The 56,836-nt window shown below is 59.6% G+C and carries 53 protein-coding genes and 5 pseudogenes; 20 read left to right on the forward strand and 38 right to left on the reverse strand.

Annotated features, from left to right (window positions below; translation table 11 throughout):
- Window positions 1–113: 113 nt before the first annotated feature.
- From NKH89_RS32660 to NKH89_RS32670, 3 genes are all read right to left on the reverse strand, one after another.
- The gene (locus tag NKH89_RS32660) at window positions 114–980 is read right to left on the reverse strand and encodes a sugar ABC transporter substrate-binding protein (RefSeq protein WP_502896974.1); all 867 of its coding nucleotides are present in this window, start codon (window positions 978–980) and stop codon (window positions 114–116) included.
- A 141-nt stretch (window positions 981–1,121) separates the two neighbouring features.
- Complete coding sequence (locus tag NKH89_RS32665; protein ID WP_352911393.1) at window positions 1,122–1,907, reverse strand: ATP-binding cassette domain-containing protein; 786 nt, start codon at window positions 1,905–1,907, stop codon at window positions 1,122–1,124.
- Window positions 1,904–2,956 carry an ABC transporter permease gene (locus NKH89_RS32670; RefSeq protein ID WP_352911395.1) on the reverse strand — a complete coding sequence of 351 codons (1,053 nt, stop codon included), beginning with the start codon at window positions 2,954–2,956 and terminating at the stop codon, window positions 1,904–1,906. The genes NKH89_RS32665 and NKH89_RS32670 overlap by 4 nt, the downstream gene beginning before the upstream one ends.
- A 161-nt stretch (window positions 2,957–3,117) precedes the next feature.
- On the opposite strand from NKH89_RS32670, the gene NKH89_RS32675 reads away from it, so the two are divergent.
- Window positions 3,118–4,029 (forward strand): GntR family transcriptional regulator, encoded by a 912-nt coding sequence (locus tag NKH89_RS32675; protein ID WP_352911398.1) that lies wholly within the window; start codon window positions 3,118–3,120, stop codon window positions 4,027–4,029.
- Window positions 4,030–4,163: 134 nt separating this feature from the next.
- On the opposite strand, the gene NKH89_RS32680 is transcribed toward NKH89_RS32675, so the two are convergent.
- The 3 genes from NKH89_RS32680 to NKH89_RS32690 are packed head-to-tail and all read right to left on the reverse strand — an operon-like array spanning window position 4,164 to window position 5,698.
- Window positions 4,164–4,757 carry a DJ-1/PfpI family protein gene (locus NKH89_RS32680; protein ID WP_352549507.1) on the reverse strand — a complete coding sequence of 198 codons (594 nt, stop codon included), beginning with the start codon at window positions 4,755–4,757 and terminating at the stop codon, window positions 4,164–4,166.
- Entirely contained in the window at window positions 4,723–4,986 is a 264-nt protein-coding gene (locus tag NKH89_RS35915; protein ID WP_502896972.1) for a hypothetical protein, read from the reverse strand. The genes NKH89_RS32680 and NKH89_RS35915 overlap by 35 nt, the downstream gene beginning before the upstream one ends.
- A 10-nt stretch (window positions 4,987–4,996) precedes the next feature.
- Window positions 4,997–5,698 (reverse strand): GntR family transcriptional regulator, encoded by a 702-nt coding sequence (locus NKH89_RS32690; RefSeq protein ID WP_023718518.1) that lies wholly within the window; start codon window positions 5,696–5,698, stop codon window positions 4,997–4,999.
- A 329-nt stretch (window positions 5,699–6,027) separates the two neighbouring features.
- On the opposite strand from NKH89_RS32690, the gene NKH89_RS32695 reads away from it, so the two are divergent.
- From NKH89_RS32695 to NKH89_RS32705, 3 genes are read left to right on the forward strand one after another with little or no spacing between them, the layout of a single operon-like run.
- Entirely contained in the window at window positions 6,028–7,251 is a 1,224-nt protein-coding gene (locus NKH89_RS32695) for an iron-containing alcohol dehydrogenase (RefSeq protein ID WP_352588832.1), read from the forward strand.
- A 17-nt stretch (window positions 7,252–7,268) separates the two neighbouring features.
- Window positions 7,269–8,756: an NAD-dependent succinate-semialdehyde dehydrogenase gene (locus NKH89_RS32700; RefSeq protein WP_352911401.1), complete on the forward strand. Its 1,488-nt coding sequence runs from the start codon at window positions 7,269–7,271 to the stop codon at window positions 8,754–8,756.
- Between the two features lie 11 nt (window positions 8,757–8,767).
- A complete protein-coding gene (locus tag NKH89_RS32705; RefSeq protein ID WP_353043774.1) occupies window positions 8,768–9,589 on the forward strand; it encodes an alpha/beta hydrolase in 822 nt (273 codons plus the stop codon).
- 126 nt (window positions 9,590–9,715) lie between these two features.
- Here NKH89_RS32705 and NKH89_RS32710 read toward each other — a convergent pair whose 3' ends face one another.
- The 5 genes from NKH89_RS32710 to NKH89_RS32730 all read right to left on the reverse strand — a co-directional run bounded on the left by NKH89_RS32710 (window position 9,716) and on the right by NKH89_RS32730 (window position 14,618).
- Complete coding sequence (locus NKH89_RS32710) at window positions 9,716–10,795, reverse strand: ABC transporter ATP-binding protein (protein WP_352911407.1); 1,080 nt, start codon at window positions 10,793–10,795, stop codon at window positions 9,716–9,718.
- Window positions 10,796–10,805: 10 nt separating this feature from the next.
- The gene (locus NKH89_RS32715; RefSeq protein WP_352484910.1) at window positions 10,806–11,651 is read right to left on the reverse strand and encodes a carbohydrate ABC transporter permease; all 846 of its coding nucleotides are present in this window, start codon (window positions 11,649–11,651) and stop codon (window positions 10,806–10,808) included.
- Window positions 11,644–12,507 carry a carbohydrate ABC transporter permease gene (locus NKH89_RS32720; protein ID WP_245278558.1) on the reverse strand — a complete coding sequence of 288 codons (864 nt, stop codon included), beginning with the start codon at window positions 12,505–12,507 and terminating at the stop codon, window positions 11,644–11,646. The genes NKH89_RS32715 and NKH89_RS32720 overlap by 8 nt, the downstream gene beginning before the upstream one ends.
- Window positions 12,508–12,636: 129 nt before the next feature.
- Window positions 12,637–13,875: an extracellular solute-binding protein gene (locus tag NKH89_RS32725; RefSeq protein ID WP_352911409.1), complete on the reverse strand. Its 1,239-nt coding sequence runs from the start codon at window positions 13,873–13,875 to the stop codon at window positions 12,637–12,639.
- Between the two features lie 107 nt (window positions 13,876–13,982).
- On the reverse strand, window positions 13,983–14,618 hold the full coding sequence (locus NKH89_RS32730; RefSeq protein ID WP_502896975.1) for a GntR family transcriptional regulator: 636 nt from the start codon (window positions 14,616–14,618) through the stop codon (window positions 13,983–13,985).
- 135 nt (window positions 14,619–14,753) lie between these two features.
- On the opposite strand from NKH89_RS32730, the gene NKH89_RS32735 reads away from it, so the two are divergent.
- A complete protein-coding gene (locus NKH89_RS32735) occupies window positions 14,754–15,893 on the forward strand; it encodes a mandelate racemase/muconate lactonizing enzyme family protein (protein ID WP_352911414.1) in 1,140 nt (379 codons plus the stop codon).
- A gap of 299 nt (window positions 15,894–16,192) precedes the next feature.
- Window positions 16,193–16,633, forward strand: a complete 441-nt coding sequence (locus tag NKH89_RS32740; RefSeq protein WP_198030477.1) for a hypothetical protein — start codon at window positions 16,193–16,195, stop codon at window positions 16,631–16,633.
- Here NKH89_RS32740 and NKH89_RS32745 read toward each other — a convergent pair.
- The 5 genes from NKH89_RS32745 to NKH89_RS32765 form a co-directional block, all read right to left on the reverse strand.
- Entirely contained in the window at window positions 16,626–17,933 is a 1,308-nt protein-coding gene (locus NKH89_RS32745) for an NRAMP family divalent metal transporter (protein ID WP_023718527.1), read from the reverse strand. The genes NKH89_RS32740 and NKH89_RS32745 overlap by 8 nt on opposite strands.
- 171 nt (window positions 17,934–18,104) lie before the next feature.
- Window positions 18,105–18,821 (reverse strand): pentapeptide repeat-containing protein, encoded by a 717-nt coding sequence (locus tag NKH89_RS32750; RefSeq protein ID WP_352911418.1) that lies wholly within the window; start codon window positions 18,819–18,821, stop codon window positions 18,105–18,107.
- A 594-nt stretch (window positions 18,822–19,415) separates the two neighbouring features.
- Window positions 19,416–19,781, reverse strand: a complete 366-nt coding sequence (locus NKH89_RS32755) for a hypothetical protein (RefSeq protein WP_023721803.1) — start codon at window positions 19,779–19,781, stop codon at window positions 19,416–19,418.
- Window positions 19,782–19,925: 144 nt separating this feature from the next.
- Window positions 19,926–20,303 carry a VanZ family protein gene (locus NKH89_RS32760; RefSeq protein ID WP_245278716.1) on the reverse strand — a complete coding sequence of 126 codons (378 nt, stop codon included), beginning with the start codon at window positions 20,301–20,303 and terminating at the stop codon, window positions 19,926–19,928.
- Between the two features lie 408 nt (window positions 20,304–20,711).
- The gene (locus tag NKH89_RS32765) at window positions 20,712–21,272 is read right to left on the reverse strand and encodes a methyltransferase (protein ID WP_352911421.1); all 561 of its coding nucleotides are present in this window, start codon (window positions 21,270–21,272) and stop codon (window positions 20,712–20,714) included.
- Here NKH89_RS32765 and NKH89_RS32770 point away from each other — a divergent pair.
- Together NKH89_RS32770 and NKH89_RS35920 are read left to right on the forward strand one after the other, a co-directional pair.
- Window positions 21,208–21,462, forward strand: a complete 255-nt coding sequence (locus NKH89_RS32770; RefSeq protein ID WP_352911444.1) for a hypothetical protein — start codon at window positions 21,208–21,210, stop codon at window positions 21,460–21,462. The two genes, NKH89_RS32765 and NKH89_RS32770, sit on opposite strands and share 65 nt — an antisense overlap.
- Before the next feature lie 21 nt (window positions 21,463–21,483).
- Window positions 21,484–21,735, forward strand: coding sequence for a hypothetical protein (locus tag NKH89_RS35920; RefSeq protein WP_502896973.1), 252 nt, complete (start codon window positions 21,484–21,486; stop codon window positions 21,733–21,735).
- Window positions 21,736–22,013: 278 nt separating this feature from the next.
- On the opposite strand, the gene NKH89_RS32780 is transcribed toward NKH89_RS35920, so the two are convergent.
- Window positions 22,014–22,280, reverse strand: a complete 267-nt coding sequence (locus NKH89_RS32780) for a DUF2285 domain-containing protein (RefSeq protein ID WP_352911424.1) — start codon at window positions 22,278–22,280, stop codon at window positions 22,014–22,016.
- A gap of 563 nt (window positions 22,281–22,843) precedes the next feature.
- Here NKH89_RS32780 and NKH89_RS32785 point away from each other — a divergent pair.
- The gene (locus NKH89_RS32785; RefSeq protein WP_023721808.1) at window positions 22,844–23,374 is read left to right on the forward strand and encodes a Ros/MucR family transcriptional regulator; all 531 of its coding nucleotides are present in this window, start codon (window positions 22,844–22,846) and stop codon (window positions 23,372–23,374) included.
- Here the strand turns inward: NKH89_RS32785 and NKH89_RS35925 are convergent.
- Window positions 23,364–23,633: a DUF736 family protein gene (locus NKH89_RS35925; protein WP_084643003.1), complete on the reverse strand. Its 270-nt coding sequence runs from the start codon at window positions 23,631–23,633 to the stop codon at window positions 23,364–23,366. The genes NKH89_RS32785 and NKH89_RS35925 overlap by 11 nt on opposite strands.
- 323 nt (window positions 23,634–23,956) lie before the next feature.
- Window positions 23,957–24,517 (reverse strand): DUF1003 domain-containing protein, encoded by a 561-nt coding sequence (locus NKH89_RS32795; RefSeq protein WP_023721810.1) that lies wholly within the window; start codon window positions 24,515–24,517, stop codon window positions 23,957–23,959.
- Window positions 24,518–25,378: 861 nt separating this feature from the next.
- Between NKH89_RS32795 and NKH89_RS32800 the strand changes: the two genes are divergently transcribed.
- On the forward strand, window positions 25,379–25,801 hold the full coding sequence (locus NKH89_RS32800) for a YidB family protein (protein ID WP_023721812.1): 423 nt from the start codon (window positions 25,379–25,381) through the stop codon (window positions 25,799–25,801).
- Between the two features lie 25 nt (window positions 25,802–25,826).
- On the opposite strand, the gene NKH89_RS32805 is transcribed toward NKH89_RS32800, so the two are convergent.
- From NKH89_RS32805 to NKH89_RS32835, 7 genes and pseudogenes are all read right to left on the reverse strand, one after another.
- Window positions 25,827–26,045, reverse strand: a complete 219-nt coding sequence (locus NKH89_RS32805) for a KTSC domain-containing protein (RefSeq protein ID WP_352849003.1) — start codon at window positions 26,043–26,045, stop codon at window positions 25,827–25,829.
- Between the two features lie 84 nt (window positions 26,046–26,129).
- Window positions 26,130–26,360 (reverse strand): hypothetical protein, encoded by a 231-nt coding sequence (locus tag NKH89_RS32810; protein ID WP_352496536.1) that lies wholly within the window; start codon window positions 26,358–26,360, stop codon window positions 26,130–26,132.
- Window positions 26,361–26,560: 200 nt separating this feature from the next.
- A complete protein-coding gene (locus tag NKH89_RS32815; protein ID WP_031194857.1) occupies window positions 26,561–26,764 on the reverse strand; it encodes a CsbD family protein in 204 nt (67 codons plus the stop codon).
- Window positions 26,765–26,916: 152 nt separating this feature from the next.
- Window positions 26,917–27,217 (reverse strand): annotated as a pseudogene (locus tag NKH89_RS32820) (DUF1236 domain-containing protein).
- A 62-nt stretch (window positions 27,218–27,279) separates the two neighbouring features.
- Window positions 27,280–27,531, reverse strand: a complete 252-nt coding sequence (locus tag NKH89_RS32825; protein ID WP_352849001.1) for a hypothetical protein — start codon at window positions 27,529–27,531, stop codon at window positions 27,280–27,282.
- A gap of 1,378 nt (window positions 27,532–28,909) precedes the next feature.
- Window positions 28,910–28,999 (reverse strand): annotated as a pseudogene (locus NKH89_RS32830) (CopG family transcriptional regulator); the annotation flags it as partial.
- Between the two features lie 64 nt (window positions 29,000–29,063).
- Window positions 29,064–29,909 carry an alpha/beta hydrolase gene (locus NKH89_RS32835; RefSeq protein WP_352911429.1) on the reverse strand — a complete coding sequence of 282 codons (846 nt, stop codon included), beginning with the start codon at window positions 29,907–29,909 and terminating at the stop codon, window positions 29,064–29,066.
- Window positions 29,910–30,037: 128 nt separating this feature from the next.
- Here NKH89_RS32835 and NKH89_RS32840 point away from each other — a divergent pair, with 128 nt between their 5' ends.
- On the forward strand, window positions 30,038–30,622 hold the full coding sequence (locus tag NKH89_RS32840) for a CGNR zinc finger domain-containing protein (protein WP_352911431.1): 585 nt from the start codon (window positions 30,038–30,040) through the stop codon (window positions 30,620–30,622).
- Between the two features lie 113 nt (window positions 30,623–30,735).
- Here NKH89_RS32840 and NKH89_RS32845 read toward each other — a convergent pair whose 3' ends face one another.
- Window positions 30,736–32,058, reverse strand: a complete 1,323-nt coding sequence (locus tag NKH89_RS32845; RefSeq protein WP_352848998.1) for an MFS transporter — start codon at window positions 32,056–32,058, stop codon at window positions 30,736–30,738.
- Between the two features lie 46 nt (window positions 32,059–32,104).
- Window positions 32,105–32,998: an NmrA family NAD(P)-binding protein gene (locus NKH89_RS32850; RefSeq protein ID WP_352911434.1), complete on the reverse strand. Its 894-nt coding sequence runs from the start codon at window positions 32,996–32,998 to the stop codon at window positions 32,105–32,107.
- Between the two features lie 120 nt (window positions 32,999–33,118).
- On the opposite strand from NKH89_RS32850, the gene NKH89_RS32855 reads away from it, so the two are divergent.
- Window positions 33,119–34,021 (forward strand): LysR family transcriptional regulator, encoded by a 903-nt coding sequence (locus NKH89_RS32855; RefSeq protein WP_352911437.1) that lies wholly within the window; start codon window positions 33,119–33,121, stop codon window positions 34,019–34,021.
- 456 nt (window positions 34,022–34,477) lie between these two features.
- Here the strand turns inward: NKH89_RS32855 and NKH89_RS32860 are convergent, their stop codons facing one another.
- The 6 genes from NKH89_RS32860 to NKH89_RS32885 all read right to left on the reverse strand — a co-directional run bounded on the left by NKH89_RS32860 (window position 34,478) and on the right by NKH89_RS32885 (window position 40,958).
- Entirely contained in the window at window positions 34,478–35,227 is a 750-nt protein-coding gene (locus NKH89_RS32860; RefSeq protein ID WP_352911439.1) for a ribonuclease activity regulator RraA, read from the reverse strand.
- Window positions 35,228–35,249: 22 nt separating this feature from the next.
- Entirely contained in the window at window positions 35,250–36,413 is a 1,164-nt protein-coding gene (locus NKH89_RS32865) for a mandelate racemase/muconate lactonizing enzyme family protein (RefSeq protein WP_352848988.1), read from the reverse strand.
- A 33-nt stretch (window positions 36,414–36,446) separates the two neighbouring features.
- Window positions 36,447–37,544 carry an ABC transporter ATP-binding protein gene (locus tag NKH89_RS32870; RefSeq protein WP_352591046.1) on the reverse strand — a complete coding sequence of 366 codons (1,098 nt, stop codon included), beginning with the start codon at window positions 37,542–37,544 and terminating at the stop codon, window positions 36,447–36,449.
- Between the two features lie 10 nt (window positions 37,545–37,554).
- On the reverse strand, window positions 37,555–38,445 hold the full coding sequence (locus tag NKH89_RS32875) for a carbohydrate ABC transporter permease (RefSeq protein ID WP_352591043.1): 891 nt from the start codon (window positions 38,443–38,445) through the stop codon (window positions 37,555–37,557).
- Window positions 38,442–39,401 (reverse strand): carbohydrate ABC transporter permease, encoded by a 960-nt coding sequence (locus NKH89_RS32880; RefSeq protein WP_352591041.1) that lies wholly within the window; start codon window positions 39,399–39,401, stop codon window positions 38,442–38,444. Before NKH89_RS32880 ends, NKH89_RS32875 begins: the two co-directional genes overlap by 4 nt.
- A 78-nt stretch (window positions 39,402–39,479) precedes the next feature.
- Window positions 39,480–40,958: an ABC transporter substrate-binding protein gene (locus NKH89_RS32885; RefSeq protein ID WP_352591038.1), complete on the reverse strand. Its 1,479-nt coding sequence runs from the start codon at window positions 40,956–40,958 to the stop codon at window positions 39,480–39,482.
- Window positions 40,959–41,165: 207 nt separating this feature from the next.
- Between NKH89_RS32885 and NKH89_RS32890 the strand changes: the two genes are divergently transcribed.
- From NKH89_RS32890 to NKH89_RS32910, 5 genes are all read left to right on the forward strand, one after another.
- The gene (locus NKH89_RS32890) at window positions 41,166–41,876 is read left to right on the forward strand and encodes a GntR family transcriptional regulator (RefSeq protein ID WP_023721827.1); all 711 of its coding nucleotides are present in this window, start codon (window positions 41,166–41,168) and stop codon (window positions 41,874–41,876) included.
- Between the two features lie 55 nt (window positions 41,877–41,931).
- Complete coding sequence (locus tag NKH89_RS32895; protein WP_352591035.1) at window positions 41,932–43,098, forward strand: mandelate racemase/muconate lactonizing enzyme family protein; 1,167 nt, start codon at window positions 41,932–41,934, stop codon at window positions 43,096–43,098.
- A 52-nt stretch (window positions 43,099–43,150) separates the two neighbouring features.
- The gene (locus tag NKH89_RS32900) at window positions 43,151–44,512 is read left to right on the forward strand and encodes a mandelate racemase/muconate lactonizing enzyme family protein (protein WP_352483891.1); all 1,362 of its coding nucleotides are present in this window, start codon (window positions 43,151–43,153) and stop codon (window positions 44,510–44,512) included.
- A gap of 17 nt (window positions 44,513–44,529) precedes the next feature.
- Entirely contained in the window at window positions 44,530–45,729 is a 1,200-nt protein-coding gene (locus NKH89_RS32905) for a mandelate racemase/muconate lactonizing enzyme family protein (protein ID WP_352483892.1), read from the forward strand.
- 226 nt (window positions 45,730–45,955) lie between these two features.
- Window positions 45,956–46,903, forward strand: a complete 948-nt coding sequence (locus NKH89_RS32910; RefSeq protein ID WP_352852533.1) for a DUF5996 family protein — start codon at window positions 45,956–45,958, stop codon at window positions 46,901–46,903.
- 387 nt (window positions 46,904–47,290) lie between these two features.
- On the opposite strand, the gene NKH89_RS32915 is transcribed toward NKH89_RS32910, so the two are convergent.
- Together NKH89_RS32915 and NKH89_RS32920 are read right to left on the reverse strand one after the other, a co-directional pair.
- The gene (locus NKH89_RS32915) at window positions 47,291–50,296 is read right to left on the reverse strand and encodes a hypothetical protein (RefSeq protein WP_352483893.1); all 3,006 of its coding nucleotides are present in this window, start codon (window positions 50,294–50,296) and stop codon (window positions 47,291–47,293) included.
- 1,202 nt (window positions 50,297–51,498) lie between these two features.
- A pseudogene (locus tag NKH89_RS32920) lies at window positions 51,499–51,621 on the reverse strand (tyrosine-type recombinase/integrase); the annotation flags it as partial.
- 243 nt (window positions 51,622–51,864) lie between these two features.
- Between NKH89_RS32920 and NKH89_RS32925 the strand changes: the two are divergent.
- Window positions 51,865–53,354: pseudogene (locus tag NKH89_RS32925) on the forward strand (adenylate/guanylate cyclase domain-containing protein); the annotation flags it as partial.
- A 90-nt stretch (window positions 53,355–53,444) separates the two neighbouring features.
- On the opposite strand, the gene NKH89_RS32930 reads toward NKH89_RS32925, so the two are convergent.
- The gene (locus NKH89_RS32930) at window positions 53,445–53,642 is read right to left on the reverse strand and encodes a hypothetical protein (protein WP_352549524.1); all 198 of its coding nucleotides are present in this window, start codon (window positions 53,640–53,642) and stop codon (window positions 53,445–53,447) included.
- A gap of 596 nt (window positions 53,643–54,238) precedes the next feature.
- Window positions 54,239–54,775, reverse strand: a complete 537-nt coding sequence (locus tag NKH89_RS32935; RefSeq protein WP_352483895.1) for a DUF3624 family protein — start codon at window positions 54,773–54,775, stop codon at window positions 54,239–54,241.
- A gap of 1,061 nt (window positions 54,776–55,836) precedes the next feature.
- Here NKH89_RS32935 and NKH89_RS32940 point away from each other — a divergent pair.
- A pseudogene (locus NKH89_RS32940) lies at window positions 55,837–56,263 on the forward strand (response regulator transcription factor); the annotation flags it as partial.
- A 76-nt stretch (window positions 56,264–56,339) separates the two neighbouring features.
- The gene (tnpA, locus tag NKH89_RS32945; RefSeq protein WP_352483896.1) at window positions 56,340–56,786 is read left to right on the forward strand and encodes an IS66-like element accessory protein TnpA; all 447 of its coding nucleotides are present in this window, start codon (window positions 56,340–56,342) and stop codon (window positions 56,784–56,786) included.
- Window positions 56,787–56,836: the final 50 nt, after the last annotated feature.

Below are 56,836 nucleotides of genomic sequence, written 5' to 3' on the forward strand. Positions count from 1 at the left end.
CCACACAGTCTTCTTGTTTTGGAGCTTGATTACTTAAACACCATCCTTATCCATCCGTGCGGCCCTTCAAGCCCACTGTCGGCGCCCCCCCCCCCCCCCCCCCCACTGCTGGATCACTCGAAGTCCTTGACGTTCTGCAGCGTCACCAGCCCGGCGCCGGTATCCACATTGGCCTCGACGGGTTCCCCACGGATGGCCTTGACGACGGTATCGATGCCAAGCTCACCCATTTTCGCCGGAAATTGAGCCACGCTGGCGTCCTCCGCCCCTGACTTGATCGCTTCGATCTCACCGCAGCAGGCGTCAAAGCCAACCACTATGAGGTTGTCGTTGGCAATGCCGGCATTGCTGATCGACTTGACGGCTCCAGGGATCGGCGGGCCGCAGGCCGAGTAGATCGCCTTGAGATCAGGATTGGCGGTCAGGATGTCTTCGGTCACTGACGTGCCAAGTTCCAGCGTGCAGTTGGTTGCACCCTTGCCGACGACTTCGACCTTGACGTCGCCCAATCCTTCCATCATGCCCGTGACCCGGTCATCCAGAGCCGGCACCCCGGGAACGCCTTGCAAGATACCGATCTTGTCACCGCTCTTGAGCACCGTCTTCAGATACGCTCCGGCGATCTTGCCGCCGTTGAGGTTGTTGGTCGAGACCAATGCCGTCTGGCCTTTCCAGTTGGGAATGCTGTTGTCGACGAGAACCACCTTGATGCCGGCGGCGACCGCCTTGTCGAGCGCCGGCGCGACCGTCGGGTCGACCGGCGTGATTGCCAGCCCCTTGACGCCTTGCGTGATCATGGACTCGATCAGTGCGATCTGACCTTCGATGTCAGTAGCCGCCTGGCCCTGCCCGGTGACCAGCTCGATTTCCGGATGAGCGGCCGCGTATTTCTTGGCGGCGTCCTCCATGGTCGAGTAGAACGGCACCGGGAATTTCGTGATCAGGCCGATCTTGATCTTGTCTGCGGCCGAAGCCGGCATAGAAAACGCAACGGCGATCGCCAGCCCTGCGAACAGTTTTCGGTTCATTGGCATTGTTTTCCTCCCTTGGATTGAGACGCCTCCCTGCGGGAGACGCTTCAGGCATTTGCGGACCGGAACGGTCCCCAAATCTCGAACGGGTCAGGCTCCAACGATCATGGAAACCAGCTCCTGTTTGTTGTCCTTGGTCGGCACCAGTTCGCCGACCCTGCGGCCCTGGCGAAGCACCACCGCGCGATCGGCGAGTTCGACGACGTGTTCCATGTTGTGAGTGATCAGGATGACGGCATTGCCCTGGTCGCGGAGCGCAGCAACCAGATTGAGCACCTGGCGTGATTCACGCAGGCCGAGTGCGGCGGTCGGCTCATCCAGAATGACAACCTTGCGGGCGAATACGGTCGAGCGGGCCACGGCAATGGCTTGTCTTTGTCCACCCGACATCATGGCGACGACGGCATCCAGCCGCGGCAACGTGACCTTGAGATTCACCAACAGAGCGCGGGTCTCGGCGTCCATTCGGCGCTGCTGCAGAAATCGCAGGCCGCGCGGAAGCCATTGCGGGCCAGCTAACTCGCGACCGGCAAAGAAGTTCTGTCCCGGTGTCAGATTGTCGAACAGCGCCAGGTCCTGATAGACGGTCTCGATGCCGGCGAAGCGCGCATCCGCAGGGGAGCGTATCTGCGTTGGCGCACCATCCAAAAAGATCGCGCCGGCATCGAGTTGGTGCACCCCGCTGATGCATTTGGTTAGCGTCGATTTGCCCGCGCCATTGTCGCCGAGCAGGCCGACGATCTCGCCTCGCCGAACCTCGATGCTGACATCATCCAGCGCCAGAACCGAACCGAAACGCTTGGTAGCACCGCATACCGCCAGCACGGGATTGTCCGCGGTGATCGCATGATCGGCGTTGGCCGCAGCAGCGATCATGACTGCCTCCCGGCTTGCAGGACACGCACACGTCCTTCGAGGTAATTGCGCAGCACGTCGGACTCGACCGCTATGACGATGACGACGCCGATGACGATGAGCTGGAAAAAGACGTTGACGTTGAGCAGGTTGAGCGCGTTGCGGATAACGCCGATCATGATGGCGCCGATCAAGGCATGGCCGAGGTGGCCGCGACCGCCAAGAAAGCTGGCGCCGCCAATGATCACCGCCGCGATCGTATCCAGTTCCAGCAGATTGCCGAACAGCGGCGAACCGGCGTCGGTGCGGCCGGCAAGGATGACGGAACCGATGCCCGCGCACAGCCCTGAGATGACATAGACCGAAACCAGGACCAAGGACACGGGAATACCCATGCGCAATGCAGCGTCGGGGCGGCCGCCAACGGCGTAAATCCAGCGCCCCCAGACCATGGTTTTGGCCATGACGAAAAGCACCGCGGCAACGCCGGCAACAACGAAAACCGATCCAGGCAGACCCCAGACCGCGTCGCGGCCAAGCGCATCGATCGAATCCGGCATGCCAGGGATGGCGCGGCCATCGGCCAGTTGTAGCGCCAACCCCTTGGCGATGCTCAATGTTGCCAGCGTGATGATGAAAGGATGCGGCAGTCGGCCGAAGACATAGAAGAGCCCGTTGATCGCGCCGACCGCGGCACCGCAGCCGACCATCACCGCGATCACAACGATGGCGGGGGCGCCAGCATGAAAGCTCAGCGCGCCGACGACGGAAGCCAGCGCAAGGTTCGAGCCGACGGAGAGATCGATGCCGCGTGTCAGGATGACCAGATGCTGGCCCATCGCCACAACCGAGATGACGGCCGTCTGGGCGAGGATGTTGCTGAGATTGCGTCCTGTCAGGAAATAGGGTGACAGAAAGCTGAGGACGGCGACCAGCAGCACCAGGATGACGACCGGACCAGCGCTCAGCAGCATCAGGCCAAGCGCAAGGCCGGGGACGGCTTCTGACTTCCTGGATGCTGGCAACGCGGCCTCGCCGACAGTCGTGCCGGTGTTTCCCGTTTCAGGCAAATTTCCCCTCCCCGCCGCAGCTTGTGCGAGCCGCGTCGTCAAAAACTCAATTCGTGCCTCTTCTTATCGATAAAAAACAACCAGCAGGGTCGGGTCAAGTTGTTTTTTATGGATAAAGTTCATGCTAAAAAGGACAAGGTATTGTTCCAAAGGAAAATCCGATGAGAACGGACACCGTCTACAAGAAGGCCTTCAATCGAGCTGCAAATATGCTGCGCGACGGACAATTGGCCGGCGAACTTCCTTCCGAAAATGAGCTTAGACGGCGAATGTGCGTCAGCCGCACAACCGTCCGAAAGGTTTTGCGAGAACTTGTTAACCGCGAACTTGTCACCGAACGCCACGGCCTCAGAGCGACGGGCCGCGCGGTCGGCGACAGCGACTACTATCCGGACGCCGAAACTACGCCTCGCGCCAAACATGTCGAACAGCAGTTCATGGAGTGGATGCTGCGGGGTGACACCAGGCCCGGAACCAGCATCAATGAGCTTGAGCTTGCACGGCAATTCGGTGTTGCGACCAATGGAATTCGCGAATTCCTGATCCGCTTCAGCCGGTTTGGACTGATCGAGAAAAGGCCGAATACAGGCTGGCTTTTCAAGGGTTTCACTGAAGACTTTGCACTTGAGCTCTTCGAGATCCGGGTGATGTTTGAACTGCGTTCGGCACAACTGTTTTCACTGCAGCCGAACAGCTCTCCGCTATGGTCGAAACTCGCCGCGCTCAAGATGGCGCACGCAGACCTGCTGGAGCGAATTGAGAGCCGCTTTCACGACTTCTCCGGCCTGGACAACCGGTTCCACCGGCTCATAAACGAGGCATCACCGAACCGCTTCATCGATGATTTCTACGACATCATCACGTTTATTTTTCACTACCACTATCAGTGGAACAAGCAGGACGAAAAGCAGCGCAACCTTGCCGCAATCCACGAACACATTGCCTATATCGATGCGCTTGAGAGCCGCAACTCCACTCGGATTGAGGTAGCCTGCCGAGCGCATCTGGCTTCAGCAAGGGAAACACTGATGCGTTCGCTTACGGGATTTGATGAAACCAGTATCAATGCATAGCGAAAGACCTTTGATCCTGGGAGAAAACTCAGCGCGATGCAGGCGTTTTGTGATCCGAGGCCGAATTGGCGGTGACAAGTTCTCCTTCCAGAAAGGGAACCGACGCACCCCTTTGAGACGCGTCGGAAGAAGGTCTACGCGTGGCGGATTTCTGTCCCAAGCACGTTCAGGCACTCGCGGATAAACGCTGCAAGCGCCGTCCAGCCCTTGGCTGAAACCATCGTGCCGTCGACATATGCCTCCGTTGGAGACAGGTCGATATAAGTGCCGCCCGCAAGCGTCACTTCGGGCTCGCACGCCGCCAGTGCGCCGACCTTCTTGCCACGCACGACGCCGTCTACCGCAATCAGGATCTGCACGCCGTGGCAGATCGTGAAAATGGGTTTTTTGCTCTCGTGGAAGTGGCGCACCATCGCCTGCACGCGCTTGTCGGTGCGGATGTATTCGGGGCCGCGACCGCCGGCGCAGTACACAGCGTGGTATTGCTCCAGCTGCTTCTCAGCGTCGGAGAAGGTCTTGTTGATCAGCGCATAGTGGCCGAGCTTTTCGGTGTAGGTCTGATCGCCCTCGAAATCGTGCAGCGATGTTTTGATCACGTCTCCGGCGCTTTTGTCTGGGCACACGACATGGACAGTGTGGCCCACCGCTTCCATCGCCTGCTGGTAGACGAAGATTTCGTATTCCTCGGTGAACTCACCGGTCAGCATTAGGATCTTTTTGCCTGGCATGGTCGTTTCCTTTCCTATGACAACGGCCCGGCGAGCCATATGCTCGCCCGGTATTTGAGTTTTCAAAGGGTGAATCGGGGGAGTATTCCTTGGCATTGGCCTGCGTGATCAAAGTGGCGTCCAGCTTCACGTTGCCCCGAACCGGTGCCTGCCCAATCAGGTTGGCGACGGTCATGTAGACAGCCGATACGCCTGCCTTCCCTGCATCGATACGAACCGCAATGGACATCGGGACCGTCTCAGTCGAACGCCAGCAACAAGCGGTCGCGGGAATGCTCGATATGGCGACGCATCGCCTGCTCGGCAGCGGCAGGATCGGCCGCAGCGAAAGCGGCCAGGATGGCCTCATGTTCGTCAAGCGCCTCTTCGGTGACGCGCGAATGGAACATCAGGCGAAATATGTGGAAGTGGGTATGCTGGTGCGCCAGCGTTTCGCGCACGAGTTCGTTGTTGGCGAATTCCATGACCTTGTCATGGAAAATGGCATCCTGGCGGGCGAAGTTGGAATACCTCAGGCGCTCGTCCTTGCCTTCACGGCGCGCCATGACGCCCGCCGATTCCTGAAGCTGTGCGAGCTTTACCTCGTCCATGAGCGCGGCTGCCTTGGCCGCGCCATGAGGCTCGAGCAGCAGGCGAAGCTCGTAGAGTTCGTCAAACCGTCGTTTCGTGATCTGCGGCGCAGCGCGGTAACCGATCAGATGCGTCTTCAGCACCAGGCCTTCGCCTTCGAGCCGGCCGAGCGCCTCGCGGATCGGCGTGTGGGAGACGTTGAATTCCTTGACCAGACTGTCGACCGTGATGCGCGAGCCCGGCGCAATCTTCAGCGACATGAGTTGCGCAAAAATCGCTTCGTAGACGTCCTCAACCAGGCTGCTGGAGCGCTGGATACGCCCGCCGGCGAGGTTCGCTTCGTCTAGACTGGGTAAGTTCATGGCCTGCATGTTTTGCCTCTTGACACATTGAGTTGCTAACACGATGCTCCGACCAATGCAATCCTATATCCTATACGATTTTATAGAGGATATAATTTGAGGCTGTTTCAAGACAAAGCAATCGTACTTGCGATGGCCCTGCTGGAGCAGCGGGCCGACTCCGCGGTCCGGGCTTCCTCACCGTCCGAGCCTGAACGGACCGTCAGCGCTCCGGGCGATGGTTCAACGCGTCGGAACGCAAGCGCGCTGCAACTGGGGTTTGGCGTAAAACCCGGCCTTTGGGCCGAGTTGAACGGCCTTTCGCATTCCAATCCAGACATCATCACAGGATGCAGATAATGAGCCTTTTCGCTGCCATAAGGCTGCCGCGCGAAATCCTCTTCGGGAAGGGCCAACGCCACGTCATTCCGGTTGTCGCGGCCAGGCTCGGGCGTCGCGTGCTCGTCTGCACCGATGAACGTTTTGCCGCAACGGGCCCGTTTGGAGAGATCGTCGCGGCGCTGCGAGCCGCCTCGATAGACGTACTGGTGCATGATCGCGTGCTACCCGACGTTCCCCGGGACACCGTTGCCGTCTGCATTGAGGAAGCACGGAGGTTCGCGCCCGACATGGTGATCGGCATTGGCGGCGGCAGTTGTCTCGATATGGCCAAATGCGCCGCGTTGCTCATCACTCACGGCGGTCAGCTCCAGGATTACTACGGCGAGTTCAAGGTGCCCGGCCCGACGCTGCCGCTGATCGCGGTGCCGACAACAGCCGGCACGGGCTCTGAAGTGACCCCGGTCGCCGTAATCTCCGATCCGGATCGCACTCTGAAGGTCGGCATCTCCAGCCCATATCTGATCGCGGCCGCGGCCATCTGCGATCCTGAACTGACGATGACATGCCCGCCGGCATTGACGGCGATCGCAGGCGCCGATGCGCTGACGCATGCAATCGAGGCCTTCACGGCCGTCAGGCGGGGGACCGATCCCCGCCTTCCGCAGAAACATGTCTTTATCGGCAAAACCGCTTTGACCGATCATTTCGCCCTGCTGGCGATCAAGCTGCTTGGCCGAAGCCTTGAAACGGCATACCGCCAGCCCTCTGACGAGGACGCCCGGGCCGACGTGATGATGGGTGCACTGGCCGCCGGCTGTGCGTTCGGAACGGCCGGCACAGCGGCAGCGCACGCCGTGCAATACCCGGTTGGCGCGATAACCCACACCCCTCACGGATTGGGTGTCGCCACCATGCTGCCATACGTCATGAAGTACAACAGAACAGCCGCAGCGACCGAGATGGCCGAGATCGCCAACGCGCTCTGCCTCGATGGTAAAGGCCGGACGCCCGAAGAGTTGGCCGACGCGACCATTGGCGAGGTCAGTCGGCTGTTTGGGGCAATCGGGATCACCCCCTCGTTGGCCGAACTGGGGCTGCCCGCCGATAAGCTCGATTGGACGGCGGAACAAGCGATTGGTATCGAGCGCCTCATCAAGAACAATCCGCGTCCATTCGACTTGGGGTCCATGCGCCGCCTGGTCCAGGCCGCCTTTGATGGCGACCTCGCCAGCATCATGTAACAATCGGGAATATCGAGATGAACACGTTTTCACAGGTTCTGTCGGATGATCAGGGCATCAGCGACTTCCACACAATCTCGCACGGGCTGTATATTGGCGGCCAATGGCGCCAGTCCGCGGATGGCAGGGTGATTCCGGTCGTCGATCCTTCGACCGAGGCTGTCATCGCCGCTGTGCCCGATGCGACCGTGAACGACGCGGCCGCTGCCGTTGACGCCGCTGCCAAGGCAGCCCACGGCTGGCGGACAACGTCGCCGCGAAGGCGTTCCGAGATCCTCAGACGCTGCTTTGAGTTGATGACGGAACGATCGGAGGCACTGGCTACTCTCATCGCATTGGAGAACGGCAAGGCTCTGCGGGATGCCCGCGGCGAGATCGCTTATGCCGCGGAATTTTTCCGCTGGAATGCCGAGGAGGCCGTTCGCATTACTGGCGAATTCGGTATTGCGCCTTCCGGCACCAACCGCATCGTGGTCGACTACGAACCGATCGGCATCTGCGTCCTGATCACGCCTTGGAATTTCCCTGCCGCGATGGCGACCCGCAAGATCGCGCCAGCACTTGCCGCTGGATGCACGGTGATCCTGAAGCCAGCCAGCGAGACCCCGCTTACCGCCTACGCGCTGGCCGCGCTCTATCAGGACGCAGGCGTGCCACCGGGGGTGGTCAACGTCCTGACGACCTCCAGTCCGGGCCCTTTGACAGCCGCCATGCTGGCCGACCCGCGAGTGCGCAAGCTCTCCTTCACCGGTTCGACGGGTGTGGGTCGCGCTCTGCTGGCAGAGGCTGCCGGGCATGTGGTTTCGTGTTCGATGGAACTCGGCGGCAACGCACCGTTCATTGTGTTCGACGACGCCGATCTCGAAGCGGCGCTCGATGGCGCAATGGTGGCCAAGATGCGTAACGCCGGTGAGGCCTGTACGGCCGCCAACCGCCTCTACGTGCAATCTGGCATTTACGAAGCCTTCTCGGACGGCCTCAAGAAGCGGATGTCGTCGCTCAAGGTCGGCCCTGGCACCGACCCGGACACGGAATGCGGACCCATGATCACGAAAAAGGCGGTCGAGAAAATAGATCGCCTTGTCATCGACGCAGTCGCACGCGGCGCGCGGGTCATGTGCGGCGGCTCAGTCCTGTCCGGAACTGGTTTCTTCTACCCTCCTACAGTGCTTCGCGACGTGCCAGGCGACGCAAAGATGGCGCATGAGGAGATATTCGGGCCCGTGGCGCCGATCTCGAGCTTCGACACCGAGGCTGAGGTCATCACACGCGCCAATGACACCGAATATGGGCTTGCTGCCTACATCTACACGCGCGATCTGGCGCGCGGCATGCGGGTGGCCTCCCGGATCGAGGCCGGGATGATCGCTGTCAACCGGGGGCTGATGTCCGATCCGGCGGCCCCCTTCGGCGGCGTTAAGCAGAGTGGGCTCGGCCGCGAGGGAGGGCAGCATCACGGCATTGCCGAGTTCATGGAGGCGAAATACCTCGCCATCAGCATGTGAGCGGAGAAAGCATGCAAGACGATCCCTTTCGCATCCGCGACCACGTCGCGGATTTTGACGAAATCGTGCAGGACTTCGTTGGCCGCAGCGAGGCCGCCCGCGCCACCATTGCGATGACCGCGGACGTGGCCTGCGGACCGGATCCGACCGAAACCATGGATCTGTTCTTTCCCGCGGGGAAAAGAACGGCGCTGCCGGTGCACATCTTTGTCCATGGCGGCTACTGGAGAATGTTCTCCAAGCGCGACTATTCATATGTCGCGACGACGATTACCCAGGCCGGGGCCATTGCCGTCATCCTTGATTATGCTCTGATGCCCAAGGTCCGAATGGCGACGATCGTCGACCAGGTGCGCCGCGCCAAGCAGTGGATCCTGGCCAACATCGCCGATCATGGCGGAAACCCGGCGGCCCTGACTGTCAGTGGTCATTCGGCTGGAGCACATCTTGCAACGTTTCTGTTCAACGACGAGCATACCCCCTCGAATGTAAGGGCAGCTCTTCTGCTGAGCGGGCTCTACGATTTGAAACCGCTCCAGGATTCCTTTCTCGCCGACGAGATTGGAATAACCGACGAGGAAGTCGCCATGTTTACGCCGCTCGCCTGTCGGCATGATCCTCAAACCAGGGCGGCGGTTCTGGTCGGAGCCAATGAGACGCCACCCTTCCATCAGCAAGCCGATCGATTCAAAGCAAGCTTGCTGCGGCAGGGATCGTTGGTAACGTCGCATGTGCTCCCGAACCGCAACCACATGGACAGTGTCAGAGATCTTGGCGTGCCAGGGACGGAGGCTGCTGATTGCCTGACAGAACTGATCGCCAAGGCTCGCTGACTACCCTGCCGAGATACCGCTCACCCAGCGCAGCTTGACCGCAAGCGGTCCGCATTCGCTCCGGATGAGTTCGAGGCGACATCGCGGATCCCTGCGCCACTGCGTCCAGCCGCTGGTATCCACGTCCTAAATGTCGATGCGCTGCTCGCTATCCGGATCGAACAGGTTGACGCTCGCCGGATCGACGGCAAGAAATATTGGCTCTTTGCGCCGGCCGGCAAACCTCGGCGGCAGGCGCGCGATGATCGTGTTCTCGCCGACCTGCACAGTCACCATGGTTTCAGGCCCGGTGGGCTCTACCACGTCGATCTCCCCAATGATCGAAGCTCGATTCTCCGCAACGGTTCTCAGCTCTTCAGGCCGTATGCCCAACATCACCGGTCGCTCAGAGTCCACCTGCCGGTTCCGCGTCGGCAACACGATCGATACACCGCTCGCTTGAAACCGGACACCCTCCGAATCCGGGACCAGTCGTCCGGCAAGGAAGTTCATTGCCGGAGATCCGATGAAACTTGCCACGAACATATTGGCGGGCCGTTCATAGATGGTGCGCGGATCGCCCAATTGCTGGATGTAGCCGTTTTTCATGACGGCCACCTTGGTGCCCAGCGTCATCGCCTCGATCTGATCATGCGTGACATAGACGATGCTCGTGCCGAGACGCTCGTGCAGGCGCTTGATCTCCGTGCGCATTTCCACGCGAAGCTTGGCATCGAGATTGGACAATGGCTCGTCGAAGAGGAACAGCTCCGGGTCGCGCACGATCGCGCGGCCCATCGCAACGCGCTGCCGCTGTCCGCCCGAAAGGTTGGCGGGGCGTCGATCGAGCAGATGGGAGATTTGCAACATTCGCGCGGCATCTTCCACGGCACGCGTGCGCTGGTCGGCGCCCACGCCACGCATTTCCAATCCGAAGCCGATATTCCTCGCGACCGACATGGTGGGATAAAGCGCGTAGGATTGGAACACCATCGCGATATTGCGGTCCTTGGGCGCAAGGTCGAGGACCGAGCGTCCACCGATCAGGATGTCACCGCCGGACGTGTCGTCGAGGCCGGCAATCATGTTGAGCAAGGTCGACTTGCCGCATCCGGACGGCCCGAGCAGAACCAGAAAGCCTCCGTCCTCGAGCTCGATGTCGACCCCGTGAAGAACCTGTACGGAGCCATAGGACTTGCGCACGTCCCTGATGGAAAGTGTCGCCATGCGAGTACTCCTAGCCTTTGATGGCGCCTGCGGTCAGCCCCTGAACCATGGTTCGCTGGACAATCGCGAAGAGCACGATGACCGGGATGATGCTGAGAATGCCGCCTGCCGCCAGAACGCCCCAAGGAAGCTGGAACTCTCCGACCATCAGTTGCAGGCCCACGGGCCAGGTGCGAGACCCCTGCCCGGTCGTGAGCATCAGGGCGAACAGGAACTCATTCCAGGCCGCGATGGCAATGAACACCGAACTTGCGACCAGGCCGTTCCGCGCAAGGGGCATGACGATACGGACCATGGCGCCAAGCCTTGTCGACCCGTCGATGCGAGCCGCGCTCTCGAGTTCCTTAGGTGCCGAATCGAAGAACCCCTTGAGCATCCACACGAACAGCGGCAGCAGGAAACTCGTATAGGCAAGCGCTAGGCCGAAACGGCTGTCGACGAGCCCCACACCGCGCATAACAACATAAAGGGGAATGATCATCATGACTGCGGGAAACATGCGAACGACAAGATAGCCGAGCATGAGCTGATCTCGGCCTCGAAACGCGAAGCGAGAAAATGCATAGGCGGCAAGCGTGCCCGTGACGACGCAGATCGTCACCGTCAGCAAGGTAACGACGAGGCTGTTGCCTATAAGCCGTGGGAAACCTGACTGCGTCCAGATGGCGACATAATTGTCGAAGGTAACGCGGCTCGGGAGGTACTGCATCGTCTGGGTGACAATGTCGGCCTCATATTTGAGGGATGTCAGGAACATCCAGATCATCGGACCGATGCAGAACACCGTCAGGCTTGCGAGCACGATGTAGGTGGCGATGTTCGCGATCATCCGCCGGTGACGCTTGCTTTCAATCATCGCCCTGTCCTTTGGTAATCCTGGAGATGCGGATATACCCGGCCGCGAAGATCATCAGGGTCACGAACATCACCACCGACAGGGCGGATGCGTAGCCGAAATTGAACTCCTTGTAGGCAGTCTGAAAGGCGTACAACGACAGCACTTGCGTGGCATCTCCCGGTCCGCCACCGGTGAGAATGAGGAGCAGATCGGGCGAATTGACCAGACCGATGACGCGCAGGATCACTGCCGCCGCGATCACGGTCTTGAGCATCGGCAAGGTGATCAGCCTGAGCTGCGCCGCCAGGCCTGCGCCGTCGACCGCCGCTGCCCTGTAGAGATCCTCGGGAATACCCTTCAGGCCCGCGAGCAGCAGCAGCGCGAAGAATGGAAACCCATGCCAGGCCTCGACGAGAATGGTCGCCGCAAGCGCAGTATTGGGATCAGCAAACCATGCCTTGTAGGCCTGCAGGACGCCTAGCCGGACAAGAAGATCGTTGATGACTCCGAGCCGCGGATCGAGCAGCAAGGCCCACATATGGCCCGCTACGACATTGGGCAGGAAGTAGGGAAGCAGGATGAGCACGGCGAAGATTTTCGTGCCCGGCAAATCCCTGTTGAGAGCTGTCGCGGCGAGAAGACCAAGCGATAGTTCCAGCACGACCGCGGCAGCAACCCACACGACGGTGTTCTTCAATGCGATCCAGAATACCGGGTCTGACCACATCGCTAGATAATGTTTGAAGCCGACCCAGCCATCCAACCCGGGACGCGTCAGACGCATCTCGCGAAAGCTGATTGCCATGCCGTAAAGCGTCGGATAGGCGATCACGAGAAGGATAAGGGCGAGGCTGGGAAGGAGCAGCAAATACATCCAGTATCGGGTCTCGGACAGTTCGCCGAGAGCCCGCATAGGCAGATATCTGCTCGAGCTTATTATCATGAATCTGCGATGCGAAAGCACCGTCCCGTTGCGTTCTGAGCACGGCTGCACGTCCGGGGATCAGCGGAGCGCCGCCTCCAGGCCCTGGATCATGCGGTCTACTGCCTGTTCCGGCGTCGACTGACCCGTCAGCACCGACTGGAAAGCGGGATTGACGACATTTTCGGACCAGCCCGCGGCGCCGACGAAATTGTTCGGCAGGCGTCCGAACTTGAGCGTTTCCGTCGCCGCATTATAGATCGGATTGCCGGTGATCCGCTGATCCTGCAGCGCAGCGGCGGAGGCCGGAAAATAGCCGGTCCCCTCGAGCAGGGCCAGGGCAGCGTCCGTTTGGCCCCAGAAGCTCACCCACCGCCAGGCAGCCTCGATATTGTCTTCCTTCATGACGCCGTTGCCGGCGTACGCGACGCGAGCGACATGCGCCTTCGGACCGGCCGGCATCGGCGCGGTCGAGAATTGTTCGCCCTGCTTCATCGCACTCGAGATTTCGTTCAGCGAACCGGTATGATGCCACACCATCGCAGTCTGCCCGGTGCGGAAGGCTTCCATGATCTGACGGTAGCTGTCGTGGGGCGCGCTCGGCGGCACGACCTTTTCCTTCAGGAAGAGATCGGAATAGAACGTTATCGCCTCAATCGCCGCGGCCCTCTCGATGGCCGGCTGCCCATCCTTGACGATCGGCGAGCCGAACGCCTCCATGACATCGATGACATATTTGAAACCGCCGGCGCCGGCGCGCATGCCGAAGGCATACCTGCCCTTCGAAGGATTGGTCAGTTTGCGGGATGCCTGAAGGAATTCGTCGAAATTTCGGGGTGGCCCCGCCAGTCCAGCTTCCTCGAAATAGTCTGCGCGGTAGTACATCCAGTCAACGAAGGCGAAGGCGGGAACCGCATAAATGACGCCATTGCTTGAAAGCCCGGTCCAGCGGTTGTCGGGAAAGTTCGCCTTGCCCTCCCACCCATTCACGCGCTCGGTAAGATCGATCAATCCCTCCATCGCGGTAAGATCGGCGAAGCGCTCGGCGATCACCATGGCGGTATCGGGACGCCCGCCGGCCAGCACGGCCGATGAAACCTTGGCCATATATTCCGAGTTCGGGATGTTTTCCTGGATCACCGCCACATCTGCATTCGCTGCCTGAAACAATCCGATGATCTTGAGTAAGCTGGCCATTTCCGACTGACTGGTGAAGTGGTGCCAGTAACTGATGGCACTCGCGGCACGGGCACCACCAATGCGCCCTGCCATCGCGAGGGTCGCCGAACCCACGAGAAACTGCCTTTTGTTCAACCGCATGCGAACCTCCAAGATATCAGATCAGCAGACTGATCGATCAGTTGGAGTGTTGGGTAACATCATTTCCCAAGCCGTGCAACCGCGCCGGAGAGGCAAGCAACGACGTGTCAGACCAGACCAAGGTTCCGCTGCATGGCCGCCTGGAAATGGGACTGCAGCTTTGCTTCGGCAGCGTCGGCATTCCTGGTGCTGCAAGCCTCAAGGATGTCGAGGTGTTCCTTGAGCGTCCGGATCATGATCGGCGAGGTGACTTTGCTGTCCAGCCGCAACAGACGTAGATAATTGTGCATGCGCCGATAGGTGCTATCGATCAAGGGATTGCGCAGCGCGCCGATGATTGCGCCATGCAGCTCTCCCTCCAGCGCATCCATCTCCTCCAGTTGCTCCTTTCCCACACCCTCCCGTTCGATGCGCCGGACCAGCCGAGAGTGCCGCATTTCCAAGGCATTCATGACGGCTTCATCGCCCTGCTCGGCAAAGACGCGAATTGCCGAACGCTCTATGATGGCGCGGAATTGGTAGGTGGCGCGCGTGAGCTCCATGCCAGGTTTTATGAACTGGATTCCGGAGCGTGGATGGATGGTGAGAATTCCTTCCGCTTCGAGCTTGCGCAGAGCGTCACGAAGCGGAGCGACGGGCACGTCAACAATCGCGGACAGTTCGCTCTGCGAAACGAATGCCCCGACCGGAACGCGCCTGTCGAACAAGCGTTCCAGAATTCGTTCGTAGGCAACATCGCTCATACGGGTGGCCGCCACCAGGGTATGAGAGATGGCTTTTGATTTGCCCACCACTTGCGGCACCTCCATTGATTCGGTACTGAGACATCTTAGCTGATAGATCAGTGCGTTATACTAAACGATCAGAAAGCCCCTGTGATGAGCCTTTCGCATTTTCGTATAACCCGATTTCAGTTCGCCCGCGACCGGGTAATCGGGGACAGTCAGGTTCGAGCCGACGATGTAAACGTCGCTGCGCTGGAACTCGTTTCGAACAGTGGTGAAGTGGGACTGGGCTTCATCCAGACGCTCTTCAATCCCCTGCCCGACCAGACTGAGATTGAGACCGTTTTCGAAAACGAGGTTTGGCCGGGGCTGAAAGGACATAAGGCGATCGCGCTGGTTCATCGTGTGAACCGCCCGCGCGGTGGCAATCAGCGGGCGTACTCCCTGCCTTTTCATGAAGCGATCCAGGTGGCGCTTTGGGATCTTGCGGCAAAGGAAGCTGGCCTACCCCTTCACGTGCTGCTCGGCAGTCGTCGCAACCGTGTGAAAGCCTACGCCAGTGGCCTCGATTTTCACCTCGACGATGATGCTTTCGTTTCCTTGTTTTCCCACGCGGCATCGCTTGGCTATTCCGCTTTCAAGATCAAGGTCGGCCACCCGGATTTCGATCGCGATCTGCGGCGCCTGGAGCTGTTGAAAACCTGCGTGCCGGCAGGCTCGGAAATCATGATCGACCCGAACGAGGCGTGGACCTCGAAGGAAGCGCTAATGAAATTGGTGGCGATCCGCGATGCCGGCCACGATCTTCTCTGGGTCGAGGATCCAATCCTGCGTCACGACCACCAAGGATTGAGAATGCTCAGGCAAGCAATGACATGGACTCAGATCAACAGCGGCGAGTATCTGGATCTTCAAGGCAAACGGCTTCTTCTGGAAGCCCACGCAGCCGACATCCTGAATGTCCACGGTCAAGTCACCGATGTTATGCACATTGGTTGGCTGGCCGCCGAGCTCGGCATCCCGGTCAGCATCGGCAACACCTTTCTGGAGATCGGCGTGCACATGGCGGTCGCGCTTCCGGAAGTCGAATGGCTGGAATATTCGTTTCAGAACTTCGATCATCTGGTGGAACAGCCCATCGAAATCCGGGCCGGCTACGTCTATGCGCCCGATCGACCTGGCCATGGATTGGTACTGTCCGAAAACGCGCGCGGCGAATGGATGAGACCAAGGCGCCTGGTACGGTCGGAACTGGGTACCGCGCCAGAAAATGCACGCCTCCCTGGCAAGTGAGTGAATGACCGAGCCAGCTTGCGAGTTGGCGATGCATGGCGCAATTCACGCCACCTCGAAGACCACATGTCCGAAGAACGTGCCGACACGATGCGCGCGATCATCTCCTGGGGCGCTACGCGGAGTTGTTCGGCTACGACGAGCCGTCGAAGCAATTCGACCTCGAGAACCCGGCGTGAGCGAGTTCGCAGGGCTGTCTTCTCAGGAACATTCCATGATTTCGATCGAACAGGCTGCCAATTAATTTGGGCATCGTCCTGCCGCGCGGGTCCGGGATCGGGTTCCTCGGTGCTGGAATTATGTTTCTCAAGAAGGAACTGAACGTGTGCGACCTCAATACTGCGCCGACCCGCTGGTCTTCCGCCGCGTTCGGCGTCCTCGCCAAGCCCGCCGGACGCTCCTCGCCGCGGTCGCGGCTGGTTAACCGAGTTCGAGCCCAGTTTCTCGTCCGTGTGGTCTGCCGCAATCCCGACGTCGGCATCGGTCATCTGAGCCTTCGGCGCCTCGACCGCCCCGATCTGAAGAGCACCCGCGCGTTTCGAGGTAACGTCCAGCAATCGGCGACAACCCGCAACCAATGCCGGTTGAAGCTGTTGTGGGACGGCTCGGCCTCGAGCCTGCGGTTTCGGCAGCGCGATAGTCTAGGGCGTCGAGACCTTGATAGAGTGTCGAAGATAGCTTCCGGCCTGGTTTCCACCGCCATACGAACTGCGGCGGGTGATCAATTGGCTGTCACATGAACCAGCTCATGAGCATTCCGACCATGCACATCGCCATAGCGATCGTGGAGGCCCATCCCAGCCAGCGCAGCCAGCCCTTGACGGTGAAGTCGCCCATGACCTTTGGCTGGCCTGTCATTATCATCATGACCGTCATGACCGGAACGGCGACGACACCGTTGACGACGGCTGTCCAATACAGCGCCTTGATCGGGTCGATTGGACCGAACGTGATCGCTGCTCCGAGCCCCGTGGCCGCGGCAAGAGTGCTGTAAAACGCCACAGCCTCCCCAGGTCTGCGCGACAACCCCACGGGCCATCGTCTCGCCTCGCCAATGGCGTAAGCCGCCGCGCCGGCCAGGATCGGTACCGCCAGCAACCCTGTCCCGACGATGCCGAAAGCGAAGATAGCAAAGGCAAAATCGCCGACGATCGGCCGCAGCGCCTCGGCCGCCTGAGCGGATGTCTCGACGTCGGTGATGCCGGCTTTGTTCAAGGTCGCCGCGGTCGCGAAGATGATCGCCAGCGCGATGACGTTGGAGAATGCCATGCCTATGAGAGTGTCGGCGCGTATTCGCGAGAACGCGTCGACCGCCTGACGTGGAGCCCTCAACAACGATTTTCTGCGATGATTTGCGTGGACCTCTTCGGCCTCCTCTGACGCCTGCCAGAAGAAGAGATAGGGCGAAATCGTCGTGCCGAAGATAGCGAGAAGCGTAGTGAAGAACTCGTTGCTCCAGACAATTCGCGGGACCAGCACGCCACCCAGTGCTTCGGCCCAGGGAACTTGCACAGCAAACACGACAGCGACATACGAGAACAGGCTCAACGTCATCCATTTCAAGATGAGCGCGTAGCGATCGTAGTTCACGAAAACGATTCCAATTACGCAAATGGCTGCGAACAGGACGACATAGAGAACGGTCGGGCCGCCGATTAGAAGCTTCGTCGCATCGGCCATGGCGCTGAGATCGGCGCCGATGTTGACGGTATTTGCGATGAACAGAAGAGTTACGATGGACTGTAGAAGCCAATTCGGATAGTGGCGGCATAGATTGCCTGCGATGCCGTGGCCGGTGGTCCTTCCGATGCGCGCACTGATTTCCTGAATCGCGACCATCAGAGGATAGGTCAGCAGCATCGTCCATCCGATTGCGAACCCGAGTTGGGCCCCCGCCTGGCTATAGGTGCCGATCCCGGATGGATCATCGTCCGACGCGCCAGTGATGAGGCCCGGCCCCAGTCTGCGGAGGATCGTCTTCTTCACGGGAGAGACAGATGAACTCGGTCGATTTTTCTTGGAAGCCGCCAGCTCATCCATTGCGTTGGGTCCACAGAGCAAAGCCAGCAGCACCAGTAGCTGCCGCGATTTCGCCAATAGCAATACCGTAGAAACGTGCCACTTTGGCGGAGGATCTGCGCCCTCCGAAGGCAGAAGTTACAGGTTCGAATCCTGTCGGGTGCAGCATTGCCGCAGTTCGCTTGCCGACAACTATTCCTGCTGGAATTGACAGGGCCAATCTTCAGGCCTCGTCAAGCCAGAAGGCAACTCGGTCCGGGCGTCTCCGCAAGCCATGTTGAGCTGCCACTGGGACAGACCCGCCGAATTGGAAAGATCGACACCCTCGATACGGGTCAGAAAGAAAAAGGCGCGGTCAAAGTCTATCGGCGCGGTGAACGTCGCTCCTCGGAAGTCCGCCCGTGCGAGATTGGCAAACGAGAAGCGGCTGCCGCTGATATCGGCGTCATGGAACTGCGCACGCCCCAATTCTGCCTTTGTGAAATCAACATTGGTCAGATTGGCGCCCTGGAAATTCGAGCGCTGCATTTCCGCGCTCGCAAACACAGCGCCCTGCGCGTCCATACGGCTGAAGTCGGTCCTGTAGGCCTCGATTCTGTCGAACCGGGCGCCTTTGGCGGTCGAGTCGGCCAGGGAAGCACGCACAAGCGTTGCCTTCTCAAGATTTGCCGCACGGAGATTGCTGTTCCTGAGGTCGGTCGAAGTGAAATCAACACCGAACAGGTTCGCCCCGCTCAGGTCCTGTCCTTCTAGGATGAGAAGCTTCTTGTCACACTCGTGCCAATTAACGCCAAGCGTCGCGGCTGCGTCGCAATTGTGAGCAGCAGTGGCGTTCTGCCAAGCAAACACAGTGCAAACCGCTAGAGCCAAGCCGGATGCGCCGTAAGCTCTGGTTCGCCTCAAAGTCATTGTTGCTGGACCTCTGCTACTCGCCGACACTCAACCTTACCACATCTGCTGACACTCGAGCCACGGTGACCACCGCCGTCACAGTTAGCGCATTTCTCATATTCACGATTTGATGTTGATCAACCGATCAACCCGCGCGTGGGGCGCGATTTGCGAGCGCCTCCCCATATCATCGCCGGTCCAGCAGAGCGCCCTGAAAGAATCGCCAGCCCTAAAGCGGACTATAACGCTAGCATCGACTACGCGCGCGCAGAAGCAAGCCGTGAAAACGTGGTTGTGAAGATCATCGAGTAGCGTGCCGGCTAAGCGTATCTCTAGGGAGCGAGGATGATCACGCCGCCAAGACGACACGGCGTGCCGATCGCGAGATACTGCCAGGAGGCCATGGGGCCGGGATTCCAAGCCATCGTAGGTTGCCTGCTTGGGCCGGATGGACGCGAGGCGAAATCATGCAATCCCCGCGACGGCTCATCGCCGCCGACAATATGGACCCAGAAAGAGAGGCGAGGACGGAAGCGGAGCTTGCGATTGCCGAGCGATGGTCTTCTTGCTCGTCGGTCCTCTCTAGTGGGTTCCCGGGAGGGCGATGCAAAGCTAAGTCTCTGCGCGGCGACGCCACCACGTGAGCCCGCAAGCGAAGACCCAGTTGAAATAGATGAGGGCGATAACCGGCCCGGCCAGGGGACCTTGCAGGTGCCAATAATCAAGGAAGTACCGTGCGCCTTCTGATAGCGTTCCATACGCCGTACCTACGAGCACGACGCATGCGGTAACAAGCAATCCGTTAGCGATATGGAGTGAAGGTATAGTGCGCAGTGCGTTGAGCCAAGCGGCAAACGAGACCGCAGCTAATGGCAGGCAACTCAACGCGCCCGCGATCCACCCGTGGCCAGCGCCAGCCAACGCGATGAAACCGAACAGCAGCAAGGCGCCGAACAGCGAGGCGATGACGTATTTCATGCGTCTAGTTCCGGGACTCCGAGTCCTTCTTAGCTACGGCCATCCCATTCTCCTCGCGGAAATCCTTTAGCGAAGCGTGCCGCAAATCCTATTCACCGCGCAAGTACTTTACGCGGCCAGCCCGTACTTGCCAGGATGCGACCTCTAGGAGAAGCCGTCAGCTAATTTCTTTGTCCAGCTTGCAATCGCGAGCCCGCACGCGATGCCGACACAATCGGCAAACCAGTCGAAGATATCCATGTCGCGACTTATTATTTGCATGCCCTGCAGTATCTCGATCGCGCCGCCAGTAAGGGCGAGAAAAACTATCAGCCTTGCTCTGTGCTCTGGCCAACCAAGACTGCCGATAGCCGTCAACACGACGAACGCTGCGGCGTGATTGAGCTTGTCATCGTGAGAGGTGAACCCGAAACCAAAATTCTGCAAAAGCCACACCGGTGAGAGCGCGAGCACGAGGACACCGGCCAGTGTGACCAGAAAAGCAATCCTTGCCACGATGGGAAAAGGTCTCGCACGCAACAAATCAGGCCACTCCTTTTATCCGAACCTAGGACGCCGCTACTTCGAACATAGCCATCCGCACGTGGCGGCACATTGGGGAACAGAGTCCATTGCCGCAGATGGCTGGGAAAAAGGTAAATTGGAATCTCGGTAGGCTTCTGCGTTTAATACGGCAGTATCAGGGCGGGCGTCAGAAGCAGGCTGCGATCGGTGCCACCGACCAATGCAGCAATCGGAGGGGGAGTTTGCTGCGCGTACCGAACCGGCCACCCGGTTGTTCACCAACGGCGGCCGCGCCAGCAAGAGCTGCAGCGGAAAAACCAAAACGAGCTGCTCGGGCGGCAGCAGCGACAAGACAGCCGCAACCGCAATCAAGTCGCGGGGCGCCTCGGAGATCCCTGCGTCCGAAAATCAACGATTCAGCCACGGTCAGCCCGTGAGGCGCGCACGAAAGAGCGTGGAGCCGTCCGCCAGGCGCGACCTCGAAATATCCCGGAATCCAGCCTCGGTCATCCACGCGCGATACTGACCTTCAGTGTACGATTCGCCGTGGCGATAGAGGTTCAAGAAAGTGACATTCAGAAAGACACCCTCAGGCGGGCCGAGGCGGTCGTCATCGACGACACCCCACCCCGCAATTGCGATCTCGCCTCCGGGTGTGAGGCAACGTGCCGCGTTCAGGATCGAACTGCGCGCCTGGTCCGGCGGAAGCACCTGGACGACGGCCTTCAGGATCGCCAGATCGTGCCGACCGATCGATGGAGCGACAGTTATGTCCCCCTCTTCGACGACCACGTCGTCTGCACCGTATTCTGACAGGATCGCTGGCGCGACCGCTGCGACCGTTGGGAGCTCCATCAGCGTCGCCGCAATCTGCGGCCACCGCTCCCGAAGTCCGACAAGAATGGTCCCGGAGCCCCCGCCGATGTCGATCACCGAACTGATCGCCGAGAGGTCCATCTCCCGGGCCAAATGTCGGCCGAAAATCACCCCGCCCGGTGCGAGCCTGCGGCTGAAAGCCGCCGCGGGCCTCGGCCCCCGCTTCGGAGAAGTCGTGCAGCGCAGCCGGCCGGTTCTGTCGCAGCGACTCTGCCGTCAGCAAGTCGGCTCCCCAGAGCTCCCGCAGGAGGGCATGATCGCCGCCGCGATAGGTTGGCTTGGACGCGTCGAGGAAGGCTGACGCTTCGGCTCCGTTGCGAAATTGACCATCGTTGACTTCGAGAAGACCAATGCTGGCGAGCGCGTAGAGGAGCCGCGACAGACGATCGGGCTCGACTTGGAGCGCGGCCCCAAGGCCGTCAGCGGTCACCGCGCTGCTCCCGAGCCGGGTGAAGATGCCGAGGTCCAGCCCGGCGCGAAGCGCCAAGGCCGCGGGCACCGCTGCGATCAGTTTGTCGATCCGATCAGAACCAACCATGCCACATCTCCTTGCGCAATCCAGGACCGAGTTTGAGGCTCGGAAGATCGGATTGGACCGAGGCGGCGCTGTCCTCACCTATCCAAGCTGAAGAGTTGTGCGACCGACCGTGAAAAACACGCCGCACTCTACAGCACGACCGGTCTATCAGGCATTGCACCACGCCAGTGGCGTGGAATTGGGTTGGGCTGTACCCGGTGCGCGGGTTTGTGAAAGATCATACCCGCGCCGCTGCTTAGCTACTGAAATTTGGGACTTCAAAATGCCGTTCAAACGAGCCGTCCATACCATTCCGATCTTCATCGCGGTGACTTTCACCAGATCCTGGCTTCGCAGCGCGCCACCGGAAAGAAGATATCGATAGCCGTCATCCAGTGCGCGCGCGCTAGATGCGTCTGCCAGGCTGTGAAGGCCCGCTCCGGCTCCTTGTCCGAATCCACGTGCAGAACGATCCTAGAAACTTCCCTCCAATCGGCCCCTTCGTCAGAAGCATCAAGCAGGCGGATAAAGGTAAGCAGGTGCTCTTCGTCGTAGCCAGGCGCCTCGTCGGCAACGTCGGTGTCTAGCAAGGGCTTGAGCATGGCCCAAGAGAAAAACGCACCCGTGGCAAAGCGTCAAGCGAGAAAAGCTCGCCAGAACGCTATCGTAATCACGATCAGATTGCGCACCAACTCCGGATGCTGGATGGCCGTTCTGAAGCGCCGAGGCACCCGAACAGCCGGGGATGTCTGCCTGGCGATGCCGAGGGCGCGAGAGTTCGGCGATATCATCGCCGCTGCTTCCGCGGGCTCATGCGCGTGTCGCGCAGACCGGTCCGGCTGTAGCCTTCGACGTCAATGGGACGCTGACCTGGCACTTCTCAGACAGCGGGCCCAGTGATCTGGGCCTCGTTCCTGCCGCTGCCGATCGGTGGCATTGTGTCGGACCTCGACCCCGCCGAATAAGCTGCTGTTGCATTGCTTCATCAGCAGGCTGCCAACCTCGAGCGCCTCCCAACCTTGTCTGGAGCTGATGAAAGCGAAGCGTGCCGGTTGATATTTGCAACGAATGAGGTTTGTTGGCGGAAACGACGAATTGTTTGCCTGATTCCGAAATAAACAGCTCATCCGTTTCAACGCGTGCCATTAGACAAGAGGAAAACTCGATGAACGTTTCTCCGGACCGAAACAACCAGGCTGATCTCACATCAATTACGGCCGACATCGTTTCCGCCTACGTGTCGAACAATCCCTTGCCGGTCGGCGAGTTGTCGAAGCTGATTGGGGACACCTATGTTGCTTTGCAAGGGATCGGCACGCCTGTCGTTCCGGCCGCAGTCAAGCTGGAGCCGGCGGTGTCGATCAAGAAATCAGTGTCACCTGATTTCATCATCTGCCTGGAAGACGGGAAGAAGTTCAAATCCCTCAAGAGGCACATCGGAGTTCATTACAATTTAACGCCCGACGCGTACCGCCAGAAATGGAGCCTGCCGTCCGACTATCCGATGGTGGCGCCGAACTACGCAGCCACCCGCTCGGCTCTTGCGAAATCAATTGGGCTCGGGCGCAAGGCGGCGCCCGCACCAGCAGCGGCAGAAAAACCAAAACGAGCTGCTCGCGCCGCGGCGGCGACAACAACCGCAACGGCCGTCAAGTCGCCGGTGAAGAAGGCGCGCAAGGCACTCGTCAAAGCGTAGCGTGCTGCACCCGATAAGGAGCTCCAAGCAGTGTCGTACCTGAACGTGGCGAAGCCCGCCTTTTGCGACGGGGCTCCGTGTTGGGGCGGATCACTCTGCGGCGCGGCGGGAAAATGATGAGCGAGAACTCGTTTTTTGTCTGGGTATCGACCACGCTTGCATAAATCGGAGCAGGAAAGCTTGGATCGTCGAGCTTGACCGAGTGATATTCGCGGCTTTCGCGACGTCTTCCATGCGGTGCCGACGCGCTCGTTCTGATTGACCTGCTTCCGGCCCGCTCAGATGAACCTCGCGGGTAGGGTGGAGGCGCTGGCCGGCTTCGGGCTTAGCACGGGCGACATTGCCTGCGTGCTCGCCACAGACGAGCAGGTTTAAGGCGACCTATGCCCATAAGCTCGAGAGCGTCGCCATCAAGGCCGACGCACGGGTCACCGAGAACCTATACCGCAAGGCGAGCGGTGAAGGTCGAGGGCCGTCACTGAAGCACTGAAGCAATCTTCTGGCTGAAGACCAGGGCGCGCCGGAAGGAGACGTCGATCCATGAGCTAGAGGGAGACACATCAGTGACCTTCGTCACCACCTTCAGCGCTGGTCCAGCTTCTTCGCAGTCTCCCGCTGCTTCGATTCGATCTCGTCCAGTACTGCTTCTGGCGCAATGTCTCTCTTAATCTCGCCGACTTCTATATCGCTTAAGGCTGGTTTTACACTCAACCGATCCGCAATTGAATCGACAAGTTCAGTAAGCTTTGTGAGTTCGTGCTCCGTTAGCAGGCTCACCTGAAGGTCCAGATCCGCCCGTTTATCTGCGGCAACTGACATCCGGTTTTGGCTGATCAGTACAAAGGTCGAGAGGAATATGGCCTCGACGGAAGCTACCATAGCCAATATCACGAATGTCGGATCAAATGGCGGAGTGATCGGTATCCAGCCCAAGTTCAAGACGATCCAGCCGCCATACACGGCCAAGTGAAGGTACACGAAACGCATACTGCCCGTAAAAGAAGTAATCGCCTCAGCGATTTTCTCTTCCAAAGTTGCATCGCTTGCTTCCTTCGCCCGGCGCTCCTCAATCGCTTGGATATTGCGTTTCAGTGTTTGGCTGAGTTCAGTCGGAGGTGGCGGAGGCAACGTTGGAGAATCCATGGAACACCCGTTGGATAGCTATCGGTCCTGCCACTCAGGGCAACGTACAAAATCATGGATAGTCGACTTTGTTCCCGACTAGAGCCATCTAATCATTGGCTCCGCTTTTTACCGGGGCCCGGGGTCTTAGACGCTTGGCGCCACCAAACGGTGGTTTGCAGTTTGCGCACCCTTGGGGAGGTCAAGTTGCCGAGCGCAGTGGTGTCTCCACGCGGCGGTAAGGCCGCTCGGGACTGGGCATCGAGGCTCAGCGCACCGCGGTCGTCCAGGGGGTGCTACGGCCCTCTGTTTAGGGCTCGGAGTGCCCGATGTCCGGTTCCGCCTCTACATCGTGACGCGGGCCCCTCATGGGAACATCGCCCAGGACCGATGAGCACCACGTGCTGCAGCCTTCCGACTGATCCTTCCCGGCAACCGCCGTCACGACTATACCGAATGCAAGCGAAATGGCGAGGGCGACACCCATTGGGAGATGATGCATGCCTGCCCGCCTACCGAGCGCTTGGAAGACGGTCGATGGAACGTTTGGAGATAGTCCCATCACCGCCTCAACATGCCTAACGAACCGTTATGCGGCTGGCGGCACGGTGCTGCTTGATCGAACCATCGTCGCAGGCGGGGGTTCTGCCCAAGACAACAAAAGCCCGCCGACCGAAGCCGACGGGCCAAGTGCAACCAACAGCTGATCACAATTTGCTGTCTGGCCGGAGTACAGGCACCAACACGCGAAAGGGCCGAAAGTTCCGCAGATGCTAATATACAACATGTGCGAGGCTGGCCCGGAATTCCGGTGGGAGATCCGACCCGGCGGAACCTTTCAGAGCCGCATGCCTTGTCCCTTTTGGATGAAGGAGACGACAAATGAGCCTTGACATAGGAAAGGTCGCCATAGCGTTGCTTGGCCTGCTTGCCTACAAGAACAAGGACAAGATCGGCGAGCTGATCGCGGGAAAGAGATCGACAGATCCCAATAGTGCCGGCTCGCCCGGCGGCCTCGGCGACATCCTGGACCGCCTCAGGAATGCAGGTGCCGGCGACCAGGTTGATTCGTGGGTAAGTAAAGGATCAAACCGACCCGTTCAGCGGGAGCAGGTTGAAAAAGCAATCGACCCGCAAACGTTGAACGATCTGGCCGAGCAGACCGGATTGTCCCATGACGAGCTTCTCGATCGGCTCACAAGAGAACTCCCTGACGCAGTGGACAAGCTCACTCCCGACGGCCAGTTGCCACCGAGCAAAGGTCCAAGTCTCCTGGACGAGGTCCCAAGGACTGGTCGCACTTAGCGCCACCTCGCCACGACATGTCAGGTCATCCCGGGTCGCTATCGCTCGCAATCAAGCGGTACGGAAAATGATTGCGAATGTGGTCGTTAAAGTAGCGGCCCTTCGCGAACGCGGCTTTGAATGCCGCAAAGGTCTCTGGCGGAACACCCTCAAACTCGTACCGCTTGCCGCTGGCCACGAACCACACCGAAAGTACCTTCCGCTCGGGATCGTACTCCGTTTTGCGAATCGAGGTAGAGGGCATAAAGGATCAACGAGCGGAAAAGCCGTCGCGTTCCTCGTATTTGATGGCGGGGCGCAAAGGAAGCCCGGCGGCGCGACCGTCCCTCTAGTTCAGCGCCGGCGGCTGCCCTGGCCTGAAACTTTTCAGAGCGGCAGCGATGCCCATCATGATGGACGGGTCAGGAAAGTCGAGCAAGCGCAACGTGCCCGGCTCCTCGCCGCAAACGCAACGGATTGGCACGATTTGGTAGTCATCGTCGAACGGCGTGCCGCAGCCGTTTGCAAGAAAATCATATTCCGGGAAGCAGGCCTTCAGGAATGCTTCGACCTCGCGCAACACCGCTTCGGACCGAGCCCCTGAAGGTGGCAGGATGACGAAGCTATCGACCTCGTCGCTTGCCGGAGTACCGGAAGTATTGATGGCAGTAAGCATGAAGAACCCGACATAGCTCCTGGCGACTTTGGAACCAAACGCGGCATCTCGCGCGTTCCGTGAGGCTGCCCGCCGCCGTATGCCGGCGGCGGGCGCATCGTCCGCTACCATGATTGGCGGCTGTACCAGTCATCGACGTCGGATCGGACCCTGTCCTTTTCGATGCCGTAGCGTTCCTGAATTTTGCCTTCGAGCTGGTCACGCTTTCCGGCAATTAGATCGAGATCGTCATCAGTGAGCTTGCCCCACTGTTCTTTAACTTTGCCTTTGACCTGCTTCCAGTTTCCTTCCACGCGGTTCCAGTCCATGGTTTTCTCCATCAGGCGATCGCCATAGTTACGAAACGATTGTCACCGGTTTTGGTTCTACGAAACGAAAGGCTTCCCGATCAGTTGCTTGGATCGGCTGAACGCAAAAAGCCCGCCGCACCTTTTCGGCACGGCGGGCTTCAGGTAGAAAATCAGTCGTAGATCTTAAAAGTTTTGCGGGTACCTGGATCAACCAGGACGGTTCGTCCCTCGGCGACTACATAGCGGTACTGAACGTCCGGCACTTCGTAAAGCTCTGACTGTGTCGGGCAGAGCGGTGCCAATGTTGAGCTCAGCACAGGGAAGGCTCAGGGATGCTATCGGCTTCTTCTTTACATATTCCCGGATCACCATGTCTTGCTCAGGCTGAATGATGACGTCCTGAGCGGCGGCGGTTCCGATACCTACGAATAGAAAGATTCCTGTGGCAGCAGATAAAAGTTGCTTTCCCATATAGCAATCCTCCAGCGAGGCAACCTTCCGCTACGGTGCTTGATGCTTCCGTGCGAGGCTACTTACCTAAACGGGCAGAAGGACTTGTTGGAGCGCTCCTCGCCTGGGCCAGATCCAAGGGCCTCAAGCTCGCTGATCTCTTGGGCCGGGGGCATGGTGCCGATGCGGTCCCAGAACGCCTTTCGCTTCTCCGCCAGCGGGTCAGCCTTTGGATCGAGCTTGTCGCCCACCTCTTTTCGCCAGCTGAGCTTGTCGGCGTCGGTGTGGATGTAGGGCAGCTGCTGCGCACGAAGCGTCGCCGGCCCGACATACACATGACTTGAGCGCTCGATCTCGGCGACCCGGAGGAAGCGCTCCGCGATTCACCAATGTTCATGACGCGCCTCTTTTTCCTGCTGTTCTGCTCCTCGCCGCCGTCCGTCCGGTTGATTGTCACCGTGCACGTAATCAGTTTGTTCCAGTCCGGGCCGTGTTCGATGACGTTATGAAGCTCGGAAATCTCTTCAAAATAGTGCTCGATCGTAATGGGGCCGTTCTGATGGTCGTAGACGAGAACAGCTTTCCAGCGCTTATCGCCATGAAGCGATACAACGTGACTCATGCCGAATTTCTCCTCCGGTCAGCAAACAAATCCGGCTGGATTGCTCGCGGGCCAAAGCCTTGACCACCCGCTCGTATAGCATGCCTACAAGCGCAAATCTTAAAGGCACGACGCCGCGAAGGTCCTGCGCGATGAACTGCAAGCTCGCCGACCGGGCAAGCATCCCAATTACCAACCAGCGGCCGGCGCGGCGCTCAACGTCGCCTTTTCGGCGGACAGCCCAGGTCTCTGAGCGGGCCCAACGCGGGCTGATCGGAGCCACCTGTCACCAATTTGGGACAAAAAAGCGTGCAGCTAGGCCGCCTTCATGAGCTCTGCCACTTGAACGCCCAGCCGGAACGCCTGACCGTCTGCAAACGAACGCGCGTAGCTCTCAGATGTAAAAGGGACCGTGGTAGTGGTGCCGCTGACCGTGACGCGAACCGACCACTCTTTGTCCCTAACGATTTCAACGGCATGTTGCTCATGCCGAGCCATGCATTCCTCCCAGAATCTTCCGTTGAGGATGAGGAAGATAGCGTCTTGAAACTGGTTTGCATACAAACAATCCGACACCGCAAGGTCGAAATGTCAAAAAACAGCGCACAGCAACGCCTCAGCTCATGGTCCTATCCACTTGCGGCCGGCCTAATTCCCCATGGACAAACTCGAACGACTGAGTCCACACACGTCCGACACACAGGTTAGAAACGCTGCCCGGGGCTGGTTTCGCCGCTCGCTTCTGGTCAGCCGCTTCGCCCCGAGGCAATGATGTTCGGCGGACGCGTTCTCGTTTCGACTGCGATCCCCAGCTCACTAGGTCGGTCAAGCACGAGAGGCAGTTTCTCAGCTGGAGAAGGTTGGATGTGGGTTCCTCCCACCGCCAATGGACCCTGCCCCAACATTCTCTGCCACGGCTCGATGGCGCACGTACCGCGCAGAACCGCGGGCTTTCAAGAAAAGCTGGTAGCCGCGCCGCCGCTAGTCTCCTTTGTCTGGTCGATCGCAGGCGACCTGGCATGGAGGCATGGCTGTGAACGTATCTTGTCGTTAGCACTGGACGGATTGCCCCGCCAGCTGCAGATGGCCGTCTGATCGGACCGCCCATCAACGATGTCCTCGGAAATCTCGTGGCGCAGCTTCGGGCCCCTGGTGAGCCGTCGACCGACCGCGGCGACGAACGCGTCGTATCGCTCGCCAGCCTAGGCCCGTCATCGCATTTGTCGAGCAAACTGTCCTGAGCTTGATTGAGCATTCAGTATGAACTCACACATCAGGGCCGCGCACTCCTGAGGGTGCGTCTCGAACAGGAGGTGCGCCGTGTCGTGGATGTGCATGTCCAGGTGATCGACTCGCGGGCATAAGCGAGTACCTCCTCGACTCTAAATACGGATCGTGCCGCCCCCAGAGCATGAGCGCGGGCGGCTGATGATCGCGATGATAGGCCGATATCTCCGGAAAGCGGGCGACGTAGCGGCCATACTCGGCGAAGATCCGGAACTGTATCTCGACCAGCCCCGGCCTGCGCATCCGTTCCCAATCGAGATGCCAGCCCTCGGGCGCGAACAGCGGCTTAAGCTGATCCGGGATGTCACCGACATAAGTGTGCCGCACGCCCTCGAAGTTCAGCCATTCCGCGAGTTTCGCGCGGTTTTCCGGAGTGGGATCCGCCCAATAGACCTTGTTCGCGTCCCAGTCCGGACCGAGGCCCTCCTCGTGGGCATTGCCATTCTGGATGATGAGTCCGAGCACACGGTCGGGGCGGGCGAGCGCCAGATAGTAAGCGACGGGTGCGCCGAAGTCGTGGACGTAGAGGAAGAACCGCTCCAGCCCGATCTCGTGCGTCAGCGCGTCGATCGTCTGCGCCAAGGCCTCCAACGTATACGGATAGTCTTCTGGCGCCTCCGTGAAGCTGAACCCGGGCAGATCGGGCGCGACGACCCGTGCCACTTCCGCCAGCGGGTTGATGACGTCGCGGAAGCTGTACGATGAGCTGGGCTGGCCGTGGAGCAGCAGGACACCGGGCGCATCGCGCCGCCCCGCCTCGCGATAGAACAAGTTCACCCCGTCCACTTCGACCGTATGATGCTTGGCTTTATGAACGTTCAGCATGGCCGTTTTCCGTCTTTGGTTTGCAGCGAGCGAAGAAACCTGATAAATTGGTCAATCCGGTTACGTTTTGTAACCATGTAACGGAATATTAAAGGTTAAGTTCCCTGTCGCCCGATCCCACGGCCTGGGTGCCAGAGCACTTCATAGGCGGCCACGCCGCCCTCGACCTTTCGAACGCCGTGTATGACCGGCGAAACCCGCCCCTGCACAATGAACTCTTCAACTCCCCTCGCGATATCGGGACGTGGTTGCTCGCCGCGGGGTTGGCAGACGAACAGGAAGCAGTGGCCGTTGCCGAGATACGGGATCGGCACTTCCTCCACGAAGTTCGTGACATACGGGAATCGTCATACGCGCTCTTCGACGCGATCGCCTCAAATCTGGAGCCTCCCTCGCAACCGCTTGGTCTTTTATGCTCACGCGCCGCAAACAGGTTGGGAGCCCAGCAAGTCGCGTGGGATGGGACACGGCTCGCTCTGGCGTCTGATCAATGGGAAGACCCAGCCTTGGTGACCGCATTCCTTGCGTTCTTGTCCATCGAGGCGTTTTTTACGCTACCCCGCGCAAGGCTCCGCGTGTGCCCACGATGTGGGTGGCTCTTCGTAGACATCTCACGGGGCGGAAAACGTCGCTGGTGCAATATGCGGGTTTGCGGGAATCGCGAAAAGGTAGCCCGCCATCGGGACCAAGTGGCATCGTACGAGGTAAGATGACAACGCATCCCGCGCCATGGCCTCATTCGTCGCATATTGTGGGCTCCGGATTCAAACATCATGGCGCGTCGTTGTGCCACCGGCGAGCTCGGCGCGAGCTGACTATTCGTTTGTTACAGGTTTGTTGAGGTTTCCCCCGGCACCGAAGGTGTCCCCGGATGCCAGTTCGCAGAGCTGGCGATCAGTGCAGCAAAGGCAAAGACCAAGCTTGCACCGCTGATGCCTGCCCAGCCGGCCTGGGCCCAGCATACTCCAGCGAGACTGGAGCCGGCCGACCCACCCAAGAAGAACAACCCGGTGAAAAGCGCATTCATGCGTCCGCGCGCCTCCGGTCGGACTGTGTTGATGGCGATGCGGCCGAGCACCTGGTCGGCGACAGTACCGAGATTAAGCAGAACCGCCCCAATGGCCAACGCCGCGAGCGACAGCCAGGGGAAGCGATCCGCCTCCCAGAGACCCCAGCCGCCGGAAGTTGGCAATCCGATGAGCACGACGCCGATGAAAGCCGACAGGTGTGCAAATCGCGTTGCGCCATCTGACCAGCCTCGATCGGCGATCCGGCCCGTGAAAGGCGCAATCAACGCAGCGGGTATGCCGACCAGTGCGAAGGCTGCAATGCCAATCTGGTCGAGCCCGAATGGTGGCTCAGCAAGCCTCAGGGCGACCGCCGTCCAGAAAACATTGAAGGCAGCCATCAGCAGGAACTGATAAAGCACGCGACGGCGCAGCAATGGCTCTTCACGGATCAGCTTCCAAAGCGATCCGATGAGAGCGCCGTACTGAAGACCGGTCGCCGGGCGATGAGCCTTGACAACGCGCGCAAGGATCAGGCCGAGCACAGCAACCAGTACGGCCATGATACCATAGAATGCACGCCATCCAAGAAACTCGGCAGCCAGGCTTGCGGACGGGCGCGACAGGAGGACGCCCACCACGATGCCGCTCTGCACCGTGCCCACGATGCGGCCCCGATCTTTTTCCGCCGCCAGTCTCGCGATGACCGGAACGAGCATCTGCGCGACCGTGGAGGTGATGCCGACGGAGGTCGAGGCGACAAGAAAAAGTGCCGCCGTTGGGGCAAGCGCGCTGGCAATCAGCGAAAGCACCATGAGGACAAGTGTCAGCCCGATAAGCCAACGGTTCTCCATCAGATCGATGAGCGGGACCAGGAAGATCAGTCCGGCTGCGTAACCAAGCAGTGTGACGGTCGGAACCAACCCCGCCATTTCCGGACCAACCTCGAATGTAGTCCCAATCAAGCCGAGCAACGGTTGAGAGGCATAGAGGCTCAATACGATTGCGGCGATGGCGGCGGTGAAAACTGGGACCAAGCGGCCCTCGGTGGCAGAGGCATTGCTTCTGCCAGGGTAATCGAGAGATGACGTTCCGTGTCTGCGCCGTGGCACGAGTTGGAAGATCAATTGGGAGACCGACATCGGAGATACCCTCTTTGGGAGAAAATGGCCGAAGGCGTCGATGAGATCAGGCGGCCGCGGCCGCCCCGCGCGACGCTGCAGCAAGTTCCTCGAAAAACTGATGCAACGTGCGGGGCTGGCGTCCGAGGATGGCACGCAAGGTCAGGGTGTTTCCGGCGGAACCGAAGTCGGAATAGGACTGAAATACCCGTTCGAGCTGAGCAAGCTGCTCCCCCCGGAAGGGCGGCTTCGCGACAGCGGTCCATTGCTCGAACGTCACCTCGGCTGCCTCCACGGGCCGGCCAAGGGCGACGCTCATCATCCCCGCAATTTCAACGCGATCGTGCATACTTTCTGCCGCAAGCTCGAAAGAGCCGTAGGCGAGCCGGCCGGACGTCAGGGCCTCGGCCGCCACTTCGGCGACGTCGCGGTAATCGACACGCGCCAGGCGCGCCGTTTTCGCAAACGGCTCGGCAAAGACGCCGGTTTCCACCACGCCTTTCCAAGCAGCTGCCATGTTCTGAAACAGCGTCGCCGGATAGAGGATGGTGTAATCCAAATTCGCGCGGAGAATGGCCTGCTCAACGGGCAGTTTGCTTGCGTGGTTTGCAAGTCCGTTCGCCGGGTGGATAACTGAAGAGAAAACGAACTTGCGGATACCGGCACGCTTTGCGGCCTTGACCATGGTTATGCCTAGGTCCGCTTCATCGGCCACGAACGGCGGTCCGACATGATAGACTCCGTCGACGTTTCTCAGCGCTGCCTTTAGGCTCTCCGGATCTCGAAGGTCACCTGAAGCAATTTCGGTCGCTCCGCTCGCGCGTGCCGTCGCAGCAGCGTACTCACTGCGGACCAACGCCCTCACCGCTATGCCCCGCCGGGCAAGCTCGGCCGCGACGAAGCCGCCGCTGCGGCCGGACGCACCGACAACCAGAACAGTTCGTGTCTTGGGTTCTGACATGAGTTCTTCCTTTCGTAGCGAGGTGGCGTCCCTGCCCCATCGAGTGAAATATCGAGTTCCGCTTTTCGGATGGTAGGCGCGGAAAATGTGATATGGTCTCTCTAAATTTGAGAGATCATCATGGGCGGATTTCGAGACATTGAGGCGTTTCTCGCTGTCGTGGAGCGCGGCAATCTCTCAGCCGCGGCGCGGCACCTCAGCCGCTCCTTGCAATCTGTCAGCCGGTCGCTTGCCGCGCTTGAAACCAGCGTCGGCGTCGAATTGGTCCGCCGAACCACCCACAACACGAAAACGACTGAGGCAGGCCACGACTTTTATCGACGGGTGAAACCGGCACTGTCTGAGATTGTCGAAGCAAAGGCCGAAGCCGGCAAGCGCAGTGCCGAACCTTTCGGACTCCTAAGAGTAGGAGCGCCGGTGCTCTTCGGCCCCACTTACCTGGTACCCGTCGTGGCCCGCTTCATGGAGCGCTATCCGAGGATCGAGGTCGGCCTCAAACTGTCGGACCGATTCGTCGATCTCATTGAAGATGAACTCGACCTTGCTGTTCGCATCGGGGAACTCCGCGACTACGATCTCAAGGCCCGGCGCCTTGGAGCGACGCGTCTCGTCGTTTTCGGCGCTCCGTCGTATTTCGCCACGTACGGGCGGCCACAACATCCGAAGGAGCTAGCGAACCATCAGTGCATCTTCCGCAACACCGACCGCGATGCTGGAAAATGGCAATTCCTGGAAGCCGGCAAGCAGCTGAGCGTCAATGTGGGTGCGCGATTTCACGTCGACAATGCCGCCGCAAGCCATGCGGCGGTCGCTGCGGGGTTGGGCATCGGTCGGGTACCACTCTGGCAAGTAAGAGACCTGGTAGACGACGGGGCGGTTGAGGTTATCCTGGCAGCGTTCGAACAACCGCCGATCCCGATTCATGTGGTGTGGCCAGCGACCCGGCTTCCACTTGCCAAGATGCGCGTCTTCATCGACTTCCTGGTTCAGAACCTAGTCATTGGGGACAGCGAGCGAAATTGAACCGACATCTGATTTTCTGTTAAGCCTGCCGCCGTTTGTCGCCTTCAGGAGCTCTTTCGAACTAGACTAGGCTGATCGTGCCTCGTACCGGCGGACGCCGAAAACGCGTTTCGACGCGCCTAGAGACTAGGTGATCCGCGCTGCGAGAAGGATCAGCAGCCGCCTCGTGGCGTGTCTTGGCGATACATGAGGTTACTCTGCAGCAGCCCGTACAAGCTTCGTCACGCCTTCGCCAATGGCGTCGATCGTCGCGGAACTCGGCTGCCGAACGCCCGGTGCTACGTCAGCTTCTAGGCGCTGATGAGGCTTCCGGTTAGCCATTGGAGGTCCGCATGGTGTAACGCTTGGTGCCCGCACGAGATGGCGGGAGCCGGACCGTCTCGATCGTTCAGTGCAGTGCAGTGGGCGCCCGACGACGAAACTCGACTCCCCGGCCCCGCCACGAGGTAGTTGATGCTAACTCGGGTTTTCCAAGCGATTTGCTTTGCGCCACTCCTCGTACTCCCCGCGGGCATCGTCATGCAGCGGATAGTAGCGTTGCAATGGGCCGCCCTCCATGAGCTTGGCTCGCGAAAACTCCTCCCAATCGTGATGCTTCTGTGATTCTTCGATCACCTTCGGGGCCATCACGACGGGAAGCACCACCACGCCGTCGTCGTCGGCGACGATGATGTCGCCGGGGATCACCGTGACACCGCCGCAGGCAATCGGAACGTTGACGGCATAGGGATAGATGCTGGTCTGCACATGATAGTTTGGCGTCCAGCCGCGCAGCCATAGGGGTAGATCGAGCTTTTCGACATTGGGCCGGTCGCGCATGCACCCGTCGATGACGATACCCGCCCCGCCCCTGCCCTTGAAATAAGTCGACATCATATCGCCAAAGACACCCGAGCTCATGTCGCCGCGCGCGTCGACCACGACCACATCGCCCTCCTGCGCGTGGTAGAGCACGTGCCGGTGAAGTTGGGTCTCCGGATCGGCATATTCTCCCTCGGTGAACAGGTCCGGCCGCTGCGGCAGAAACTGCAGCGTCAGCGCCGGCCCGACGATCGACTTCCCGTGGTTTTGCGCCACCGGACCGACCATGTGCGGATTGCGGAAGCCCATGTGGCCAAGTGTGCCGGCAATCGTCGCGGCGCCGATCTCCCTTAGCGCGTCGATCAGGTCTTTAGGCGGCCGCGTAATGTCGGACGTATGCGTCATTGTGGACTCCGATTGAATGGAACTACCAGTTCGTAACAGAACCGTCGCGGCGCCTAAGGTGAGCCGCTTCCCAGAAACGCCAACTCTGCGCCTGGACCGCCACTTCGTTGACCTCGACGCCGAGCCCCGGCAGATCGCCGACCGGGTAATCGGTCCCGTCGAGCCGTGGTTGCACGGGGAAGAAGTCGGAATTGTCGAAGCCCAGCTTTGTCTCGGGCGCCCTGGTCTCGAGCCACGCGAAGTTGGGTACCGCGGCGGCGAGATGCACGGTAGCGGCCGTGCACACTGGACCAAGCGGATTGTGCGGCATCAGGTCCACATAGTGCGCCTCGCTCCAGCCAGCGACCTTCATCGCCTCGGTGAGCCCGCCGACATTGCAAACATCGATCCGGTTGAACTGATGGATGCCGCGCTCGATGTAGGGCAGGAACTGCCACTTGCTGGCAAATTCCTCGCCGATGGCAAAGGGGATGTCGGTCATCGTGCGCAGCGATTCATAGGCCTCCGGCGTCTCGTCCCGTATTGGCTCCTCGAGGAAATCAAGCACGCCGCGGCCGAGCTTGTTGCAGAAGCTCGCCGCCTCTGCCACCGACAGCCGATGATGATAGTCGATGCCGAGAACGGCGTCGTCGCCCAGCGCCTCGCGCGCCTTGTTCAGCATACCCGCGGTAGCGCCGATCGACTCGCGCGGCTCGAAGATGTCCTTGCTGTTTTGCCCAAAGGGGAAGAAGCGGATCGCCTGCCACCCCTGTGCGCGTAGTTCGCGGGCCCGTTCGATGGCAACATCGCCCTCGGCCTCGTCGCCGGTCGAGGCGAAGGTGGGGACGCGGTCGCGCTGCTTGCCGCCTAGCAGCTCGTAGACCGGCACGCCCAGCGCCTTGCCCTTGATGTCGTGAAGGGCGATGTCGATGGCGGAAATCGCCGCCTGCAGGACTCGCCCGCCTTCGAAGTACTGGCTGCGATAAACCTCCTGCCAGATCCGCCCGATCTGCATCGGGTCGCGGCCGATGAGAAACTCGCGATAGTGCTCGACCGCGCCGGCCACGGCCCTCTCGCGACCGCTCAAGCCGCTCTCGCCCCAGCCGAAGATGCCCTGGTTGGTCTCGACCTTGACGAGCATCTGGTTGCGCGTTCCTACCCAAACCGGATAGGGCTTGATCGCGGTGATCTTAAGCTTCTCAGTCATCCACGCCCACGTTCCACACGCATCGGCCCTATCTCAGTTGGCTTTGAGGGCCATTTCAGTTTCGCCGTCGAACAGATGCATCCGCTCCTGGTCGAACTCGAGCCAGATCTGCTCGTCCGGCGAGACGGCAATGTTCGGCGGCACGCTGACGTTGACGATGGCGCCGGACAGAAACGCCTGCACGAAGGTGACGTCTCCGGTCGGTTCCACCGTGTAGGCCTTGGCCGGAATGGAACCGGGGACCGCGCTCTTGTGGAGCTTGATCGTCGAGTGACGTGCGCCGAGCACGACTTTCTTGGTCGTCGCTCTCGCGACCTTCTGGGCATTGCGCGGCGAGAGCTCAAGGCGCCAGCCCTCGGCGCCGGTCAACACCGTGTTGCCGTTTGCCGTCGATGCCTCCAGCGGAATAAGGCTCATCGCCGGGCTGCCGATGAAGCTGGCGACGAACATGTTCACCGGATGGGCAAAGACCTGCGCCGGTGAATCGTATTGCTGCAGGTAGCCGCCATTCATCACCGCCATCTTGTCAGCCATGGTCACGGCCTCGAGCTGGTCATGCGTCACATAGATGATCGTTGCCTTGAGGTCCTGGTGGAAGCGCTTGATCTCCGACCGCATCTGTACGCGCAGTTTGGCATCGAGGTTAGAGAGTGGTTCGTCCATGAGGAACACCGCAGGGTCGCGGACGAGGGCACGGCCAAGGGCCACGCGCTGCTGCTGCCCGCCCGAAAGTTCGCGCGGCTTGCGCTCGAGCAGATGCGTCATGTCGAGCACCCGCGCCGCTTCCTTGACCTTCTTGTCGATCTCGTCCCTAGGGAGTTTGCGCATCTGAAGCGGGAACGCCAGGTTCTTGTAGACCGATTTCTGCGGGTAGAGCGCGTAGTTCTGGAACACCATTGCGATATCCCGGTCCTTGGGGTCGAGGTCGTTGACCACCCGCTCGCCGATGATGATGTCGCCCGATGTGATCGGGGTCAGCCCGGCGACGAGATTGAGCGTGGTTGTCTTGCCGCAGCCTGAAGGGCCGACGAGCGCAACGAACTCGCCGTCATTGACCGTCAGCGAGACGTGATTGACAGCTTTGAAGCCGCCATAGCTCTTGACGAGATCTTGGAGGACCACGTGGGCCATCGGCAACTCCCTAGTGCTTGACCGCGCCTTCTGTAAGGGCGCGTACAAAGTATCGTTGCAGGACCAGGAACAGCACCACGACGGGCACGCTCATCATGAAGCTGGCCGCCATCAGGCCCGGAAAGTCCGTCGTATTTTCCGAGAAGAAGCGCTGGATGCCAACCGGAAGGGTCAACTGCTCGTTCTTGGAGAGGAAGGTGTAGGCGTAGATGTACTCGTTCCACGCGCCGATAAAGGAATAGATTGCGGTGGCGATGATCCCCGGCGTCGAGAGCGGCATCACGATCATGATAAAGGCCTGGAACCGTGTGGCGCCATCGATGCGCGCCGCCTGCTCCAGCTGCACCGGGATGTTGTCATAAAAGCCCTTGAGCAGCCAGATCGCCAGCGGCAGGCCGAAGGTGAGATAGGTGAGGATCAGCGAGCCGTGCGTGTTCACCAGCCCGATCGCGCGCATCAGGATGAAGAGTGGCACGAGAAAGATCACCGCCGGGAACATATTGCGCAGCAGCACGGCAAAAAACAGGAAATTCCGGCCGGGGAAACTGAAGCGCGAAAACGCGTAGGCCGCAGGGACAGCCACGATCACCGAAAGGATTGTCGTAACGGTCGACACGAAAAGGCTGTTCCAGAAGAAGCGGAGGAAATCCTGGCCGACGCTGTTCTGCGGATCGAGCAGCTTCTGGTAACTGGCGAGGGTAGGCTCGTCCGGCCACCATTGCGGCGGGAATTGCGTCGCCGCGAATCCGGACTTGATCGAGGTGATCAGCATCCAGATCATCGGCAACGCAGTAAAAAGCAGCATGAACACGAGGAATATGCGCCCGGCCCACCGCCAACCGTCGACGCGCATGCGGCGACGGGTCGGGGCTCGAGAGGCTGTCTCGGCAATCGTGCTCATGCGCTCCCCTCTTTCCGCTCGTTGCCGCTTAGCGCACGGACGTAGAAGTAGCCCAGTGTCATCAGTGTGAGGAACAGGAGCACTGAATAGGCCGATGCCACGCCCCAGCGCTGCCGTCCGAAGGCGAGCTCATAAATGTGGGTTATCCAGATATGCGATGCGTTCGACGGCCCGCCGCCGGTCATGATCCAAGGGATGATGAAGGAATTGAAGTTGGCCACTGCGAGCAGCAGCATCGTCACCACCGAGACGTTGCGCAAGTGCGGGAAGGTGACGTGCCAAAAGCGCTGCCATGCACTGGCACCGTCGACTTTTGCGGCGCGCAGCAATTGGTCGGGGACTGTCTGCAGGCCGGCCATCATCATGATCATGGCAAACGGAAACTCGCGCCAGATATTGACGACGATCAGGGAGGGCAGCACCGTGCTGACATTGTCGATGAAATTCGGCGGCCGGTCGGCCAATCCGAGGCCGACCAGCACCGCGCCGATGATCCCGAAGTCCGAATGGTAGATCCACTTCCAGATATAGGAGGCGGCGACGGCACTGATGACCCAAGGGATGATCAGGATAGCGCGCATGACACCACGGCCGATGAAGTCGCGGTGGAGCGCCAGCGCCGTTGCAAACCCCAGGACAAAGGAGATGAAAGTGGACCCCAGCGTCCAGATCAGTGTGTTCCAGGTGACCTTCCAGAACACCTGACTGGTGAGGATCGTCGTGTAGTTGTCGAAGCCGATGAAGGTCTTGTCGCGGAGCTGCAGACCAGGCGGTGTCTTAAAGAACGACAGCTCGACCGTGTAGTAGATCGGATAGGCGATGACGATGAGCATCACGGCGATCGCCGGGAGCACATACGCGTAGTCCGCGCGATGCTCCCAGATCTTCCGCAGCGTGCCGGCTGTACCGGGTTGCAATCTTCGGCGAGCCTCGGCCTTGCCGGTCACGATCGTCACTTGTGGCGTGCCCTTATTCTTCGGAACGAGGCGGCTGCGCCAGCGGCGCAGCCGGTCAGGTCGTAGGTCAGGCTTGGACTAGAGTCCGCCCATCACGTCTTTTACCTTCTTGGCCGCGTCGTCCGCTGCCTCGTCGACGGTCATCGCTCCGGTCAGGGCATTCTGCAGCATGTCCGGGATGATAATGTTCATGATCTCGGGGGCCTGCGGCAGCGCTGGGAACGGAATGCCGTATGGCAGCATCGAGGTCGTGACATCGAGGAACTTGATGTTGTCCAGACGTTCCTTCATCCACTTGGTCTTGAAGCCGTTAAGGTTGCCTGGGTTTGATCCGGCGTAGGCCATCTTCAGCGACCATTCAGGGCTCGTCCACATGCAGATGATAGCCTTTGCAGCAGGCTCGTCTACCTTGCCGCCCTCGACATATTCGGGCTTCAGGATGTGAATGTTCGAGCCGCCGAACACGACGGCGCGCTTGCCATCGGGGCCAGTTGGAATCAGGCCGTAGCGCATGTTGTCGATGACCGTCTGCGCCTTGTCCTTGTCGGTGCCCGTCGCCTTTTTCTGCAGGTCGAGCATGACGTTGTAATCGGACGGGTGCGAGATCATCATGCCGAGCTGGCCGGCGACGAACAGGGGCTGGTTATCGGCCTGCTGGTTGGTGAGCGCCGAAACCGGAACCGACTTGTCGCGAACATACATGTCGTAGGAGGCTTGCAGCGCCGCCTTGCTCTGGGGACTATCGAGCTGGACCTGCTCATAGGTCGGATTCGCGGTGGCTTCGTCGAAGACGCCGCCGCCATAGGCCCACAGCTGTGGCATGAAACGGTACGGCGTATTGCCGGCATTCTTGCGCGCCACGAGGCCGTAGCCGGCAATGCCGAGCTTGTCGTGGATCTGCTTGGAATATTTGACGACGTCTTCCCAGGTTGCCGGAGCCTTGTCCGGATCGAGGCCCGCACGCTTGAAGATGTCGGCGTTCCAGATGAACGCCATCGTCTCGTTGTTGGTCGGAATGCCGTAGGTCACGCCCTCCCAGGTCACGGCCTTCATGGCGCCGGGCCAGAAATCCTCGGTCGAATACCCCACATCCTCTGGCTTGAGCGGCGCCAGATAGCCCTTTGAGGCGAACTCGGTACCACCCAGGATTTGCAGGCGGACCGCCATCGGCGCGGCATTGCCCAGGAGCGCCGTGCGGAACTTGTCGAGAAGGTCGTTATAGGTGAGGGCTTGTTCCTCGAGCTGGATGTTCGGATAGGTTTTGCGGAAGGTCTCGAAGAAATCCTTATAGTACTGGCGCAGGAGGTCGGGGTCGCCCTCGAACACGCCCTGATACCAGAAAGTCAGCCGCCCCTTGTAGTCGAGCGGGGTGACCTTGGCGCAATCGGCCGCCGTGTCAAAATCCTGTGTGCCGGCGATTGAGCGCACATATTCCGGCGACCACTTGCTGAGGTCGACCGGTGGCGCAGCCAGCGCCGATGTGGGCATCAGGGATGCCATCAAAACAGTGACGACAGTGCCGCGCAGGATCGCACTGCCGAGCGTAATCCTCGTCATAGGTATCCTCCCTGGTTCTCCCATGCCGCCCTGCGCCAAGGCAAAGCGGTCCTTGCTCGTTTCGATCGCGAGAATGCTCAATGTATTCTCTCGATCCCTTGGTACGTTTTCAGATCATGGATTGCCTGTCAACGCGCAGGATCGTACATTGTTTGCGAAAGCCGTGTGTGATATCGGGCAAGGTATGTATTAAATTGGGAGCCGGCCTTGGCCGAAATAAGCGATTTCAAAGCTATGCCACCTGTGGGCACTGATCCCATCGGGGCCTCCAGCGAGGGCGCCTCGCTTTATGAATTGATCAGGGAAGACATCATCGAGGGACGGCTCGCCGCCAACGAACGGCTTGTAGTCACCGATCTCGCCCGGCGTCACGGCACCTCGACCAATCCTGTGCGCGAGGCCCTGCAGCTGTTGCGCGGCGAAGGCTTTGTCATCTTTGTCGCCAACCGCGGGGCGCGCGTCCGACCCATAGATCAGGATTTTGTCCGGGATATCTACGAGATCGGTGTTCTGATCGAGCCAGCCCTGACACGATGGTTTGTGAATATGGCTACTGGCGAGGACATCGCCGAACTCGAACGTCTCCAAGGCCTGATTGAAGAGAACAACTTCGCCGACACATTCAGGCACAGTGAGCTTGATACCGCTTTCCACACCGTGATGTACCAGCGGCACTATAACCGCCACGCCGCCGAGCTTTGGTGGAAGCATCGCGAAGTGCTGCGAGCCGTGAGCCGTCGTTTCAACTTCACGCTGGCGCGACGTGCCGCGATCATGCGCGAGCACCGCGAGCTCATCGCGCTCGTAAAGGCGGGAGAGGCCGACAAGGCGGCCGAACTCGTCTCCCGCCATGTCGAGGGCTCGGGCCGGCATATTCTCGAACAGATGCGTGCGCGCAACGCCGCCCGGGCCGGATAGAATGTCCAGTCCAGAACCTCGTTAGGCTGACCATTCTCAGACAAAGGTTGTTGAGATGAAAATCACGAGCATTCGGCCGTGGCTGATCAAGTCCGATGCTTCTTATTGGGGAGAGTTCCTGTTCGTCGAAGTGACGACCGACGAGGGAGTGAGTGGCTGGGGAGAGATCACCACCACCACAAGGCTCGCCAACCGCGCGCTCTGCACGATCCTGCGGCAGATCGGCGTCGCCGTGACAGGCGAGGATCCGGCGCGTATCGAGCATCTCTGGCACAAGATCTTCCGCAGCTTCACCTACATGGGAAGCCGCGGCGCCGCCGTCGAATGCGTGAGCGCCATCGACATAGCCCTCTGGGACATCCGGGGCAAAGTCCTCGGCAAGCCGATTTACGAGCTGTTGGGCGGACCGGTACGCGATGAAATCGCGCTCTACACCCATCCCAACCAAGCCAAATTCACCAGCAAGGAAGCCGTGGTCCGCGAAATTCTAGACGTCGTCGAATCCGGACACACTGCGCTCAAGTTCGATCCGTACCCGCACCAGGGTCGCAGCGCCGATGGCCTGCCTCGCGAACAGCGGGACGGCTATCTCGATGGCAGCATGACCCGCAAGGACGAGCGCGAAGCCGCCGAACTCACGGCTCTGATCCGTGAAACGGCAGGGCCCGATGTCGACATTCTCATCGATGCGCATGGCCGTTTCGACGTTCCCACCGCCATTCGCCTCTGTCGAAGTCTCGAGGAAGCCGGTCAGATCGACTGGTTTGAGGAGCCCTGCCCGCCCGAGAGCCTTAACGCCCTCAAGCAGGTGCGTGAGAAGGTCAATACCGCCATCTCGTGGGGCGAGCGCGGCCACACGAAGTGGGATTTCGTGCCGGTACTTGAGAACAAGCTCGCCGACTACATCATGCCCGACGTCACCTGGACCGGCGGCATTACCGAACTCAAGAAGATTTCTGCCCTTTGCGAAGCCTACTACGTCCCGGTCTCGCCACATGATGCCGCGGGACCGATCAATGTGGTTGCGGGAGCGCAGGTGATGATGACTGTCCCCAACTTCTACAAACTCGAAACGTCGGAGTGGAACCTGGGCAAATACGATCACCTGATCGACAGACCGCTCGACATTTCGAACGGCAGCCTCAAGCTGACGTCGAAGCCTGGTCTCGGTATTGAGATGGACCGCGACTATCTGCAGGCCCACGAGATTGAGCTGGGCTAGCAACACTCTATGCCCAGGGTACGGGGCGACAAGCCGAAAACGAGGATAAGTCATGGCAAAGACAGGTGGCGCCGACGAGGCGCTCAATCGGGTGAACGCGAACTCCAAGCCATCTCAGCTTCGCATCACCGACATGCGGGTAGCCGAAATCGTCGGCGCGCCGTTCACCTCAACCCTGCTCAAGATTTACACCAATCAGGGCATCGTCGGACTTGGCGAAGTGCGCGACGGCGCCAGCGCCACCTACGCGCTGATGCTGAAGAGCCGGCTGCTTGGCGAGAACCCCTGCGACATCGACCGCCTGTTTCGCCGGATCAAGCAGTTCGGAGGGTACGGCCGGCAAGGCGGCGGCGTCTCGGCGGTCGAAATCGCGTTGTGGGATCTCGCCGGCAAGGCGTATGGCGTGCCCATCTACCAGATGCTCGGCGGCCGGTTTCGGGAGAAGGTGCGCCTCTATTGCGATACCGATGCGACCGTGCCGAGCGGCACCGAGACCGGCAAGCGCCTCAAGCAGCGCATGGCGCTTGGCTTCACCTTCCTCAAGATGGATCTGGGGCTGATGCAGATCGCGGATGTACCCGGTGCGGTCGTATCCCCTGCCGGCTCACTTGAAGGGTACCGCGTCCACCCCGGCCGCGGCCCGGTCAAGACCACGGAGGAGCGGCGCGCCCGCAATGCCGCGTATGATTTGCATAATGTCCCCCACCCGTTTACTGGCCTCCACTTTTCCGACAAGGGCCTCGACCTGCTTGAGCAGTACATTGCCGAGGTTCGCGAAATTATCGGCATGGATGTTCCGCTCGCCATCGACCATGTCGGCCACATCTCACTGCAGAACGGTATTCGCCTCGCGAGGCGGATTGAAAAATACGTGCCAGCCTGGCTCGAGGATGTGATCCCATGGCAGTACACCGAGCAGTACCGACAACTGCAGGCCGCCACCACGGTGCCGATCTGCACCGGCGAGGACATCTACCTTAAGGAGGGCTTCGAGCCTCTGCTCAAGAGCGGCGGCCTCTCCGTTATCCACCCAGACCTGCTCACCAGCGGGGGCATTCTGGAGACCAAGAAGATCGGCGACATGGCACAGGATCACGGCGTCGCCATGGCCATCCATATGGCCGAAAGTCCTATCGCCGCAATGGCCGCGGCACATGTCGCGACCGCGACCGAAAACTTCATGGCGCTCGAATACCACTCTGCCGACGTCGACTGGTGGGACGATATCGTCGCCGGCATTTCCAAGCCGCTCGTGAAGGACGGCTTTATCACTGTTCCGGACAAACCTGGCCTGGGGATTGACGACGTCGTCGACGAGGTGATCTCGCTGCATCTGCAGCCGGGTGTCACCGGCATCTGGCAGCCCACGGATCACTGGGACGACGAGTATTCCTGGGACCGCACCTGGAGCTGAGGCGAAAAGAACCGAAGATGAAGATCACCGACCTCCGCTGCGCCGTCATCGGCAAACATCCCATCGTCCGCATCGTTACCGACGAGGGCCTCTATGGCCTTGGCGAAGTCGAATTCACCAAGACCTATCTCAAGCCCTGGGTGCTGCATTTCCGCGAGGCGCTGATCGGCGAGGACCCGACCGACGTCGAGCGGGTGATGCTGAAGATCCGCCAACGCGGCTCTTTCAAGCCCTATGGCGCGGTGGTAAGCGCTATCGAGCATGCGCTGTGGGACATTGCCGGCAAGGCCGCAGGCGTGCCGGCCTACAAACTGCTCGGCGGCAAGGTGCGCGACAAGGTACGCGTCTATAACGGCTCGATCCGCCAGAAGCGAATGGGGGACCGGCCGGAGGATTACGCCGCTGACGTGAAATGGATGATGGAGCAGCCGCAGAACTTCTTTATGATCAAGCAAGGCATCTCGTTCCATTCCAACATGAAGGACAGCATCGAGGGCTTCCATTACGGTGTGACGCAGAAGAAGGCCGGCTATCACGGTGCTATGGATCAGGGCGTGATCAGCGAGCGCGGTTTCAACCACATGCTCGACTGCGTGATCGCGATGAAGGAAGTGCTGGGCGACAAGGTCAGCCTGGCGCTCGACTGCGGCCCGGGCTGGATGCTGCCCGATGCGATCAAGTTCGCTCGCGCGGTCGAGAAGTACAATTTGATGTGGCTCGAGGATATGCTGACCGGCGACTATGTGCCGTGGGTCAATCCGCAGGCCTATCGGGAGCTGACCACCTCCACCTCGACACCAATTCATACCGGCGAGCAGATCTACCTGCGGCACAATTTCAAGGAGCTGATCGAAACGCAGGCGGTGCGCGTCATCGGCCCCGATCCGGCCGATATTGGCGGCATTGCCGAGCTCAAATGGGTCGCCGAGCACGCCTATATGCACTCGATCCTGATGGCACCGCACGGCACCGCGAACGGCCTTCTCGGCCTCGGCGCGCTGATCAATGTCTGCGCCACCCTGCCCGCCAACTACATCGCGTTCGAATACCCGAGCGCCTCCGACCCCTGGTGGGAGGATCTCGTAATCGGCCTGCCGTCGCAGATCGTGAAGGACAGCATGGTGGACCTGCTAGAAGCCCCGGGGCTGGGCCTCGATATCGACGCCGAAGCAGCCAGGAAGTATCTCGGGGAAGAGGATGCAGGCTTCTTCGACTGAACCGTCCTTCTTGCGCCACCCTGCACACGCGGACTGATTCTCGCAAATTGGCATCCGGAATGACCGTTTCGGGCCGGAATCTGCCGGTCCGTTTTCGAAACACATTTGGCTGAAGCGGACATTCGGCAAACGACCCAATATCAGTCGCCGACTGGCTCCTTGCCGGTGATATGAATACGGGCGGTAGTGCGATTCTATTCAAGCTCCATCGAGTTAGGTTGGCCCAATGAATGAACGCATCCAGGAAAGATGGCCGGCTATACCGTACGGTCCTTGGCGCAGTACGTGTTCCGCGCTGCATCTTTATATTCAGATCATAGGGAAATATCGGCTCGCCCGCTCACCGTGGGTGAACCATTCCTGGCATGCGACCCTTTACATCGACGCTCGCGGTCTCACGACCGGCCTAGTGCCAGATGGACCAGGCGGGATCGAATTGAGCCTCGATCTGATCAACCATGAGGTGGTCGGACGAGCAACCGATGGACGCATTGCCCGGTTCCCGCTTGAGCCGATGTCGGTCGCCTTCTTTCATGGGCGCGCGTTGGATCTCATTCGTACTCTCGGTGGGACACCGGAGTTCCATGGCAGGCCGAACGAGATTCCGCAGGCTATTCCGTTCGCCGAAGACAGGATGGAACGCCCCTACGACGCCAATGCTGTGACACGGTTCTTCAGGGCATGTGTGGCAGTGACGAACGTGCTCCAGATCTTCCGTACGGCGTATCTCGGCAAGGTGAGCCCGGTGCATCTCTTCTGGGGAAGTTTTGACATTGCCGTGACACGCTTCTCCGGTCGACACGCGCCCTCACATCCAGGTGGTATTCCGGCCCTGCCTGACGAAATCACCCGCGAGGCCTACAGCCACGAAGTCTCGTCAGCTGGCTTCTGGCCAGGTGGGGGTGCAATCGACTTTCCCGCGTTCTATTCCTATGCATACCCGATGCCGACCGGTTTTGCAGCTGCAAGAATTTCTCCTGAAGCCGCATATTACGATGAAAAACTCGGAGAATTTCTGCTGCCCTATGATGCGGTCAGGCTTGCCAACAATCCAGAAGACATGCTCATGACCTTTTTGGAAAGCACGTATCGCGCGGCTGCTGAACTCGGTGATTGGGACAGGGCTGCGCTCGAGTGCAAGGTTGGTAAACCTCGACAACCTCGGCCCATGTGAGACACAGAGGATTCGACTGAACTGACGACTTTTCCCGACTACTAGATTGTCGTCGTTCCGGGCGAACTGGCCGAAAGCGGACTTGCGGCTTCGAGGCTCGGAAGGTCAGAAGCGGACCTTCAAGCGCCCCGCGTGCATCGACGTGAACTGACCCGTTGCGGACCCTCTTTGGAAACAAAGGACGTCGCGGTTGGGTCATGACTTCCGGTTCCCGGAATGGCGCGGCCGCGCCCAGTTCCAATCGGAGGATTCCAGTTCGAGCGGCCCTGATCGCGGGGAAAGGTCACGAACACGTCAATAGCCAGTCCATACATAGCCGAACACCACGCTGGTCCAGCGCTTTGGCGCTGCGCAGCGCACGCTATCTTGGATGTTGGGGACACCCCCTCATAGGGGGACCGTAAACTTGCAGGATTCGCGCGGCGCGGGCTTGTTAGCTGGAGATCCGGGCCGTTCAGGATTTCGCAATACCTCCGCAGGAGTCCGCGGCGTCCTATCAGGGGTAAATTCAGGAACCCTTCGACCGCCTTCGTCGCCTGGCACAATGACCGCACCCTCCGGCGGCGGAGCCACCTCATCTAAAGGACAGGGGGTGAGGTCGCGCTCACAGATATCCGCGAAGCCGGACCCATCCGCATCGATAGCCAATGGATCTGGGTTGGTTCCACAAGCCCCGATGTATCTTCCCCAAATTGGGTTTGTGTAGGCGAGGCGCGTTCCGCAGCTACCAGGTTCAAGCTCGCTCTGGCAACTCATCTGACCGTCCGCCTGGGCGAATGCGCGCACGTAGAAAAGGCTTTCATGCTGGGTGGCAAGCTCAAATGTTTTGGGACTTAGGAAGATCCTTGCTTGTCCATGGAGCCTAATGTTATTGGCTTCGCGCTGGAGGTCAACTTGGAGAACGTCGGCTGGATCGGGATCGTAGGCGCTTGGCGAACCGCCCGGATCGTCAAACTGGTTACGTGGGCCATGACTGAATCGTGAAGAGCCCTCATTTGCCCTCCGCTGGTAGGCAAATGTACGCTGGGCATTACCGACGTACAGGTCAACTTTGCTGATTGGACCGAACTCAGGCGTCGACTGCCATTCGATAAGAACCGGTACATGCTCGCCAGGAAAAAGGTTGAACGTTTCGCCCATCTGGAAGTCCGTTAGGTCAATCCGGCCGTTGCGGTTCCTGTCAATAGCGATCCGGAGCGCAGGCCCATCGGTCACCGAGAACCTGCCTGCCGCCAGCGCGTCTATCACCTCCGTATTGCGGTATCGCGCGGTCTCCCGATCGCCAGAGACGGGCGCAAACACAAGTGGTGCCTCTGTACGATTTACCAGCACGAGGTTCCTTGGTTTTCCGATGGCCGTATCCACTACCGGCGTGTCGCACCACTGCTCCTTGCACGGGCGTCCCTCTCGACGGAAGTTGAGGTCGCCATGTGCGTCTGATCCCCCAGCCATGAACCACTTCCGTGGCTCCGCTCTTGGAAGCCAGTCAAGATTGCTGGTCTGGTTTGCGTTCAGTCCCTTACGAAGGAACAAGTCCCAAACGTAAGCACCGTGGTACAAGTTAGAAAAAAGTCTTCGCGGATACTGCGGCTCCTCGCGGCGCTGCCAAAGCCAAGGGAAATGGCCAAGTGCGGAGCCATCGTGCCAAGGTAAGTGGTACTTGTACTTATTATCAAGAGCGCTCACCACTATGCGATATCTCTCGTCCTTACGGGACTGCAGGCGTGTGTCCTCATTCCAAAACTGAAGGCCCAAGATTGCGGGAGAGCTCCATGCTCGGTTAAGCGCCTGGGTGGAGTAGGGTACAATATCAGGGCCAATTACGCTGTCAGGCGCCAGCCCGACGAGTGGATGAGCCAGGAATGCAGCGCCTTTTTTCTCAATTTCCTCGATTAAATCCTCGAGCCTACGCGAAGCACCACCAAATCTTGTAGTATTGCTCGGAATGAAACCACTTGCATCGTCAGCCTTTCGAGGAAAGTAAATCATGTGCTGGCGAGAAGGTTGCGGGGTAGGATTAGGAACCCTAAAGCGCTCTAAAATATCACTCGCGACTTCGCTGCCGAGTTTGTCGCCTATAAAGTCCGCGACAGGCACCCCTTGCTCGTCAAGCACGAGATAACTGTCGGAGCCATTCGCCCCATAGGGTTTGGAATAGCGCGCACGGCAAGCAGACAGGCCATCCGCGGCTATACATCTGTCGTTATCTGGCCAAAGATACGCGAGACCATCGCCGAAGCGGATCGCACCGTTGCGCTGCTCCGTCGCGGACATCTCTGGCCAAGCGTCTAGCTCTTCTCCGAGATAGACCTGTGGAACAACGCGCCGCCCAGTGAAGCCGGGAACGTTGCCAAGCCTGACATCCTCGTCAATGTCGTAGTTTGCGCCCTTTGGCCCATACAAAATGTTCCTCGCAGCAGCAAAGCGCGAGGGGTTCAGATCCCGAGCTTCAAATCCGATGAACCGCTTGCAACCACTGTCGTCTTCGCGGCGGGCATCCGCCGGCCTAGCTACCTCTGCACGGGGGCAAGTTCTGCCAACCGGTCTGCCATTCGGACGTTGAAAACATTGCTCGCCTTCTACGGTCCAGCATCGAGATACGCCGATCGCTCCGTCGACCTGCTTTCCCCCTGAGGCATGATCCGTCGCGAATACAAAATCCATGCCCATTGCGCCCAGGGCCCGAACGACGTTGCGGTACGAATAACCCGATTCACCTTCGTTATCCGTCATTTGCGCGTGGTAATGCAGGTCGCCATAAATCCACCCCGGAAACCGGGGCAGCGGAGCCTCTCCAGCATGCACAACGAGGTAATTGGTAAACTCGCGGCTGTCGCCACCGTACTTAGTTCGTACATTCACTTGGAGATGAATATCTCGGCCGGGGAAGACGGGCGTTTTGGGGGTGTACCACAAGCTCGCATGCCAAGCGTGTGACTGTGAAATTTGCAAAAGTTCAGCGGTACAATCTCGGCCCATCAAAGGACTGCAAAGTTTATGCTCCGGTTCAGCGTCAGGCGTCGAGATCCACCCTTGGCGTTCGATCTCGCGCAGATCGCCGGGTTGGTAGATCGTCGATGGATTGTCCGGGCCCTCTCGGACCCTTTCGATAACCTCGATCTCCTGGAGAGTTCCCGCATGGATCCTTTCGAGGAATAATGCTTCCGTGTCGCCTCGGTTGTCGTCGTAAATCGCGTCGTGAAAAGTCACGGAGATCGGGATAGCAGTGTAAGTGAGCCCGCCATCGCCGGCCTCCACCGGCTCAAGCCGCCAAGGGGCGTCAATTGCGAACTCAAGCCCGAACTGGCCGCCGACAGCATGCACCGGGATTGGCATTTCAGTGAGCCCCAAGAGCAAGAGGGCTCCAAATCCCTGGCGCCAACCTGTCGCCATGCTGTGCTCCATCGCATGCGTCCCCTCGATAGAGAGACGGCAGCAAGTAGCTAATCCTATCTTGCACTTTCTGTCCATTTCATTCGTCCAAGCGAGGCGAAGGCGTGTCGGAAGGCACCGGCCGCCTAATCCACTGGAATGGCCGATGCCGCGGAAATGAGGCGCCGCACTGACTTCGCCCCTTGCACCGAACGCGCCCTTCGTGTGAGGCAGTGTCTCGGCCAGATCAGGAGAGCGTCGCGCACCTTCTTCTGGCTGGCCTAGTCCTAGTTCGGAACTTCGAACTTCCCTGGTCCTCCTGGTTGGTCGACCTTGACGGCGTCCTGCAAGGCGACGGCCTTTTTGACGTCGTTTGGACCTCGGGATCGGCCAATGTGCGGATTGCCGTTCCTACGCAACGCGTGCCGATCTGTTCCTTCGCCAGCCTGTACGAACCCGCCCCGTAGAAGACGCTGGGCACGTACTGATCTTCGTCGATTATCTGAAGCGCCGCGACCTTCATCGCGATGGTCGGAGTTGTGCCTCTGCCATTTGTGGCTTCTTGTTTCCGAAAGTTCTATTGCCAGTGTTCATGTCGTCCGCGGCCTTGCCACCGCAGGGGGTCGACGGATAGCAGCTTTCTTAGCTGCTTCAGTCGGACCAAGAGAACGCTACTGTGGCGCTGGCAGAATTCCAACGGCGCGCGAGATTGCGGATCGGCGAGGCCCGTTTTGGAGTAGTGAGCAGCCATTTGGCGTGAGCGATACGAACGTCTGAGTTGGGTCATTTGACGCTGGTTCGCCTGAACGTACGCTTCCGAGATGCTAATTGGCGTCCGGAAGGTCCGGTCATGGTCCATGGGTGTGAGTTCGGCCGAGGGTAGCGAACTTCCGCAAGGGGTCGATTTTCCCCGTTCCCGTACGGTCGCAGGAGGGTGGAATGAGACTTTCAGCCTGTCGCAAAAATCAGGTCGATTGGCGCTAGTCTTAGTCTAGCGTCCCCTTTGAGGCAATGGCACAGTCACTCGGAACTAACTTATGAAGGTGGCGGCTTCCGGGGTCTTCGACAAGAGCCCGTGAACGGCTCGAATTGAGGCGCAAACGTGTCATCTCGCCTGTTCGCTCGAAGGCCGCTTTTGAGATTAGGGCTATGGTCTGCTCAACGACCGACATGAGGCGCATTTCAGTTCGCGGCCCCACCGGGATCGTGGGAGCCGCTTTTGGTCATACCTCGGTCGCCTCGGCTAGCTCTAAGGCATCTTCTACATCTACACCGAGATACCGCACTGTATTCTCGATCTTGGTGTGGCCGAGCAGGATCTGAACTGCACGCGGACTGACCGAACGCGGCTATTGCGGCCACACTTTGCACACCAGAAACGGACGCAGCCGGCTCGAAGTCGAGCGCCTATGGGACGGACGAGTGCTAGTCGACCACATGCGTCAGCGGCGCTGCGGCAAATGCGGCAAGGAAGTTGGTAAGCCAGAGCTCCCTTGAGGCCAATTCGGTGCCTCTCCCCACAGGGCGCCATTTCCGTTAGGATGCTCCGAGATGGCGGGAGGTATGACCTGGATCGCGTTCACCGTAGAATGGCTACCATCCTTGCTGCCGACGCAGTTGGCTACAGCCGGCTGATTGGCAGAGACGAGGAAGGGACACTTGCCACCCTGCGGACGCATCGTCAGATCATTGACCGACTGATAGAGGAACATCAGGGACGGGTGTTCGGGAGCGCTGGGGACAGCGTCATCGCCGAGTTCGCAAGCCCCGTCGAGGCGCTTCGATGCGCCACTGAAATCCAGTTCCAAGTCGGCAGACAAAATGCTGAGCTGCCCGAGTCGAGCCGCCTGCGCTTTCGCATCGGCATCAATCTCGGCGATGTTGTCGTAGAGGGCGACAATCTCATGGGCGACGGTGTGAACGTCGCCGCCCGTCTGGAGGCGCTGTCACCTCCAGGTGGAATATGCATTTCGGAAGCGGTGTACACGCAGGCCCGCGATCGGCTCTCGCTCGAATTCGTCGATCTTGGCGAACAAAGGATGAAGAACATCGCCCGGCCTGTGCACGCGTACCGCGTGCCTCTCGCTTCAGAGGAGCAAGTCACGTCGCCTTTTCGAGGTCCCAACCCCTTCGAGTTCGAAAACGCCGACCTCTTCTTTGGCCGAGCTCGGGCGACTGCTGCCTGCATCGAACGCCTGGAGCAGCAGGCCGCCAACGGCAAGGCATTCCTGCTCATCTATGGTATGAGCGGTTCCGGCAAGTCTTCTCTCCTTCGAGCAGGGCTGCTGCCTTCCATCACTCGAACCGGTGCAGCGGCTGGCATCAAGGTTTGGCGCCGCTGCCTAATCCGCCCTTCCGACGCCCCTGATGCGGTCGCCTCGCTGGCCGCTGGGCTGCTTCGCGAAGGCGCCCTGCCGGAGCTGGCTTGCGAACCGGCAGCGCTGGCTCAACTCTGTTGGAGTTCGCCTGATCGAGCTCTGGCGCTCGTCCGCCAGGCTCACGCCAAAGCGGCGGCCGTCGCAGGTTCAGCCTCCTCACAAGTGCGATTGGTAGTGGCGATCGATCAGATGGAGGAGCTGTTCACGACGGAGCCGGCATCGCGCGAAGTGCTAGTACGGCTCCTCGCGGCACTCGCCAGCAGCGGACTGGTCTGGGTGATCGCGACGATCCGATCGGATTTCTTTCATCGTTGCGGCGAGGTCCCCGGTTTCTGGGCACTCAAGGATGGCCTCGGCAGCTATGAACTCCTGCCGCCGACCGGCGCTGAGATCGCCCAGATCATCCGCGAGCCGGCACGCACCGCCAGGCTGCGCTACGAGGAGACAGCCGAACGGGGCCGGCTGGATGATGTCCTGCAGGAGGCAGCAGCTGCTGATCCTAGATCTTTGCCCTTCTCGAATTTGTGCTCGACGCTCTGTACGATGCGGGGCGAGAGCGCCGGATCCTCACCTTTGCTGCGTATCAGGCACTTGGCGGCTTGGAAGGGGCGATCGCGCGCCGCGCTGACGAAGTCGTAGACGCTCTCCCGCCGGACATCCAGGAGGAGCTACCAGTCGTATTGCGTGCCCTCACCACGGTGCGCCCAAGCGATGAGGCAGTTGCGGCGCGTCCGGCCTTGCGCGCGGAAGTCACGGGCACGCCTCAACGACCCAGGATGAACTTGACAGGCTCATCGGCCACTTCGATGCAAACCCTCGTCAAATTGCTTGCCGGAACGCCCGAGACGGTCGCACAGCTTGCTGATGGCATCAGGCTCGCTGGTAATCTCGCTGAGATATTCCACCGTGCCGGAGCGTCCGCTCTCCGCCACCGCGACCGAAATCCGTTGCTTGTGAATATCCAAACCGACAAATCTGATATGTTCCATGTGGCCCGTCTCCTATGCATGAGGCTCTGCGCCGGCCAGCCGGCTTCACCCCAGGCCCAGCAATCATAGGGACTAGCAGGTCTGCCCGCCACAGTCGTTGCCACAGCTATGGCAACGCCAACAAACTCGACCGCCTCCATCTGATCCCCAAAATGGTCGGAAACATGGGTCGCAGTCGTCGTTGCCACATCCCCCATACGATTGGGCTCGGGCCTGGTGTGGGAAAAAGGAAATAATTGCCGCTGCGGACAAACCTCTCCCCATCAACACAAAACTAGAGCGTCGACTAACGTCGAACTGTTCATTGCGCGGGAGCCGAATGCGAAACAGAAATGCGATCATATGTCCGGCCCACAGGAAAGTCAGCATAAATGATGCCGCCGCCAAGTAGATTGCCGCGCTTGTCTGTCCTAACGATATCGCAATTAATACAAACGCCCAAAGGGCTGCGGCAGCTAAAAACGCCTGCCTGATGCAAATGTGGCAATTGCCAAGACGGCCAAAAAGAAAGCTTCGCATCTTGTCCTCCCAGGTTCACCAGAGCTGCGGTATGAAATCATGACCGCATTCCCCGTCCACCTTCCGTTCCGCACGAATTAAAAACATGCGTGGTTACTACTGTCACACGATGTGCCGTCCTGGCAGCACCATGAGCTGTCCCCCCATTGGCAACAGAAAGTGCCTTGGCCGCATTGGCCATCGTAGCAATTCATCGCCAGTTGCGTACCCCTACCCTTTTTGGGCGTCTCCAACTCCTTTATCCTCGGCAAAGTGGTCATAATCGCCAGGCTCGCGAAGGCAGTCGAGAAATTTGCGATGAAAGACCTCCGAAGAGGGGAATACTCGCCAGCGTTCACTGAAGGGGACTGCAACTTCGTTTGCCGCAGGGAGTAGCGAATGGCATATACAACTAGGTGCAGCAGCCAAAGACCTGACAAGAGCAACGCAAGCGCGACGGAACAGTGCAAGATCGGGCCAGCACTTGTAACGAACCCCGATCCATAGGTAATCCCAACGGCTAACCAACCAATGCAGGATGCGAGGAATGACTGACGCATGCAATTTGGACATCTTCCTATATCGTAGAGAAACTTGACGGACCAGTGTCCAGCCTGCAATTGTTGTTCGCTCATTGCATCTACTCCCAGCAGCTGATGTTTATTTAGATGTGCCAAATTCACTCACGGATTGCTCATGGCATGTTTCTGATGCGTTTAAGGGTCGTCGCACAAGCCAGAGCATATTGCTGCGCACGCCTGTCCAGTGAGATCGCAGCCCTTATGTTCATACGCGCAGGCCGCAAAACTTCTCTTGTTTCGGCAACCGGGGGGATACCACCGGCTGTCAGACACAGTTAAAGTCAAACGCCGGCCCCAAGCACTGCGTGGATTTTGCCAAGGAATTGATCCAAGCGTCGCAACGCTGGTCGCATGCTGAGTTCCGCTCTGTTGGGCTAACGTCGCGGATGGCAAGAATGCCGGACTCAACACACAGTTCAAAGCTATAGCCCAATTGAAAAGCCGCCATTTCATGTCGGTCCTCTTGCTCTCCGTCGCCCAAGCGCTCCTGCCACAATCTCATCATAATGTCGTACCACTGCCCTGTTCCGCCCCCCTGCTTTGACTGCCGGGGCGGTGTTACCAGGAAACCTGCTACCCACGATCGAACCCATCCTACCTCCTCCTTGGATTTGGTTCATCTTGGCGATGAGTCCGAAATCTCGTGACGCAAGATATTAGCCGCTCAGCAACGACCACGCCTGACCCGTTTGGGTTATGAGCAAGTCCCTTAATCATCGGACTCGCAACCGTCATCAAAGAGCGTATTGTGGGACATGGAAACGTGTGCCAAGTGGTGTCGTCAACGTCTGCGCACCAAGTAAAACTATTGCCACTTTTGTTCTGGCGAGAAGTTTAAATATGAAGACTTGTCGAGCTCTGTTACGCGGGAACAGCGATTGGCGCATCCTTCGATTTTCGAACGATTAGCACGGCGTTTGCGGAAGCTGCTCTTGGGCAGCAGCACTAAAGATCGCCACCGCATTCAGCAGTGCCCCGCACAGCCTAAGAGCCTTAACCCGAAACGCCCCTCCCCAGGTAAGCCTCATCGACGATAGCGGATTTATCGGGAATGTTCTGGACAAAAATCCGTGGGTCGACCCCGAAGAGCGACATCATGAACAATGCAAAGCCCTCTTTTGCTTCCCGATGGAAGGGGGATCGTGTTCCTTCGCGCCCTGAGGGCGGCCGGGGATGTCACCCCAATCATCATCCTGACAGCGCTCGACCAGGTGTCAGACGACGGGCTGACCGCGGGGGCCGACGACTACATGGTCAAGCCGTTCGATCTCGACGAGCTGTCGGCGCGCATCGGCTCGGTCGCGCGCCGATATTCGGGCAATCCAAACCCCATCATCCGTCTTCGTTCGCTCCCACATAGACATTGCCCGCCGGAGCGTGCGTCGGGACGGCAAGGCCGTTCAGCTGACTGTCCGCGAATGGGCACTGCTGGAGGCCTTCCTGACGCGGCCTGGCCAACTGCTCTCCAAAGCCCAGCTCGAGGAAAAGCTCTACGACTTCGACGCCGAGGTGGAGAGCAACGCGATCGAGGTCCACATCAGCGTAAGCGATGTTCCGACCGCACCTTTCGGGGATCGGCGTGAAGGACGATGTTCGGAGCCTTTGAGGGCTTCGACATATGACGATTTCAGAGCTTACGCTTAAATCGAACGATTTGGAGCCGGTGCGCCGGTTCGAGGTGTTCACGGGCTCCGGCCGGCGACGCGAGTGGCCTCCAGAGGAGAAGGCGCGGATCGTTGCGGAGAGCTACGAGGCTGGTGAGACGGTTTGTGCTGTAGCTCGCCGATATGCGCTTTCCCCGCAGCAACTGTTTGCCTGGCGCCGAGCTGCGCGTCAGCCCTCGGCAGATGCGACGGCATCAGAATCTCTGTTCGTTCCTGCGGTGGTTGCGGCGTCCTTGCCGGAACCGGTGGCGCAGCGCCCAGGACGATCACGGAAGCAGAAGACGGTCCGCGACGCCGGCGTGATCGAGCTTGAGATCGACGGTGTCGCCATGCGCGTTGGTCGTGGCGCCGATACCAAGACGGTGGCTGCTGTAATCCGCGCGCTGAAGGCAACGACGTGATCGGGCCAACGGGTGCGGTCAAGGTCATGGTGGCGACGAAGCCAGTCGAC

This window comes from Mesorhizobium sp. M0923, from assembly GCF_040319365.1.
In the GTDB taxonomy this organism is placed as follows: Bacteria; Pseudomonadota; Alphaproteobacteria; order Rhizobiales; family Rhizobiaceae; genus Mesorhizobium.

Coding starts and splice junctions, on each gene's coding strand:
- NKH89_RS32675 (WP_352911398.1), top strand. CDS start 3,118: ATGAGAACGGACACCGTCTACAAGAAGGCCTTCAATCGAGCTGCAAAT.
- NKH89_RS32860 (WP_352911439.1), bottom strand. CDS start 35,227: ATGACGCATACGTCCGACATTACGCGGCCGCCTAAAGACCTGATCGAC.
- NKH89_RS32910 (WP_352852533.1), top strand. CDS start 45,956: ATGAATGAACGCATCCAGGAAAGATGGCCGGCTATACCGTACGGTCCT.
- NKH89_RS32750 (WP_352911418.1), bottom strand. CDS start 18,821: ATGACTTTGAGGCGAACCAGAGCTTACGGCGCATCCGGCTTGGCTCTA.
- NKH89_RS32855 (WP_352911437.1), top strand. CDS start 33,119: ATGGGCGGATTTCGAGACATTGAGGCGTTTCTCGCTGTCGTGGAGCGC.
- NKH89_RS32715 (WP_352484910.1), bottom strand. CDS start 11,651: ATGATTGAAAGCAAGCGTCACCGGCGGATGATCGCGAACATCGCCACC.
- NKH89_RS32900 (WP_352483891.1), top strand. CDS start 43,151: ATGGCAAAGACAGGTGGCGCCGACGAGGCGCTCAATCGGGTGAACGCG.
- NKH89_RS32780 (WP_352911424.1), bottom strand. CDS start 22,280: ATGCTCAAGCCCTTGCTAGACACCGACGTTGCCGACGAGGCGCCTGGC.
- NKH89_RS32680 (WP_352549507.1), bottom strand. CDS start 4,757: ATGCCAGGCAAAAAGATCCTAATGCTGACCGGTGAGTTCACCGAGGAA.
- NKH89_RS32690 (WP_023718518.1), bottom strand. CDS start 5,698: ATGCAGGCCATGAACTTACCCAGTCTAGACGAAGCGAACCTCGCCGGC.
- NKH89_RS32700 (WP_352911401.1), top strand. CDS start 7,269: ATGAACACGTTTTCACAGGTTCTGTCGGATGATCAGGGCATCAGCGAC.
- NKH89_RS32665 (WP_352911393.1), bottom strand. CDS start 1,907: ATGATCGCTGCTGCGGCCAACGCCGATCATGCGATCACCGCGGACAAT.
- NKH89_RS32705 (WP_353043774.1), top strand. CDS start 8,768: ATGCAAGACGATCCCTTTCGCATCCGCGACCACGTCGCGGATTTTGAC.
- NKH89_RS32735 (WP_352911414.1), top strand. CDS start 14,754: ATGAGCCTTTCGCATTTTCGTATAACCCGATTTCAGTTCGCCCGCGAC.
- NKH89_RS32800 (WP_023721812.1), top strand. CDS start 25,379: ATGAGCCTTGACATAGGAAAGGTCGCCATAGCGTTGCTTGGCCTGCTT.
- NKH89_RS32730 (WP_502896975.1), bottom strand. CDS start 14,618: ATGAGCGATGTTGCCTACGAACGAATTCTGGAACGCTTGTTCGACAGG.
- NKH89_RS32795 (WP_023721810.1), bottom strand. CDS start 24,517: ATGGATTCTCCAACGTTGCCTCCGCCACCTCCGACTGAACTCAGCCAA.
- NKH89_RS32815 (WP_031194857.1), bottom strand. CDS start 26,764: ATGGACTGGAACCGCGTGGAAGGAAACTGGAAGCAGGTCAAAGGCAAA.
- NKH89_RS32755 (WP_023721803.1), bottom strand. CDS start 19,781: ATGAAATACGTCATCGCCTCGCTGTTCGGCGCCTTGCTGCTGTTCGGT.
- NKH89_RS32885 (WP_352591038.1), bottom strand. CDS start 40,958: ATGACGAGGATTACGCTCGGCAGTGCGATCCTGCGCGGCACTGTCGTC.
- NKH89_RS32710 (WP_352911407.1), bottom strand. CDS start 10,795: ATGGCGACACTTTCCATCAGGGACGTGCGCAAGTCCTATGGCTCCGTA.
- NKH89_RS32935 (WP_352483895.1), bottom strand. CDS start 54,775: ATGAGCGAACAACAATTGCAGGCTGGACACTGGTCCGTCAAGTTTCTC.
- tnpA (WP_352483896.1), top strand. CDS start 56,340: ATGACGATTTCAGAGCTTACGCTTAAATCGAACGATTTGGAGCCGGTG.
- NKH89_RS32695 (WP_352588832.1), top strand. CDS start 6,028: ATGAGCCTTTTCGCTGCCATAAGGCTGCCGCGCGAAATCCTCTTCGGG.
- NKH89_RS35915 (WP_502896972.1), bottom strand. CDS start 4,986: ATGTCCATTGCGGTTCGTATCGATGCAGGGAAGGCAGGCGTATCGGCT.
- NKH89_RS32740 (WP_198030477.1), top strand. CDS start 16,193: ATGTTTCTCAAGAAGGAACTGAACGTGTGCGACCTCAATACTGCGCCG.
- NKH89_RS32720 (WP_245278558.1), bottom strand. CDS start 12,507: ATGTATTTGCTGCTCCTTCCCAGCCTCGCCCTTATCCTTCTCGTGATC.
- NKH89_RS32805 (WP_352849003.1), bottom strand. CDS start 26,045: ATGCCCTCTACCTCGATTCGCAAAACGGAGTACGATCCCGAGCGGAAG.
- NKH89_RS32850 (WP_352911434.1), bottom strand. CDS start 32,998: ATGTCAGAACCCAAGACACGAACTGTTCTGGTTGTCGGTGCGTCCGGC.
- NKH89_RS32915 (WP_352483893.1), bottom strand. CDS start 50,296: ATGGCGACAGGTTGGCGCCAGGGATTTGGAGCCCTCTTGCTCTTGGGG.
- NKH89_RS32785 (WP_023721808.1), top strand. CDS start 22,844: ATGAACGTTTCTCCGGACCGAAACAACCAGGCTGATCTCACATCAATT.
- NKH89_RS32930 (WP_352549524.1), bottom strand. CDS start 53,642: ATGGAACATATCAGATTTGTCGGTTTGGATATTCACAAGCAACGGATT.
- NKH89_RS32770 (WP_352911444.1), top strand. CDS start 21,208: ATGTCGATCACCGAACTGATCGCCGAGAGGTCCATCTCCCGGGCCAAA.
- NKH89_RS32660 (WP_502896974.1), bottom strand. CDS start 980: ATGCCGGCTTCGGCCGCAGACAAGATCAAGATCGGCCTGATCACGAAA.
- NKH89_RS32835 (WP_352911429.1), bottom strand. CDS start 29,909: ATGCTGAACGTTCATAAAGCCAAGCATCATACGGTCGAAGTGGACGGG.
- NKH89_RS32895 (WP_352591035.1), top strand. CDS start 41,932: ATGAAAATCACGAGCATTCGGCCGTGGCTGATCAAGTCCGATGCTTCT.
- NKH89_RS32845 (WP_352848998.1), bottom strand. CDS start 32,058: ATGTCGGTCTCCCAATTGATCTTCCAACTCGTGCCACGGCGCAGACAC.
- NKH89_RS32745 (WP_023718527.1), bottom strand. CDS start 17,933: ATGGATGAGCTGGCGGCTTCCAAGAAAAATCGACCGAGTTCATCTGTC.
- NKH89_RS32865 (WP_352848988.1), bottom strand. CDS start 36,413: ATGACTGAGAAGCTTAAGATCACCGCGATCAAGCCCTATCCGGTTTGG.
- NKH89_RS32875 (WP_352591043.1), bottom strand. CDS start 38,445: ATGAGCACGATTGCCGAGACAGCCTCTCGAGCCCCGACCCGTCGCCGC.
- NKH89_RS32725 (WP_352911409.1), bottom strand. CDS start 13,875: ATGCGGTTGAACAAAAGGCAGTTTCTCGTGGGTTCGGCGACCCTCGCG.
- NKH89_RS32905 (WP_352483892.1), top strand. CDS start 44,530: ATGAAGATCACCGACCTCCGCTGCGCCGTCATCGGCAAACATCCCATC.
- NKH89_RS32870 (WP_352591046.1), bottom strand. CDS start 37,544: ATGGCCCACGTGGTCCTCCAAGATCTCGTCAAGAGCTATGGCGGCTTC.